Origin of the sequence: Neobittarella massiliensis (ex Bilen et al. 2018), from assembly GCF_900289145.1 — a bacterium.
In the GTDB taxonomy this organism is placed as follows: domain Bacteria; phylum Bacillota; class Clostridia; order Oscillospirales; family Ruminococcaceae; genus Neobittarella; species Neobittarella massiliensis.
In genome coordinates, this window is the sequence record NZ_OKQO01000001.1 from 458,239 (window position 1) to 515,909 (window position 57,671).

Sequence of the window (57,671 nt, forward strand, 5' to 3'; positions counted from 1 at the left end):
AGGGGAGAGACCTCCATGATCCACAAAAAAGCCGCCGCGCTGCCGGCGCTCTGTTTTATGGCGGCACTGCTTGCCATCACCGCCCTCGACCTGCTGCGCCCCGACCGCGCTTTCTCCGCCGAGCTAAAGCGCCCGCTGGCCCAGCGCCCCACACTCAGCTGGCAGGGCTTGCAAAACGGCAGCTACACCCAGGCGTACCAGACCTATCTCGACGACCAGTTCATCGCCCGCCCGCTGCTGGTAGAGGTGAGCGGACGCAGCCAGTACCTGCTGGGCAGCCGCGAGCTAAAAGGCGTCTATTTGGGCCGCCGGCAAACGCTGCTGCCAGTTCCGGCGGCGCCCGATGCCCAGCAGCTGCAAAAAAACAGCCGCCGGTTGGCTCAGTTTGCCGGGGCCATGTCCCAGCAGCTGGGTGCTGAGCGGGTGCGGGTGTTGCTGGCCCCCAGCGCGGTGCGGGTCTGGCCGCAGCGGCTGCCGGCTTTCGCCCCCGGTCCCCAGCAGGAAAAAGAGCTCTATCAGGCGCTCACCCGCGACCTGCCGCCCGGCCTGACTGTCGACGTCTGCCCCCAGCTCGTCGCCCACAGCGACCAGCCCGTCTACTACTATACCGACCACCACTGGACCACGCTGGGCGCCTATTACAGCTATACCGTCTGGGCCGAGAGCATGGGCTTTGCCCCGCTGTCAAAAGACCAGATCACCGTCACCCCGAGCCCGCACGATTTTTGGGGCTCCAGCTGGTCTAAGGTCCGCCTGGGCGGCCGCCCCGACAAAGTCGAGCTCTACACCCCCCGTGGCCTCGAGCGGTGCCCGGTCAGCGTCGATGGCGGCGCCAGCTGGCAGGTGGGCTTTTACGATCTCCAAAAACTCGGTTCCGGCGACGATTACGGCGTGTTTTTCGGCGGCAACTATCCATTGGTACAGGTAGAGACCGGCCTGGACAACGGCCGCCGCCTGCTCATCGTCAAAGACTCTTTTGCCAACTGTTTTGCCCCGCTGGCCGCCGCCCACTACCAGCAGCTGCACATGATCGACCTGCGCACCTTTGCCGGCTCGGTGCCCCAGTATGTCGCCGACCACCAGATCACCGACCTGCTGGTGCTCTACAGCACCACCGGCTTTGCCGACGACCGGGGCACGCTGGCCCTGGTGCGCTGATAGTCCCACCATCACCGTGGGGGGCGTTGGGGCATGTTATACCGGCTCTCTAGCTCCAAATATAACGGGCAATAAAAAAGGGGAGATACCGATCGAGCGGTATCTCCCTCTTTTTGCTTTTTGGTCAATTCGGTCAAGGTGCATATGCTGCCACAGGCCACAGGTACCTTTTTTACAAAAATACGCAGTTGCCTACAGGGGTATCGCTAATCATGCGCGGTCGTTTGAACGATTTACAGGTCCAACACAGCATGCAGCGGCTTTGCCCTATCTGCTGTTACAGGCCGGCCGATCAACGCAGTACCGCTCTCTCGGGTAAAAAACTCCCCCCAAAAAAAGCGTTTTTCCCCCTTACGTGTTCGCAGTAAAGGCCGCTACCCGGTACCTTGTACAAAATAGTCCATCCCGGTACCGGGTACCTCAACAGCTGGCAGTGCTCTGCCGTGGAGCAGGAGACAACTCTTTAAACCGCACACATCTCCTACCAAAATAAAAAACAGCGTCACGGCGGCGACCACAGCGCTGTTCTCTATAAGCAGATCACGATCTCTGTCCTGTTGAGCAGCCGTTTTTATGGGCGTGCGGCAGCGGCCCTGCAAGTCGCACCGGCTGGCCGCCCGTCGGCAGCAGCCGGCCGGTATCAGCCCCACTGATATGCAGACCCGCCGATACCTCTTCGCCACCGCGTACAAATCATGGCCGCGGGTGACCGCTTTGTCGCACATATAAAGCTCACCGGTATCCTATCAGCCGCTCAACAGCCCTGCCGCGGCCCTCGTCAGCGCCGGTACCGCCGCCGGTAAATTGCCCGGCAACTGGTCTCTCCACCAGGTGCGGCAGCAGCGGTGTGTGAACTCCAGCAGCTCTACCGCCCCACCGCAGCGGCAGTTTTTTTGGCGGTGCTCTTTTTGCCCGCCGCCTTTTTAGGGGCAGTTACCCCCACTTTTTTGCACAGGTCGGCCAGCGGACAGCCCTCGCACTGGGGGCTGCGGGCGGTACAGCGGTCGCGGCCAAAATACACCAGCCGGTGGCAGAAGTCGTTCGATTCCTCCGGCGGCAGCAGCTTCCACAGGTCCATCTCCACCTTTACCGGCACCTTGCTGTCGGTCAGCCCAAAGCGGCCGCACAGACGTATACAGTGGGTGTCGGTCACCACCGCCGGCTTGCCGTACACGTCGCCCACGATCAGGTTGGCCGTCTTGCGCCCCACCCCCGGCAACTTCAGCAGCTCTTCCAAGGTGTCGGGCACCTTGCCGTCGTACTGCTCCACCAACATCTTGCAGCAGGCCACAATGTCTTTGGCCTTCGAGCGGTACAGCCCGCAGGGGTGTACGATCTCGGCCACCTGGTCCACCGTGGCATCAGCCAGCGACTGCAGGGTGGGAAACTTCTGGAACAAAATAGGGGTCACCGTGTTCACCCGTGCGTCGGTGCACTGGGCCGCCAACCGCACCGCGATCAGCAGCCGGTAGGCCTCGTCGTACTCCAGCGAGCACTCCGACATGGGGTAGATCTCGATCAGGCGCTGTACGATCGCCAGCGCCCGCTGTTTTTTCGTCATAGTCGTCCACTCCTTTAGATCTATCTGCAAAACTTGTTTAAATTATACCAAAAAAGTACACTATAGTAAAGCCCCAGGTCTGTTTTTATCGCCTTTTTCGCCCTATTTTGCAGCCGGGCCACACCGTTTGGCGGCTGTACGGCAGTGGCCTTTTGTGCTATACTATCATAGATCAGCCGATCGGCGGCCGTCGTGCCGCCGGCTGTACCGGCCGGTATCAAACGCATAAAAAAGAGGGGGGAGAGTCCTATGGCCAAACGGCGCAAACTGCTGGTGTGGGGCGGCGCGCTGGCGGTGTCGGCGGCGCTGGCACTGCTCATCGTCACCGGCCACTACCAGTGCCCCATCTACGCCACCTTTGGCGTGCCCTGTGCCGGCTGCGGCATGACCCGCGCCGGCTGGGCGCTGCTGCGGCTGGATTTTGGCGCCGCCTTTACCTTAAATCCCTCCATCTACCTGCTGCTGGCAGCGGGGGTGGTAGCCGGCATCTCGGCGCTGCGGGGCAAAAAGGGCCGCCGGCTGTACCGCGACATCCACTTCTACATGGCCGTCTGCATGGCTATCATCATCGTCTGGCTGGTGCGCATGTTCACCATGTTCCCCGACCAGTACCCCATGGTCGTCAACCAGCACAGCCTGCTGGTGCGCCTGCTGCGCGGCTAGAGCCGCCGCTTTTAGCCGCGCCGGTTTTGTGCTATACTTACAGGGCGGGGAGAGAGTGGGCCCAGTTTGCCCCACACACCTCTTGTTCCTGCAACAATCACACTTTATAGGAGGTACCCCAATGTTTGAAAACATGATGGACACCATCGGCTTCGTAGAAAAGACCGACCCCGAGGTGGGCCGCGCTATGGAGCAGGAGCTGGCCCGCCAGCGCCGCAACCTCGAGCTCATCGCCTCAGAAAATATCGTCTCCCCCGCGGTGATGGCAGCCATGGGCACCGTGCTCACCAACAAGTACGCCGAGGGGTACCCCTCCAAGCGCTATTACGGCGGCTGTGAATGCGTCGACGTGGTCGAGAACATCGCCCGCGATCGCGCCAAGCAGCTGTTTTCGGCCAAGTGGGCCAACGTGCAGCCCCACTCGGGCAGCCAGGCCAACATGGCCGTCTACTTCGCCCTGCTGCAGCACGGCGACACCGTTTTGGGCATGAGCCTGGCCGACGGCGGCCACCTCACCCACGGCAGCCCGGTCAACATCTCCGGCAAGTACTTCCGCTTTGTCTCCTACGGCGTCACCCGCGACGACAACCGCATCGACTACGACGATGTTCGCCGCATCGCCCTGGAGGAAAAGCCCAAGATGATCGTGGCCGGCGCCAGCGCCTACCCCCGCATCATCGATTTTGAAAAGCTCTCCCACATCGCCAAAGAAGTCGGCGCCTACCTGATGGTGGACATGGCCCACATCGCCGGCCTGGTCGCCAGCGGCGACCACCCCTCGCCGGTCCCATTTGCCGACGTGGTCACCTCCACCACCCACAAGACCCTGCGCGGCCCCCGCGGCGGCCTCATCCTCTCTAACGACGAGGAGCTGGGCAAAAAGATCGATAAGGCCATCTTCCCCGGCATCCAGGGCGGCCCGCTCGAGCACATCATCGCCGCCAAAGCCGTCTGTTTCGGCGAGGCCCTTAGGCCCGAGTTCGCCCAGTACCAGCACCAGGTGGTCAAAAACGCCGCCGCGCTGGCTCAGGCGCTGCTGGATAAAGGCTTTCACCTGGTCTCCGGCGGGACTGACAACCACCTCATTCTGCTGGATCTGCAAAACTTCGATATCACCGGCAAGGAGTTCGAGAAACGGCTGGACGAAGTGTACATCACCGTCAACAAAAACGCCGTCCCCTTCGACCCCAAAAGCCCCTTTATCACCAGCGGCGTGCGCATCGGCACCCCGGCGGTCACTACCCGCGGCCTAAAAGAAGAGGACATGGCCACCATCGCCGAGCTGATGTACCGCACCGCCACCGACTTTGCAAACAGCGCCGACGAAATCCGCGCCCAGGTCGAGGCGCTGTGCAAAAAGTACCCCCTGTACCAGTAGCGGTACCGGGCACAGCACCGACCCGGCAGCAGCCGGCACTTTTAAGATGGGGGCCCGCACCGGCCACAGCCGGCCACGCGCCTTTGGCACACCTGGCAAAAGGGTCCCCAGCCCCATAAAAACAGCAAAAAGGCGCGCAGAACACCGGTTTTGCCGCGCCTTTTTGGCGCCGTCGGGCCGCTGCCGGCAATATCCGCCATCCGCCCGGCACCGACCCGCCGCTGTACTTTAAAAAGCGCCCCGCATGTATTTTTTATAATAGCCGATCCAAGATCGCCAGATCTTGGGTGCGTGAGCACAGCTGGCAGTAGCCAGCTACCGGCGTTTTCAAAAAATATCCTGTATGGGGCCCGGAGCTCCATACAGAGAGCGGCGCCAGCCGCGCCTAGTCGCAAAGCGGCTATTTTTCATAGGAGGGAGATACACCATGCCACTGGCCGACCGCATCCGCCCCACCACCCTCGACGAGGTGGTGGGCCAGCAGCACCTGCTCCAAAAGGGCTCGATGTTTCGCGGCATCGTCGAGTCGGGCGACATCCCCAACATGATCTTCTACGGCCCCTCCGGCGTGGGTAAGACCACCGTCGCCCGCATCATCGCCCAAAACACCCACAAGCGGCTGCACAAGCTCAACGGCACCACCGCCTCCACCGCCGATATCAAGGCCGTCATCGCCGAGCTCGACACCTTCTCCGGTATCGACGGCGTCATCCTGTACCTCGACGAGATCCAGTACCTCAACAAAAAGCAGCAGCAGACCCTGCTGGAATTTTTAGAGGACGGCTCCATCACCCTCATCGCCTCCACCACCGAAAACCCCTATTTTTACGTCTACAACGCCATCCTCAGCCGCAGCACCATCTTCGAGTTTAAGCCCGTCGACCCGCCCGAGGTCAAGCGGGCGGTGCTGCGCGGCTTTTCGGTGCTGTCTGAGCAGCTGGGCTATCCGGTCCACTGCCCCGACGAGGTGGCCGACTACATCGCCGTCAGCTGCGGCGGCGACGTGCGCAAATCCATCAACGCGGTGGAGCTGCTGACCGCCGGCGCCGGTTTTGGCGATGACGGCAGCAAGACCATCACCCTCGAGCAGGCAGAGCAGGTGGCCCAGCGCAGCGCCATGCGCTACGACCGCGACGCCGACGTCCACTACGACGTGATGAGCGCCCTGCAAAAGTCCATCCGCGGCTCCGACCCCGATGCCGCCGTCCACTATCTGGCGCGGCTGCTGGCCGGGGGCGACCTGCTCTCGGCCTGTCGGCGGCTGCTGGTCATCGCCAGCGAAGACGTGGGTCTGGCCTTCCCCCAATGCATCACCATCGTCAAGGCCTGCGTCGACAGCGCCCTGCAGCTGGGCCTGCCCGAGGCATCTATCCCTCTGTCGCAGGCGGCGCTGGTCATGGCCACCGCCCCCAAGTCAAACAGCGCCAATGCAGCCATCCAGGCCGCGCTGGCCGACGTGCGGGCCGGCCGCACCGGCGACATTCCCGCCCACATCCAAGACGCCCACTACAGCGGCGCCAAAAAAATGGGTCGCGGTCTCACCTACCAGTTCCCCCACGATTTTCCCGACCACTACGTGCCCCAGCAGTATCTGCCCGATGCGCTGCGCGGCACCACCTATTACCAGTACGGCGAAAACAAGGTCGAGCAGGCAGCCAAGGCCTACTGGGAGAGAATACGAAAAAACCGTGAGCAGAAGTAGGGGGGCTTTTCCATGCTGCACATCTTTAACCGCCGCGAACTGTGCGTCACCTTTTCCCAACAGGAGTACTGGCGGATACTGGATATCTTAAAGCAAAACAGTATCCCCTACACCGTGCGCATCCTGCAGCAAAACGGCCCCGACTTTACCAGCCGGGACTACCCCGGCGGCGAGCGGGGCGTCTACGTCCACAAAAACGACCTGGAGCGGGCCCGGGCCCTCATCGGCCGGGCGGGGGCGCGCTACTAAAAAAGCGTATCCGGCAGCTGCCGGATACGCTTTGCAGTAGGTGGCTATTTGCACTGGGTGCAGATGTAGGGCGGCACCTGGCGGTTTTTGGTCACCGCCTCGTAAAGGCGCCAGCCGCCGGCTAGGTTGTAGCAGGTAAAGCCGTGCCCCGCCAGCAGCCGGCAGGCGATATAGCTGCGCAGCCCACTGTGGCAGTGGACATATACCGGCTTGCCCGCCGGCAATTCGCCCAGCCGCTGGCGCAGGCTGTCCAGCGGGATGTGCGAAAAGCCGTCGATGTGTCCGCGGGCGCGCTCGGTGTCGGTGCGCACGTCCAGCAGCGTCACGCTGCCGTCGCGGGGCAGGTCGGCCACGTCGTGCCAAAAGAACTGTTTTACCTTGCCGGTGACGATGTTCTCGGCCACAAAACCCACCATGTTCACCGGGTCTTTGGCGCTGCCAAACGGCGGTGCGTAGCACAGCTCCAGCTCGGCTAGGTCGGTGACCTTGGCCCCCAGCCGCAGCGCGGTAGCCAGCACGTCCAGCCGCTTGTCCACGCCGTCAAAGCCCACGATCTGCGCCCCCAGCAGCCGCAGCGACCCTTTTTCCCACAGCACCTTGATCGACATGCTGCTGCCGCCGGGGTAGTAGCCGGCATGGCTGGCCGAGTAGGTGTAGGTCTTGTCGTAGCAAAGCCCCGCCCTCTGGGCGGCAGCCTCGCTCAGGCCGGTGGTGGCCACCGTCATGTCAAACAGCTTTAACACCGCCGACCCCTGCGTCCCCCAGTAGCTGCTCGCAAGTCCGCAGATGTTGTCGGCGGCAATGCGCCCCTGCTTGTTGGCCGGCCCGGCCAGGGGGATGAATGTCGGCTCCCCGGTCACCAGGTCGGTCACCTGTACCGCGTCGCCCACCGCGTAGATATCCGGCAGGTTGGTGCGCATCGCCGCATCCACCACGATAGCGCCCCGCGCGTTTACGTCAATGCCGCAATCGGCCGCCAGCGCAGTGTCCGGCCGCACCCCCACCGAGAGGAGCAGCATATCCGCAGTCAGACTGCCCTCGTCCAGCTCTATCTGCAGCTGGCTGCCGGTGTCGGCGATGTGCTTGACCGCCCGCCCCAAAAGCAGCTGCAGCCCCTTTGTTTCGGCGTAGGCGTGCACGTCGGCAGCCATGTCGAAGTCCAGCGGCGCGATCAGGTGGTCGGCCAGCTCAACAACGGTCACTTCCAGCCCGGCTCTCATCAGATTTTCGGCCATCTCCACACCGATGTAGCCGCCGCCCACCACCACCGCCCGGCGCGGCGCCCGCTCTTTGATGAACGATTGGATAGCCAGCGTGTCGGGGATGTTGCGCAGCGTAAACACCCGCGGCGACTCTACATCCCCCAGCGGCGGAATCAGCGGCGCTGCCCCGGGCGAGAGGATCAGCGCGTCATAGCGCTCCCGGTACTCGCTGCCGTCGGCCAGGTCGCGCACCCGCACCTCTTTGGCCGCGGGGTCTATGGCCACCGCCTCGCTTCTCACCCGCACGTCCACATGAAAGCGGGCCTTAAAGCTCTGGGGCGTCTGTAAGGTCAAAGCGCTCTGCTCGGTGATCTCCCCACCGATAAAATAGGGCAGACCGCAGTTGGCAAACGAGACGAAATCCCCCCGCTCCAGCACGACGATCTCGGCCTGCTCATCCAGCCGCCGCAGTCTGGCCGCCGCCGATGCGCCGCCGGCCACTCCGCCAATGATCACTGTTTTCATAATTTTTCCTCCATATCTGTCTGCCTGCCGCCCGCGGCGATACAGCCGCCCGGCAGGGTCCCTTTTTTCGCTTGCGGCCATACTCGCCGGCGCACCCGGCTGCTACCGGCTACCCGCGCCTAAAAAGTCTGTGCCATCTGCTTTATTTTAACACCAAAAGGGGAGTGAACACCTTGGAACACACCGCCTGTTATCAGCTCTTTGCCCGCACCTTTCCCTTCTGGGCCGGCCTGCCCGAGGCGGAAAAGCGCTTTCTCTGCCAGCACACCGCCACCGCCACCTACCAAAAGGGGCAAAACATCCACGGCGGCAGCGGCGAATGTACCGGCTGCATCGTGGTCAAAAGCGGCTGCGTGCGCGCCTACCTGCTCAGCGAAGAGGGGCGCGAGGTCACCCTCTACCGGCTGTACCCCGGCGACCTGTGCATGCTCTCGGCCTCCTGCGTCCTGCAGGCCATTACCTTCGACGTGCTCATCGACGCCGAGGAAGAGAGCTGCTGCCACATCATAGCCGGCGGCGCCTTTGCCCAACTGGCCGCGCGCCAGCTGGAGGTGGAGAATTTTGCCCTCGGCGTGGCCGTCTCCCGCTTTTCCGACGTCATGTGGGTCATGCAGCAGATCCTGTTCATGAGCTACGATAAGCGCCTGGCCATCTTTTTGTGGGATGAGATGGTCAAGACCGGCAGCACCCACCTGCCCCTCACCCAGGGGCAGGTCGCCAAATACACCGGCTCCGCGCGGGAGGTGGTGTCCCGCATGCTCAAGTACTTTGCCTCCGAAGGCATCGTCACCCACGGCCGCGGCGGCATCGATATCACCGACCGCGAAAAGCTGCGCTCACTTACCGTCTAACAGCGCCAGCACCGCCGCCTTGGGGCGAAAGCCCACCGCCTGCTGTGTCGTCTGCCCGTCTTTGATCACCGCCAGCGTGGGTATGCTCATCACGCCAAACTGGCTGGCCAGCTGGGGCTGTTCGTCCACATTTATCTTGCACACCTTTACGTCGGGGCGCTCGGCGGCTACCTGCTCTATAATGGGTCCCAGCATCTGGCAGGGGCCACACCAGCTGGCCCAAAAGTCCACCAGTACCGGCCGGTCGGCCTGCAGTACCTCGCGCGCAAAATTTTCTCTCGTAACAGTTACAGCCATGTTGCTGCCTCCTTCTCTTGTCTCTGGGGTGGGGGCCGATCGCCCGCCACTGTCTACATTGTACCACTTTTTAAATGTCGCGCTGTGATCAGGTCACACACGCGTCCCTGTACCTCGGCCCGCATGTTTTTAGCCGGCACCCAAAAGGGGCGAGCGCATATTTTTGCGCTCGCCCCTTTTTTTCTGTCTGTTGCCCTGTGGCGGCGATCACCGCTTTTTGGGCGTCCGCCGGCGCAGTAGCCCCGCCTCTATCAGCGCCGCCCCCACCGCGCCGCCCACCAGTAAAATAAGCAGGTAGGTGTTGGCATTCACCAGCGCGTCGGTGTGCCAGTGCCACAGGTCGGCCCGCAGCAAAGTCAGCTCCCGCTCTCCGTACAGGATCCAAAAAATCACGTCCTGGATGGTGCTGCCAAATATCGCCACCGCCGCTGTACAGATGCCGGCCCGGGTAAGCCCGCTGGCCGGCAGGTAGCGGATGGCCAAAAACAGCAGCCAGGCAAACAGCGCGCACACGGTGGTGATGAGCAGCGCCGGCCGCCAGTAGTCCGCCGCCCCGCTGTAGGCCCCACACACCGCGATCACCGCGTATAAAAGAAGCGTGTCCACCGCCATCACCAAAAGTGCCCGGTGCCGCGCCGGTGCTCCGCGCAGCGGCAGCTGTCTTGCCACCATCGGTAAAAATACCGCCGCCAGCCCAAACAGCACCGGTACCGCCGCCACCCAAAACCAGTCGCCGCCGGCATACAGGCAGCAGCAAAGCAGCAGTACAAGCAGGCTGCAGGTAAAGCCGCAAAGCGTCCACAATCCCTTTTTTCGCACAGCCAGCAGCGGTACCGCCGTCAGCGAGGCAAATACCGCCATCGCCGCCAACACGATAAAAAACCAGTCCAGTGCGTGGCCGGTGACAATGTTCACCACCAGGCAGGCCAGCAGCGGTACCAACAGCGCGCAGCCGCCGATCAGCACCGCCTTTTTTTTCAGGTGGTCGCCATAGTGCGCGATCACCTGCTCCCGCTCTCTTTGCAACTGGCCGCTGTAGGGGTCCTCGCCCATCGCCGCCAGCGTCTGGCGGCAGGCGGGGCAGGCGGCCAGGTGCTCCTCTACCGCCGCCCTGCTCGGCGCGCTGCAGGCGCCGTCGTAATACAGCGGCAGCAGGTCTTTTATCAGTTCACAGGAATATCTCATTCGCTCTCCATCCTCTCGCGCAGCTTCAGTCGGGCGCGGTGATAGGTCACCCGGGCCCAATTCTCGCTCTTTTCAAACAGAGCACCGATCTTTTTAAACGGCAGCTCGCCAAACACCCACAGCCCAAACACCTCTTTATACGGTTCCTCCAGCTGGTGCAGTACCTGGTGGATGCGAAACGACAGTTCCTCGTCTGCCAGTGCCTCGGCCATGTCGCCGTCCGCCGCCACCTGCTCTGGCAGGTCGCCGTCCCGCCGCCGTTTGCGGCAAAAGTCCAGGTACAGATTTTTAGCTATAGCACACAGCCAGGTCAGCGTGGCCGCCGCACCGCGGTAGCCGTGCGCGGTGGTCATCACTTTAAAAAAAGTCTTTTGGGTGATCTCCTCGGCCAGCTGCCGGTCTTTGCCCAGGGTCATCACATAACTGTATACCTGCATGTAGTAGGTGTTGTAGAGCTGCTCAAACTCAGTATCCAAATCACCACCTCCTCTCCGGCCAGTCTCACCGGTTAGACGTCCCAGCGCCGCTTTCGTTACAGCTTTTGGCAATAATTTTTTTGCGGCCGCGCCCAGTATCTTTATACCCCCACATATCTGCTGTTTTTAGATCCTGCACACAGCAAAGTGGGCGCACTGCCGCTAGCTGCCCCCCACCCGGCCACTTTTGCACGGGTATTTGCTCCGCCGGCTATTGCCGCCCCCGCCACCATGCGGCGCAGCTTCCCCGGGCGTGGCACCATATCTGCCCCGCCACTGTCACCGCCACCCGGCGGTAGGCGCTGCGCATAAATAGGGGAGGGGAGATCACCCGGCCCCGCGGCCCGCAGTCCCCCCTCGGTATCCCGCCGTCAGCAGCGCTCACCGCTGCCGCGCCGTTGCCGGTTCTCCGGTCAGCGCCCGGGTATAGATGCGTATCAACCCAATGGCTGCCACCGCCACCACCAGCTCGGTCACCGGCATGCACGGCCACAGCGCTGCCGGCCCAAACACCGCCGGCAAAACACAGATGAGCGCCCCGCTCACCGCCGCCCCCCGAGCCACCGATATCCAAAATGAGGCCCGCGGCCGCATCAGCGACTGAAAGTAGTAGGTCGAAAACACATTCAGCGGCAGCAGCAAAAACGAGATCCCGTAGCAGCGCATGATGCTCGGCGCGATCTGCAGCACCGCCGGGGTAGGGGCCATAAAAATGCGCACGAGACCGGTGGGGAAGAGCCACATCACCGCCGTCCACGCCAGCCCAAACACCGCCACTGTATACAGTGCGTAGCGCAGCACCTGCTGCATGCGCTGCCAATTGCCGGCGCCGTAATTGATCGAAAATATGGGCTGTGCCGCCTGGCCCACACTGTAGGCACAGCACTGCACGATGGTGCTGATATTCACGATCACCCCGTATACCGCCAGCGCATCCGCACCCAAATAGCGCATGATTTGGCGGTTAAAGAGCATGGTCAAAAAGCCCATGGCCACATCGATAAAAAAGGTCGAGAACCCGGTGGTGCCGATGCGGCGCAGCTTGTCCCCCAGCTGGCCGGTGCGCACCAGCCGCAGCGTGTTTTGGCGGGTAAAAAAGTGCACCGCCATCACCAGGGTAGTCAGCACCGCGCACAGCGCCGTAGCCAGGCCAGCACCCATTGCGCCCATGTCCAGCAAAAAGACAAAGGCGTAGTCGCCGACAACGTTTACCGCCCCGCCGGCCAGCACCGCCGCCGTGGCCAATCCCGGCGCTCCGTCGTTGCGCAAAAAGGCAGCCAGCATCTGGTTTACCATGTATAGCGGCACCACAAATTTAATGGGCAGCAGGTACTGCCGCGCAATGGGCAGTATCTCGCCGCTGGCGCCAAAAAGCTCAAGCAGCTGCCGGTCAAACAGCACCACTGCCGCCCAGCACACCGCCGCCAGTACCGCAGTGCCGATACAGGCGGCGGTAAAATACTCGTTTTCCCGCTCACCGTCGCGGCTCGCCCGCCCCTTGGCCGTGCCGTACAGCACCGACCCGCCGATCCCGGTCAGCAGGCCCAGGCTGTAGATGATGTTCCAGATGGGGGCCACCACCGCCAGCGCCGCTGTACCTATGGGCCCCTGGTACTGCCCCACCATCGCCATGTCCACCAGCCCGTAGATCGAGCCGATCATGGCGCTGCCAAAAGCGGCCGCCAGGTACTTTTTATAAATGTGTCTTACATCTTGGTGTAAAAGGTCCATCCTCGTCCTCCTCCCAATATCCCCGGTGCCATATGTCCTGTCCAGCGGCGCCGGGGCCGTGTTTGCCCTGCTGCTCTCCCGCCCATGGGCGTCAAAAAAAGGCCGGGTAAAGCAGCAGGTATCTCAACCTGTCACCTTATCCAGCCTAACCGTTTCCTACGAACGGGCAGCCCTCCGCGTGAGCAATAGCTATCATAGCACACTGCTGCCGGGTTGGCAATATGTGTATTGTGAATAGATGCTTTTTTGCACCGGTCCTATTCCTGGCCGATCTCCCATTTCTCCAGTGCCGTGGTGTAAGCGCTCGAGCCCATGTATTTGCCGATAGCTTCGTTTACCGCCCCCATCAGGTCATCGTGGCCCTTCATGGCGATCACGTGGGTGCCCTCGGTGGCCATGATCTCCTCGATCTGCGCCAGATCGTCGTTGGCAGAAATATAGCCCTTGGCCACCTGGTCGTTACAGGCCACCGCGTCGATGGCCCCGCTCTGCAGCGCTGCGAACATGATGTTGTAGTCGCCGGGGTTCGAGAACACACCTTCCGGCACCGCCTTCATGGCCGCCTCCTCACAGCTGGTGCCGGTACCGGCGCCGATCTTTTTGCCCGCCAGCTGCGACAGCTGGGTAATGCCCGAGTTCTTGGTCACCACCATCACCTGGTCGGTCTCGATGTAGGGGTCGCTAAACAGTACGTCGCGGTCTGCCTTGTAAGCGAAAGCCGAAACACCAATATCCACCTGGCCCATCTGTACCGCCGTCACGATCTGCGAGAACTCCATCTGTTTGATCTCCAGTTCCAGCCCCATCAGTTCGGCCAGCTCTTTGGCCATGTCCACGTCAAAGCCCTCTATCTCACCGCTGGCATTCAGCGACTCGTAGGGCGGGTAGTCGCTGCACATGCCCACCACCAGCTTGTCTTTGCTAATGAGCTGCTTCTGCCAGCTCTCCTGCGCACCGCTGTCGGCGGCGCCTTTGCCGTCGCCGCAGGCACAGAGCAGCACAGCTGCTGCCATGAGTAAAGTCAGTACTTTCAGCAAATGTTTTTTCACAGTTCTCTCTCCTCTATCTCTACAGCGCCGGGCCAGCTGCCCGGCTGCCGGCTCTCATTTTATACCCTACAGTCGCACAAAATGCCGTCTTCGCAGTCTCATAGCGGGGGCTCGGTCATATCTCGGTAGCGGGTATCTTGCGCCCATGTTGGTCTCACCGTGTATCGTCTTCAAAAAGGTGCCCTCCTCTGTGTGTTGGTATATGAATATATATACTATACAATTCATAATTTGTCAATAAAAATGCAAAAATATTTTAAATATACGAAATATTATACAATATCGTATACATATATACACCCGCTTTTGGCACTGGTGTCCCAAAGCACCCCCGACCGCCAGCCTCGCCAGCACCCAGCCCACACGTTGCAAAAAGCATCCGGGCGCACTCGAAAAAACATCTGCCACCCACCCCGTACCGCCACCGTGTACACTAAAAAATAAAGCTGGTCGTCCAATCGCAAAGCATTGACCGCTGTCTAGTCACCCATATACCAGCGGCCGCACCCCCGACCGACAGTTTCCGCTGCCGGAAAAAACTGTTTTATACAGGATTATTCGCAATGCATATCTACGCATGCCCGCCTTGGGTCACCGGTATTTCAAAGCACCACTCCCGACCAGTAGCCCCCGCCAGCACCCAGCCCACACAGCAAAAAAACGGCCATGCGCACCCGGCAAAATATCTGCCGCCAACCCCGCACCGCCACCGTGTTACACTTAAAAAATAAGGCCGGTCGCCCAAGTAGCAAGATCCGTCCACCGCCTGACCGCCATATACCCACTGCCGCGCCATTCAGTCAATAGTTTCTACCGCCGAAGAAACGGTCTCATACAAGATTGTCCAGTAATACGTATATGTGCCTGATTCAGGTTACCAGTGCCCAAAGCATCACCCCGGCCGGCAGCTCCGCCACTACTCAGCCCGAACAGTAAAAAAGCATCCTGACGCGCCCGGCAAAACATCTGCCACTCACCCCGTACTGCCACTGTGTTATACTAAAAAAGCTGGTCGCCCAAACACAAAAGCCCGTCTGCCGTCTCGATTGGCAGTCTCCACCGCCAGGGAAAACTGTAATACAGGACTATCCGGTATATGCGCACATTCGCATATGTATGTGCCTTTGGACACCAGCACTTCAAAGCGCCACCCCCGACCAGCAGCCCCTCCGCCGGTACCCAGCCCACACAGCAAAAAAACGGCCATGCGCACCCGGCAAAATATCTGCCGCCAACCCCGCACCGCCACCGTGTTACACTTAAAAAATAAGGCCGGTCGCCTAAGTAGCAAGGCTTGTCCGCCATATACTTCCTGCCACACCTCTGATCAGTAGTCTCTACTGCCGGGGAAAACCGTTATGCAAGACTATCCGGTATATGCGCACATTCGCATATGTGCGTGCCTTTGGACACCGGTATTCCAAAGTGCCACCCCCGATTGACAGCCCCGCCAGTACCCAGCCCACACAGCAAAAAAACGGCTATGTGCACCCCGGCAAAACATCTGCCGCCCAACCCCGTACCGCTACCGTGTATACTTAAAAAATAAAGCCGGTCGCCCAAGTAGCAAGATCCGTCCACCGCCTGGCGGCCATATACCCACTGCTGCGACTCATCCGGCAGTATCCACCACCGGGAGGTATCGTATCATGTGTGAACTAATGCATTTTATCAGCCGTCAAGACTTCCGCCGTTGGCTCTCCGAGCACTGCCACTCGGGAACTGGTGTCTGGCTGCTGCTGGGCAAAGCAGGCGGCCCCAATACCATCAGTGCCAGCGACGCGCTGGAAGAGGCGCTCTGCTTTGGCTGGATCGACGGCCAGATGCAGCGCATCGACGATAAGCGCTATAAAAAGTATTTTGCCGAGCGCCGCAATAACAGTAAATGGTCGGCCAAAAACAGAGCGCTGGCCCAAAAGCTGCAAAAACAGGGCCTCATGACCCCAAGTGGCCTTGAAAAGATCCAGCTAGCCCAGCAAAATGGCCAGTGGAGCGCCCCGCCCCCACCGCCGGTCACCAGTGAGCAGATCGGTATCCTGTCCACTCTGTTACAGGCCTACCAGCCGGCACACACCAACTTTTTGGCCATGTCTCCGTCGGTACAAAAAACATACGCCCGGGCGTATTTCAGCGCCAAAACCGCGTCTGGCCGCGCCCGGCGCCTGTCGTGGATGGTCGATCGGCTCAATAAAAATCTAAAGCCCATGTAAAGCTATCTCACCCAGCGCCTCTCTCACCGTCCCCTACTGCTGCCTGCTTTCCCGCAAACAGCAAACAGTAAGCGGTGAATAGTGAACAGCAAACAAAATAGCCTTTAACTGCCGTCAAAGTAAGTATTTACCAGTACCTTGTCCGCGGCAACTGCCCAATGTCCCTTAAAAAACAACGAGAGCAAAGGCGCTCCACCTCTGCTCTCCAGGTCCCTGTATCACTGTATAAGAATATTCTGTATCGCTGCTTGCAGCATATATGTCCAGGTCTCTATCGTGCATACTTTTGCATCATTTGCTTTGTCGCCGAGTAGTTTTTTACTCCTTGCACGTCAAGTAATAACGGGTTTTACGCAACAAGCTAAACGAACAGTTTAGGTGCTCCATCCCAGTTCAGAACACCCCCTTTATCCCAAAGTATCCAACCGAGTTGTTCAAACATAAAGTTGCTTTTTGCCGAATTGTGCGCCAACGAAGTTGTTGCCCAGATTTCTGGGGTGTTTTTCCTCCCAATAAACTGGAGCAGATGTAATCGATAGTCGGCTGGTATTCCCAATCAGCTATATGACAGGCGTCCGTCTTCCAAGGCACCGGATACGAAAATGCATCTGGGATCAATTCCAACATCGCGCGCAATCGTCCCGGGGTCAGCAAGTGTTTTCCAGAGTCCCTGTCAATAGATCCATCTCTAGAAAATTGTCCTTCTTTGCTCTGATCGTATACTCCTGGCCCGCGGCCCTAACAGGGGTAAAGGAGTTCTTTTTGTCTATAGGCACCTTAGCAGCGGAGCGGTCCTATCATTTAAAGATCTGTCCGCCTGCAGCAGGCCTATCTGGTCATCACTCATAATATCTCTCCACATCCCACACCAACACGCCAATGAATATTTTAATATGACACTAAATCGCAGATATCGCATGGTTCAGGTGCAGCTTATATGTCGGCACACAACAGGGCCTTGGCTGTCGCCTAATATCCACCAGGTAGCTGCTATCTCCCACCCCGCCTCCATATCCGCCCCTTGTCACCACCCACCAGCCCGCCTATAATAGATGTGCAGGATCTTCGTTTTAGTATCTTATCAAAACTGTGTGTTCAGCAGCTTTTTTTAAAGAAAGGATAGGGAGCACCCATGACCGAAAAAGAATTGCCCGCCTGCCCGGTTGAGACAACGCTCATGCTCATCAGCGACCGCTGGAAAGTACTCATCATTCGCGATCTGCTCGCCGGCACCAAGCGCTTTGGGCAGCTTAAAAAATCTATCGGCAAAATATCGCAGAAGGTGCTCACTGCCAACCTGCGGGCCATGGAGCAGAGCGGTCTGGTCAGCCGCAAAGTCTACGCCGAGGTCCCGCCCCGGGTCGAGTACACGCTCACCGCTACCGGTTACAGCCTTAAACCGGTGCTGGATGCCATGGTCGATTGGGGTAGCAGCTATCAGCAAAAGGTGGCCACCCACCAAAAAGAGGGATCGCCATGCAGTTAACAGCGGGAAACAAGGTCGCGCTGGTGGCCTGCTCCAACGGCCTGCCTGTCAACCAGCAGCCAGAGGTGCAGCGGCTCATGCAGGTGCTGCGCGGCATGGGCCTTTGCCCGGTGTGCAGCGACTATCTGTACGCCGGGTCCACCGCTTTTGCCGGTACTGCCGCCCAACGGGCCGCGGCGCTGCAGCAGGCCTACGCCGACAGCCAGATCCGCGCGATCTTCGATATCTCCGGCGGCGATATGGCCAACCAGCTGCTCGATCTGCTCGATTACCGGCAGATCGCCGCCAGCCCCAAGCCATTTTTCGGTTACAGCGATCTCACAGTGCTGCTCAATGCCCTGTACACCAAGACCGGTGCGGTCTCCTATCTGTATCAGGTCAAAAATCTCATCTGGCAAAGCAGTGCTCAGCAACAGCCCGCCTTCGTCGCCAGCATGTTTTCCGGAGCAGACGACCTGTTCCGGGTAAAGTGGCACTTCCTACGCGGAGAACGGATGTCCGGAACACTGCTGGGCGGAAATCTGCGCTGTCTGCTCAAACTGGCCGGCACCCCCTACATGCCCGATCTCACCGGCAAGCTGCTGTTTATCGAGAGCCTTGGCGGCGGCGTACCGCAAATGGTCACCTACCTCTCCCAGCTGCGGCAGCTGGGTGTATTTAAACATATCTCCGGCCTGTTGCTTGGCACCTTCACCTATATGCAGCAGCACCGCCAACAGCCAAGCATGCACCAGCTGGTGTTACAGGAAACACAGGGCTGCACCTTTCCCATCGCCTATACCAGCCAGGTGGGTCATGCCAGCACCTCCCGCTGTCTGCCCATCGGCGGGCCTTATACAGTCCAATTGCCCTAAAATTGCCCGTTTTAACAATTTGGTAACATTTAAAAAGCAAAAAAGAGCAGGCGCCACCCGTGCGCCCGCTCTTTTTATGCTGTAGGCCAGTAACCTATACCACCGCCACCCCAATCTCCACCCGGCAGTAGTCCGCCTCCTCGTTCCACACCTGGTAGTCCTCAATGGTCGGTACCTCCCGCTGGCAGATTACCTGGCGGTCGATCAACTCGCCGTGGATGTACTGCCAGGTCTTATACAGCACCCCGTCGGATATCTTGCCCTCGGCCTTTAACACCACCCAGTCCGAGGGGGGAAATGCGTAGAAGGCGTACCCCGGTACTTCTTCTGCCACCACAAAGCCCACCATATTGTCGTTGCGCCCTGTACAGTCAAAGCCAAAACACAGCCCCAGTGTCACTGGCTGCCCTTGGGCGTCCCGCTGCATCTGCTGCATGCGGCCGTCTTTTTTTATTATGTCCCACACACCGCCGGGTTGCTCGGTCACTGCCCGCACCCCGGCCACACTAAATGCCTCTTTAGCCACTACGCGGTATTTCACACAAAGCCCTCCCATCTTCTCGGCCCATCACGCCAGCGGCAGCAGCCGCAAACTTGTCCGATCGCTTTATTCTAGCACGGCACTGGCGGCTTTGGCCATCATTTCCAGCTAAACAGCTCTCCAACAGGTGTTTTCTGGCATAAAATCATGTTATTTAAGTTAAAATAGGGGATAAAAGTACGCGTTTGCACCAACTGCTACCCCACAAGAGCATGTCGGTCCATTAAAATATCAAGAAAAAAGCACCGTCCCAGCCCCGTCTTACAGAGCCTAAAGCGGTGCTTTTGGCGGAATTTTATCTACTGTACAGCCTGTAGCTGTGGCTCGGTCATCGATACCGGGTTTAATATGCGGTCCACCTCGTCGGCGCTCACAATGCCCATATCCACCACCATTTTTCGCACGGGAATGCCGGTTTTCAGCGATTGCTTGGCGATCTCGGCCGACCGCTTATAGCCTATTTTGGGGCACAGAGCAGTCACCATACCCACACTGTGTTCCAGCAGCTCTAGACAGTGCTCCCGGTTGGCGGTAATGCCCAGCACACAGTTGTCCACAAAGGTCTGTACCGCCCCCGTCAGCGTCTCGATCGATTCAAACAGGTTGTAAAACAGCACCGGCTCAAACGCGTTGAGCTCCAGCTGACCCGCCTCAGCCGCCATCGTAATGGCAAAGTCGTTGCCGATCACGTTAAAGGCCACCTGCGACACCACTTCGGGGATAACGGGGTTTACCTTGCCCGGCATGATAGAGGAGCCGTTTTGCTTAGCTGGCAGATTGATCTCGGCCACGCCGGTCTTGGGCCCGCTCGAGAGCAGCCGCAGGTCGTTGGCCATTTTTGAGAGGTTCACCGCGCAGGTCTTGATAATGCCCGAAACGGTGACGAAACCGTCCAGGTTCTGGGTGGCATCGATCAGGTCCACCGCCTGTACCACCGGCAGACCGGTGACGTGGCGGATGTTGTCGGTGATGGTGGCCAAGTACCGGGGAGAGACGTTGATAGCGGTGCCGATAGCAGTGCCACCCATATTGATGGTGTGCATCTCTTCTTCGGCCAGCCGCAGCCGCTCCAAATCCCGGCGCACCGCCTGGCTCAGCGCATAAAACGACTGCCCCAGGCGGATCGGCACTGCGTCCTGCAATTGGGTTCGCCCCATTTTAATAATGTCATCGAACTCCTCGCCTTTTTGGCGCAGCGCCTCATACAGCCGCTCTAACTGGTGGGCGGCCAGCGGCAACAGCTGCAAAACGGTCAGCTTGCCGGCTGTGGGGAACACGTCGTTGGTGGATTGGGCCATGTTCACATGGTCGTTGGGGTGCACCACTGCGTAATCGCCTTTTTGACCGCCCAGCAACTCTATGGCCCGGTTGGCAATTACTTCGTTGGCGTTCATATTGGCCGAGGTGCCCGCCCCACCCTGAATGGCGTCCACAATAAACTGGTCGGCAAAGGCACCGTCGATCACCTCGTCGCAGGCACTGATGATGGCCTGAGCAATGTTGCCCGGCAGCGCACCGGCGTCCCGGTTTGAAATGGCGGCAGCCTTTTTGATGCAGGCCAGCGACCGGATCAGCAGCGGGTGCATCTTGCGTCCGGTAATGGGAAAGTTCTGGCTGGCGCGCAGCGCCTGTACACCGTAATAGGCCTCACTGGGGACCTCTAAGGTACCGATCGAATCTGCTTCCACTCTGGTAGTCATTGTGCACGCACACCTTTCTCGATCTACCTAGGCTGTCTGCCCAGGCAATATAAACACTTCTCTCTACCCACAGCATAGTGTGCCGGTGGCGTCTGGTAAAGCCTTTTAGGCAAACTAGAAAGAATGTTTGGTATTTTTTGTATGTACTTAAAATTGTTAAGCCAACCAGCCGGTTTGCTTTATTTTGATAAATTACCAAAACTGAGCGTTGCTCCTCTTTTAAACGCTTACCAGCCTGTGGTATAATCGTACTGGAAAACAGCTGCCCTCTGGCAGCAGGTGGGGGAATGGGCATGGACCGTGTAGACCAAAAGATCGTGGCGCTGCTGCAGCGAAATGCGCGCATGCCGCTCAAGCAGTTGGCTCAACAGGTCTATCTCTCCTCACCGGCAGTGGCGGCGCGTATAGAGCGGCTGGAACGGCAGGGTATCATAACCGGGTACTGTGCCACAGTAGACGCAAAAAAAGCCGGCTATGCCATCACCGCTTTTATCAATATGGTGCTGTCTCACCAAAATCAGCCCGCTTTTCGCGACTTTATCAAAGAGCAAAAAAACGTGCTGGAGTGCTACCATGTTGCCGGCGCCTTTTCCATGCTCTTAAAAGTATGCTTTCCAGATACGGCCCAGCTCGATCTCTTTGTGGCCCAGCTGCAGCGCTTTGGCAATACCCAAACACAGATCGTATTCTCCCAGGTCATCGCACCCCGCCAGCTGGAATTTTCATCCGAGCAGTAAGAGCATACACTCTGTCCACAATACAGCCGCATCACTGTCTGTGCAGTGCAAAATTAGAGAGCCCACCGGCTTTAGCCGGCGGGCTCTCTTGGGTAAAAAGATCTTTACTTCTGGTTTTCCTCGCTGTAGTCGCGCTCATTTTTTACTTCAAAGTCTGCTACTTGTGAGTGGGTACTGTGCTGATTACCGTCTTTGGAGCGGTAATCAGTGCCGGCTGTGGTCACGGTGGTGGGCGGTTCTTTTTTCATCTCTTTTAAAGTCGTGCGGTTTCCGCGCGGTGCGATCATCTGTAGCGCCTCCTACTATACATTTAAACAGTCAGAGAATTTTTTGATAGCTGTTGCTTTTATTTTGCCACTATCAGCCGCGCACATACGTCAATGGCTTCAATATCAGGGGTCAAAAATGGATCATTATTATATGTGTCTGAGCGTGCTTGCTGATTAAATTAAAAAAGAGGTATCGCCGTATAGCGATACCTCTTTTTTTGAGTTTTATGGTTACTGTGCATCGGGCTCGCCGGAGGACGCTGCGTCGTCTTCATCACCGTCTTCAGCGTGTAGCACGATCTTGCCGTCCCGATACTCCACCTCGCCGTCTTCCACCTGGGTGTAGTACTCGTAGTCGTTGGTGTCGCGGCGGCTGCCATCAGGCACGATATCCAAGTCTGAGTAGTCCATCTGGGCCTGCCGGCGCTTGGCTGCTGCCTGCCGTTCCTCTATAGCCTTTTTCTCGGCCTTTTTCTCTTTCGAGCCCTGGATGGCAAACCACACCATCAGCACAAAGAAGAAAATGAGCAAAATGTTGAGCACCAACATGATCCACTGCCACATTCCCCACTGATAGATGGGCAATTTCAGTAAAAAGGGGACGTTCGAGATGATCAAAACCAAAATAGTAAACGCTACAAAATAGGCCATACTGCGCTCCTTGATCGACTTGTAGTAGTGAGAAATAATATTCCCAGTCGCCGTTTCTCCACGGCCAAGCTGCAGTTATTATAGCATTTACGACCGCAAAAAACAAGTTGTCCGAAACGCGCTATTTGCCGCTCTGCAGCTGCTGAGCCCGCCGCTCGCCTTTTTCAGTCAACTCGTAGCCGCCCCCAACAGCGCGCGGATAACCGCACTTAGGGCGACAGGCATCATAGATACAACCTTTGACCCGATCGACAGAGCTGTCTAACTGATACCAGGCGGTATAGACCACATCGGCTGTGATGGTCCCACGAAAACCATACACATTGCGCAAATAGGCCATGATGGCGACCAGTGTATCAAAGCGGGTGCGCAGACGCTGGCCGCGCAAATAATCCGGCAAACTGATATGTCCGCCGTTTACCGATACATCCAGCCCATCTACAAGCTGTGGTTTTGCAGCCGCATGACTTTTTTTACGACCGTAAATAGGGGAGGAGTTACCTTGTGCAGCCGTATCCAGCTCTGGTGATGGATCCTCCGTTATTGAAGAAGTGGAAGCATGGATTTCCGGGAAAAGAGCCGCGGGATCTTTTTGGTCGGGCAAATCATTCCCCGCGGCTGATATACCCGATGTATCACCATAAGTAGCTGCCTTTTCCAGCGCGCCAAGCCCGCTGGTGCGCAGGTCGTCTAGCACCGTCTGTACAAATTGATCCTCGCCTTCCATTCGGATACAGATCGTATCCGAAGAGATATCCAGTTGAAGTTTCGCTAACAAGATGGATTTCCCTCCTTTGTTCTTGCTAAATTTCCGGAATATATACTTTTTTATTCAGGATATCACATATTCCGGGCATATACAATAAATATTTCCGATATTATTTAATATTATTGGAATAATTGCAGCTTAAAAGTTGCCGGAACAGTTAGTTTTGTAATCAATATGAGTACGGAAACTATATCGCGATAAATTTATAGAAAAATAGAATTTGGGTGTTGCATTTTGAAAAGTGTCGTGCTATACTAAATAGGCACTTCCGGGTGTAGCGCAGTTTGGTAGCGCGCTTGAATGGGGTTCAAGAGGCCGCAGGTTCGACTCCTGTCACTCGGACCATGAAGATTGTCGATATTATATCGGCAATCTTTTTGCTTATATTGATAAATTTTAGAAATACAACTGAAATTGGAGATATTCAGGGTGTAACATAGTGAAAACCAAGAAACAAAAGGAATTGATAGAGCTATATCTATCACAACTTGATTGTGAAAAGCAAGCGATATACCGTGAACTTATAATGTACCTTTCGGAGCTTGGTTACAATCCTAAATAAGAGAGGATGAGAATCTCTTTTAAGCACGATTTGCACAGTAAACAGATAGTCAAAATCGGTATGACGAAAGGCAAGCAGCCGAGACCGATTTATATGTTTCGTTTTTTTGCTTGCCAAAATTACGACAAACGATTTAAGGATATTGTGAAAACAGCAGTCAGCAAAGATAGTTATAAGGAGTCGCGGTGTATACATTATCATTGTAATTGATGTGCTGGGGAAGCTAAAACGCACGTTTATATTGATGAGTCGTTTGATGGTACTTTAAAATTTCATAGCGGAACGAGAGTCCTTGACATTCCCGATGTCAAAACAGAGGATATTTTAGAGATAATGAAACTTGTGAATGATGAACATGGCTATTTCGTTTTAAAATGAGGCAAGTATCAAAAAATAGAAAAGTAAATCTGGGACTACGGGTCAAGACCTTTTCAATACAATAGGCTCAATGGTTGGGCTGTTATTTAAGGATTATTCTCTTTTTTAGAAAATCAATCATGTGAAAAATTAGGATATACTGCATGTAGCATTTAAGATGATATTCTTTTTTCTTTCTAACGAGTGCCTTTTTTACAAACACTTACTAGTGCAAAAGCCATCGACAAAGTCGATGGCTTTTTTCTTTTTGTAATCTTAGTTCTCAGTTATACTATCTGATATGGATTGGGCTTATTTCCGAGATGAAAAATAGTAAAGTAGCCGCCACGTAGTGGCAGCTACTTTATGAAATATATGCTTACTCTGTAGGCCATGTTTACGGCCCAGTAAGATGTTTATTTTTAGTGCAATTCCTGCGGGGAGATAATATCGGCGGCCTCTGGCAGGCCTCGGGTAGCCACGAAATCGCGCACGAAGGTGAGAATGTGCCCATAGCAGGACGAGAGATGGGTGATAAACCCGTTAGCATCTCCCTGCCGCAGAGCATCGAGGGCGGCGAAACTGATCTGAAAAAGCAGATTAGAACTGGCTGGCCCCTCGCTGTAAAAGGAAAAATAATATCCCCAGTGCAGCAGCTTGTTTACCTCTAATAAAATAGTTTTGAGCGGCGCTAGTGGCAGATGATCGGTGATACAAAAAAAGATCTTTTCCAGTGGGATCGCATTTTGGCTGCGGCACTGCTTTTGTAGATCGAGGACTACTTGCCGGTCTAGATGGGGGAGAGCCAGCATGGCTGCCGGCTTGATGGCGATGGCCATGAACTGCAGTCCGCTCAGGTAGAGCAGTGTATCGCGTCGGTAGGTCTTGTTTTTCATGCACTGCAGTACTTCGTCATCTTTTTGTAACAGTACTTGGGTACCTTTGGCATTAAAGGTCTGCCCAAAGCCCAATTCACCGAGCATAGCCATAGCTTTGCGTACGGTGGAGATACACACGCCGTATTGCTTGGCCAGCGCTGCCTCGGAGGGGAGAAATTCTCCTTCGCGGTATATACCCATGCCGATCTTATCGATGAGATCGCGGGTGATCTGGGTGTAGTAATGGTCCCGGCCCCGCTCAGAGGTCCAGGTATAACCGGCATTGGGATCCTCCTGTGGAGGGGCCTTACAGGTCGCCAGCGCTTCATCGATCCACTTTTCCACGGCTATTGTCAGTGCTTGGAACATACTCTGAAATCGGGTGGTGATGAGTGTTTCATCTTTGGTGGGCAGAGACTCCATGGTCTGCATAGCGCTGTGAAAGGTACTGTGTGCCGCCACCCATTGGGCGTGACGGGGATGCTTTTGAAAATACGGTGTGCGAGCGTATATTTCCAAGCTGGCAAACATGTCCCGAAATAGGAGATTATGAGAGCGGTCTAGCAGTGTATAGAGCAGGGAAGAATAGGCCTGCCAGCAGACTGCCGGATCTTTTCCCTTGAGCCGGGCCAGATCACGCGACCACTGAACAAATGAGGCATCGCCAAACACCTGGGCTGAGAGCGCAAATACAGGGGGCATGATGATCGACATCGTGCGGTATACATCAATGATCGACGTGCGGCGTACCAGAACCGACTGCATAGCTGCATCTATTCCCTCAGTGACGGGCAACTGATACTGAACAGTAGTGGGCCGCCGTTCCTGCGTGGAGATATACCCCTCTTCTTTGAGTGCGCGCAAAACATCGCGCACGGTGCGGATACCGACATTATAGAGTTCGCACATCCTGCTGATAGAGGGGAGCTTATCGCCGTACTGCAGGCGTCCGGTCAGGATCTGTTCCCGCAGATCTCGATACACGTGGTCAAATAAAGTCTGTTTATTTTGCATGATAGGCTCCTCTCGATCACAATTTATCTTTATTGTACTGTAGATAATGACAAAATACAACATACTATATGTGTACGTACGCAGATTGATTGTTGTCCCTGTAAAAAAAGCATGATAGCATGAGGATAGAGTAAATGAGGAGGTGTACGGGTGCGTGCGAAGTACGACCAGGCACAGAATAGATCGTCTGCTGGGCACGGGGTGCAGCTGGGCGTGATATCAGCTATTTTATTGCTGGTGATCGCCCTGATGTTGTGGAATACCTCGGGCCTAAAAAAGGCGTTGAAGGCCAGCACCGAGCAGTATGTGACCGATGTATCTGATCAGCTGGCCAGCGATATCTCTTCCCGTTTTCATATTTATCAGATGACATTGGCTGCTCTGTCGGAAGAACTGTCAAGTTTTTCGGGGCCGGATGAGTCCCAGCAGCTCTTGGAGCGCCAAGCTGATATCCTGGATTTTGACGCGCTATTCATCATAGAAAAAAATAAGCTCACGGACTTACCGGATCTTGGAGAAGTCGACCTGCAGAGTGTTCCGGGCATAAAAGACGCCTTTGCAGGCCAGCAGACGGTCACCTATATTGAAGACAGGCAAAATCTTTTATTTTTGACCCCCATCGAGCAGGATGGGCAGATCGATAGCGTGCTGGCAGGAGTGCGCAGTAAAGAGAATATGCAGCAGCTCATCCAGCCAAAGAGTTTTTCGGGGCACGGCCTCACCTGTATTATAGATGGTACTGGAAAGGTGGTGCTCTCACCTACCGACCTCAAGCCTTTTTTGCAGTTGGATAGTGTTTTTAAAGAGGGGGAGGACTTAGCTGCTGAGCAGGCGATCGCCCAGATGCAGCAAAATATAGCCCAGCAACAGGCCGGCGTATTTCAGTTTACCGCCACCGATGACAGCCAACTGGTCTTGTCTTATCGGCCGCTATATGTAAACGACTGGTTACTGCTGACACTGGTGCCGGCCGGGCTGATATCTGGCAGTGCCGACGCCTATATGTTGCGCGCTTTTTTGATCGTCGGCGGTATCGTGGCGGTACTGACGGTATTTTTGTTGCTACAGCTGCGCTATTACCGCACCAGTAGGAAATACCTGGAGCAGGTGGCATTTACCGACCAACTGACCGGAGGTATGAATCAGGCTGCTTTTCGTTTGGCATACGAAAAGCTCATATCGTTGGGTATGGACCCCGGCGCCTATACGGTAATCTTTTTAAATGTACGGGGCTTTAAGCTCATCAACGAAAATTTTGGTGTAGAGGCCGGCAACGATACGCTGCGCCACATCTATGTGTCGCTCAAAAGGCATATCCAAGCCGATGAGATCGCTGCCAGAGGAGCAGCTGATCAGTTTTTTCTGTGCTTGCACACCGGAGATAAAGAGACTATTCAAAAGCGTTTAGACCAGCTGATGGCCGATATCAACAGCTTTTCTCAACACACCGACATCCAGTATTATCTGACCATTTTACAGGGGGCCTGTGTGGTGGAAGATCCCGCTGCCGACGTGACTATTTGGCAAGACCGGGCCCGCATGGCCTGCAAGCTACAGGGCGAGAAGGGAAAATGCGCCTTTTACAGCGCCGAGATGCTGGAACAGATGAAGAAAGAGCAGGAGTTGGGCGCGCTGTTTGAGGCGTCGCTAAAGAATCACGACTTTCTGGTCTATCTACAGCCCAAGGTGCGATTGACGGATGGCCGCTTAGCCGGAGCTGAGGCGCTGGTGCGGTGGGTACACCCCCAGCGGGGGACCATCTTTCCATCCGATTTTATCCCGCTGTTTGAAAAGACGGGGGATATCTGCAAGCTGGACCTCTATGTGTTTGAAGAGGTTTGCATTTTGCTGGACAGGTGGAGGCGGGAGGGCCGCGAATTGGTTCCCATATCGGTGAACATGTCCCGTGCGCACTTTAAAAATCTCAATTTTTTGCGGCCGTTTACCGCTCTGAAAGAGCGCTACCACATCCCCGATACAATGATCGAGATCGAGCTGACCGAGTCGACATTTTTTGATGAGCAGCAGCGTAAGTTGGTGCAAAATTCGGTGGAAGAGATGCACCGCAATGGTTTTCTTTGCTCGCTGGATGACTTTGGAGTGGGATTTTCTTCGCTGGCACTGCTCAAAGAATTTGATGTGGACACCATTAAGCTGGATCGGCAATTTTTTGATGACATCGCCAGCGAAAAAGCGCAGAAGGTGATCGCCAGCTTTGTCCAGCTGGCTGCAAAATTGCACATCCACACGGTGGCGGAGGGGATAGAGACCCAATCGCAGCTGGCCTTTTTGCGTGCTGTAGGCTGCGACATGATACAGGGATACGTCTTTTCTAAGCCGCTATCTATCTCCGATTTTGAGCGGTGGGCTCCCCCGGCAATAGAGGGATGATGTGCAGCTTTCTCACCAGAGAGTGGCTAGCGCGGCGAGCTGGCCCGTACAAAACAAAGTGACTGTATGACTTGACAGGTAAATATTGATAATTTCTGGCCCGATAGCCGCCCCACCGGCTGATCGGGCTTTTGTTATGCCCGTAAATAGAGAAGAAAATGATTGACAGAAAATATAACGCATGTTATTATAACAAGTGTTTTAATAACATGCGTTATATTAAAGAGAGGAAGTATGCTATGCCGGCCAAAAAGAAGGTGACCCGTGCAGCTATGCTGCAGGCGGCGGTAGAAATATTGCGCAAAGAAGGCCATGACCATCTCAATGCCCGCAGTGTGGCACAAAAGCTGGGCTGCTCAACTCAACCTATCTACACAGAATTTGGCAGTATGGAAGCGCTGAAAGCAGAGATGAAGAGAGAGGCTGAGCGACTTTACGTACAGGCAGTTGCGCACTATACGGCGCAGAGCAAGTACCCGCCATATATGGCCTTTGGCCTGGGGTTTATCCGCTTTGCCAAACAGGAAAAAGAGATGTTTCGCTATCTGTACATGCGCGATCGCCACGGTAATGGGCGGGCGATCGATGATATCAACGCGCCCAATATCATGCAGACTCTGACACAGCGCTACAATATGGCCGCCGATCAGGCAAAACAGCTGCACTACGATATGATGATCTACGCCTATGGGCTGGCAGTTATGGTAAACGCCAATTATCTGGATATAGACGAAGACGAGATATGCCGCCGTCTGCGGCTGGAGTTTGTGGCTTTAGCCCGTGTTTACGGCGCGCAGGAGGATGCGTTGGCGGCCGAGGACAGCAAGATGGGCAAGGTGTGACCGGCGATATAAAGTCGGCGAGAAGGGATACATTATGAAAAATACCGTCATCAAGACCGAGAGGCTCTGCAAGTATTTTGGCACCGGAGCGCAGCAACAGCAGGTGCTCAAGGACCTGGATATCGAGATATATCAGGACGATTTTACCGTGATCATGGGTTCATCGGGGGCGGGCAAGTCTACGCTGCTGTATGCACTGTCGGGCATGGACCAGCCCACCAGCGGCCAGATCCACTTTTTTGACACCGAGATCGAGCAGATGGACAATGACAAGCTTGCGATCTTTCGCCGTGAGCACTGTGGCTTTGTATTCCAGCAGATGTTTTTGCTGGACAATATGAGTATCCTGGACAATATATTGGCCGCCGGCCTGCTGACTGGAAAAGACAAGAGAGCGATCGTGACCTATGCCAAAGAACTGCTGGGTAAAGTGGGCTTGACCGAGAAGATCTGGCGCAAATTCCCCGCCCAGCTCTCGGGTGGAGAAAATCAGCGGGCTGCAATCGTGCGGGCGCTGGTCAACCGGCCGCAGGTCGTGTTTGCCGATGAGCCCACAGGTGCGCTGAACTCGGCATCGGGCCGGGCTGTGCTAGACGTGCTGACCGAGGTGCACCAGAGCGGGCAGAGCATCATTATGGTCACCCACGATCTGGTGTCGGCCCGACGGGGCAACCGTATCCTCTATATCCGAGACGGGGTGATCGGCGGTGTGTGCGAACTGGGAAAATACGTGAGCGGCGACCGGCAGCGGCACGACAAACTGCTCTCTTTCTTAGCCGAGATGGGGTGGTGAGATGTACAAACTGTGGATGCACGCCCGTGCGAATATCAAAAAGACGAAGTCGGTGTCGGCCACGCTGGTGGTGATGTTCCTCATCGCCGCGCTACTGCTCAATGTGGGGCTTTTGGTGGCTATTCGGTACGGCAGCTTTTTTGGCCAACTGAAAGAGGAACTGGCGCCGGCCGATGCCTATTTTGCTCTGCCCCAAGCAGTGTACACCCAACAGGTACAGGACTATATCAGTCAAAATGAACACGTAAAAAAGGTCCAGACCAACGAGGCCCTCGCTCTGGGGGCGGAGATCACCCAGAAAGGCAAGAAAAGATCGTATACGGTACTGCTGCAGAATATGGATGAAAAACGGGAGATCTCCAAGTGGAAATATGTGGGAGAACACCGCCCGGCCACCGAGATGTCAGTTTATGTGCCAGATATCTTTAAAGCGGTTGGCGGTTACCAGCTGGGCGATAAAATGACACTGCACTACACCGACCAGACGACGGGCGAAAAGCGGCAGCTGACCTTTACCGTACAGGGCTACACAGAGGATATCTTTTTTAGCTCTACCGACACGGGGATGATGGGTTTTTATCTGCCGCAGGAGACCTACCGCCAGGTGGCTGATATCCTACAGGGACCGTCTTACCGGATGCACCTGGTGCACACCCGCTTAGACGAAGTGAAAAGTGCCTCGGCAGTAGAGGCGGGTATTCGGCAGACCCTGGGGCTCGACAGCTCCTCGCTGATGGCCGGTGACAGCGATGCGATGCTGATTGCGCTGGATATCGAACTTATCGAGCTGTCCCGCTGTATGATGGCCACAATGATAGCGGCTATGATGGTGCTGTTTGCGCTGATCATCGTTGTGGTGTGCCTGCTGGTGGTGCGCTTTCGCATCGTCAACAGCATTGAAGACGACCTGATGAAGATCGGTTCGCTCAAGGCTATCGGCTATACCGGCCGGCAGATACGCCTGTCGCTGCTGATCCAGTATCTGCTCATCGCCGGGCTGGGCAGTCTGCTGGGGATCGGCGCGTCTTACGGGCTGCTGCCATCGATCTCGATGATCTTTGAGCAGCAGTCGGGCCTAAAGTGGGAGCAGGGATTTGATGTGGGCATCAGTGCGTCTGCGCTGCTGGTGCTGCTGGCCGTTGTGGTGCTAGTCGTGGTGCTGGCCACCAGGCGGGTCAACCATCTGAGCCCCATCAGAGCACTGCGGGGCGAGAGCACAGTACACAAGTACCGGCACAATATGCTGCCCCTAGAGCGGGCCCATGGGCCATTATCGGTCACTTTAGCCGGCAAGTCGATCCTGCAAAATATCAAGCAGAATATCATGGTGGTCATGATCATGATCGCTGTCACATTTGCCGGTGCCTACGGTATCATCATGTACTACAATACTGCCATCGACACCAAGGCTTTTGCCGAGGTGCCGGGCATGGAGATAACCAACGTCATCGCCGCGCTCAACGCAAAAGAGGACCAGAGCAGCACGGTGGCCGCCATAAAAGATATGGAACATGTGCGGCTGGTGCAGTACCTGGATGAGGTAAAGCTGGAGGTAGACGGCACCCAGGTATCTTCTTACGTGATGGGAGATTACGCCGGCAAACAGACGCGGTTGGTCTATGAGGGCCGCTATCCCCAAAAAGATGGGGAGATCGTACTGGCCGGCATTTTGGCTGACCGCATCGGCAAAGGAGTAGGCGATCTTGTTGCGGTGCGTTGGGGTGACAGCGAGGAGACCTTTCGGGTCACGGGCCTGTCTAACGGCTCATCTATGGGTGGACTCAACACCTCTATCCGCACCGCCGATATGCGGCGGCTGAACGCCGATTTTAAACCGCAGATACTGTACATCTATCTGGATACAGGGACAGACAGCGCCAGCTTTATCGAGCGGCTAAATGATACCTTCGACAGCCAGACTCTGCTCAGTGTCACCAACTTTGACAAGGGGTTGGCGGAAGGGATGGCCTCGTATCAAAATATTGTAGCGGCCATGGGGCTGGCAATGCTGATCATTACGCTGGCGGTGGTGACTCTGGTGCTTTATTTTATGATCAGCTCCTCGGTCATCCGTCAAAAACGGGATCTGGGCGTCCAGAAGGCGATAGGTTTTACAACGTTTCAGCTGATGAATCAGCTGTCGCTCACCTACGTGGCACCGGTGGCGGTGGGCGCGGCGGCCGGCAGTTTGCTGGGGGCACTGTACACCAACCCCATGATGTCGGTGGCCATGCGCGGCGTTGGGATCATGAAGGCCGGCTTTTTAGTAGACCCACTATGGGTGGTGGCTTTTGGGCTGGGAACGGTGGTGTTCTCTTACCTGCTGTCACTGCTCACCACCTGGCGTATCCGCAAGATATCTGCCTATGCGCTGGTGACAGAGTAGCCACTGATATCGGTGTATAAAAGGCGCGTACTGCTCCGTTACCGGGCAGTGCGCGCCTTTTTTAGCGGGTAAAAAAATGGATTGGTCATCCGCTCGCACCGCCCGGCAGCCGGCGGCATAAGATGAGGTATCCCCAAACAGAGAGGAGGGATATCCGATGCAAGAAAACGAGCGCGATCTGACCGAGCAGGAGCTGGCGGCCCGTGCTGTTGCCGACTGCCCTGCTGTTGGCTACCAGCAGGTCGACGTGTGCGTGCCGGTAGCAGTAACTCCCTACGCCCAGGTGAGCGAGCCCATCACCCGCTGTTGCGGCGCGCCGATCGTCACCCCGGGCAACGACCACTGCCCCGGCGAGATAAACGGCCAGTGCAACTTCACCATCAGCCAGACCATCTGCATCGAAGTGCCGGTGGAATTTGGCGCTTCGGCCATCGTCGGCGACACATATGTCGACTGTCAGGGGGCCACGGCCACCAATGTAAGCAGTAATTGTATAGGAGGTGCGTAAATATGGCGCCAAGCCGTGATACGAAACGAGACGGGTGTGAGAACCGGCCCGACACCAAAAGACCGGGCTGCGCAAGGACTACCTGCACGTATACGCAGGTAGAACTGCCCATCTCGATCCAGCCGGCTGCCCAGGTGGGCGACATCCGTTTGACCTGCTGTGGAGAGCCATCTGTGTGCTGCCGCCGGGCCTGTGACGGCAGCTGTCTGCTGACTTTTACCCAGCAGTTGCGGGTAGAGGTGCCGGTGACCTACAGCGCCACTGTAGAGGCCGGCACCATCGACCTGTGTCTCCCACCTAAGGACTGTACCGGCAAGTAGAGCGGTTTGGCCCTGTTTGGCACCTTTTGTTTTAGAGCGGCGAGCCGTCTGCACAGTGCAGGTGGAGAGCCGCTCTTTTTTGATGGCCGGCCAATATCGAGCCGATCGCGGTGACAATGCGCATGTCGGTATCTGCGCGTTGCGGCCCAGTCATATTTATATAGAAGAAATACACTTCAAAACGGCCGATCAGACCAAAAAAGTGGGTCTGCAGTGGCTTTTATGTGATGCTGAGTAAGAGTTTCTCTACACATGTTGACAAAGGACTACAAAAGCCTTATAGTTGAGTGGTATCTCATTGTGCAGTTATCTGTACGCCACAGCGTATGCCCACTAAGCCGGGATGCCGGTTTAAAAACCTTTTGCGGGGTGGAGTCAAAAGCTGTAGCGCGCAAGCCGGGAGGCGAACTGCAAAAATTCCGCAAAGGGGATGTGATGTTATTGGAAAATTGTATCATCAAGCTCAAAGACCTCGTGGTGGATTACGATGACGAGCGCGTCATCGACGGCTTGGACCTGGAGATCCGCGACAAGGAATTTGTGACTCTACTGGGACCATCTGGTTGCGGGAAGACAACGACGCTACGCGTAATTGGCGGCTTTGTCGAACCCAGCGCGGGAGAGGTCTTTTTTGATGGGAAAGATATCAAAGATCTGCCCCCTCATAAAAGGCAGGTCAACACCGTGTTCCAGCGCTATGCACTGTTCACGCATCTGAATGTGTACGAGAATGTGGCCTTTGGGCTGCGCATTCAAAAGCTGTCGGAAGATGAGATCCGCCAGCGGGTGACCGAGATGCTGCGCATCGTAAACCTCTCCGGGTATGAGCGCCGCAGCATCGACCAGCTCTCGGGCGGTCAGCAGCAGCGGGTGGCTATCGCCCGGGCGCTGGTCAATCAGCCCAGAGTGCTGCTGCTCGACGAGCCGCTGGGGGCTTTGGATCTGAAACTGCGCAAAGACATGCAGATCGAGCTCAAGCGCATACAAAAAGAGACCGAGATCACCTTCATTTACGTCACGCACGACCAGGAAGAGGCGCTGACCATGTCAGACACGGTGGTGGTGATGAATCAGGGGGTCATCCAGCAGATCGGTTCGCCCGAGGACATTTATAACGAGCCCAAAAATGCTTTTGTGGCTGATTTTATCGGCGAGTCGAATATCCTCCCCGGTATTATGAAGCGCGACTTTTTGGTGGAGTTTGGCGGCCATGAGTTCACCTGTGTCGACAAGGGGTTTGCCCCCAACGAACAGGTAGACGTGGTGGTGCGCCCGGAAGATGTGAAGATCGTCCCCCAGATCGCCGGCCAACTGACCGGCGTGGTGGAATCCATCATATTTAAAGGGGTGCATTTCGAGATATCCATCGACGCGATGGGGCACCGCTGGATCGTCCACTCCACCCAGAGTGAGGAGGTGGGCGCAGTGGTGGGCATGAGCCTCACCCCCGACGACATCCACATCATGAAGAAAATGGAGGAGTAGCCATGAAGTCGAAACTCCCTGCGCTGCCATACCTGATATGGATGGCGCTGTTCATCGTGGTGCCGTTGGGGCTGGTGGTGTACTTTGCCTTTACCACGGCCGACGGGCAGTTTACGATTGCCAATATCTCGCAGGTGGGGCAGTACACCGGTGTGCTGCTGCGCTCTATCTGGCTGGCGGCAGTGGCCACGGTACTGTGTCTGCTCATCGCCTATCCGCTGGCGTTTTTTCTCTCCAGAGCCAACTACTCTATACAGCGGACCCTCATCATGCTGGTCATGCTGCCCATGTGGATGAACTTTTTGCTGCGCACCTATGCCTGGATGACGCTGCTGGAGACATCTGGTCTGATCAACAAGCTGTTGGGCCTGATCGGTCTGGGACCGGTGCAGATGATCAATACCCCCGGAGCGGTGGTGCTGGGCATGGTGTATAACTACCTGCCCTTTATGATCCTGCCGCTGCACTCCATCATGACCAAGATCGAAAACACCACGTTGGAGGCCGCCCAAGACCTGGGCGCCAACTGGTGGCAGAGCTTTCGCCGGGTGGTGCTGCCGCTGAGCATCCCCGGCATCATGACCGGGGTGACGATGGTGTTTGTGCCGTCTATCTCTACTTTTATCATCTCGCGTATGCTGGGCGGCGGCGGCAATATCCTCATCGGTGACCTCATCGAGCTGCAGTTTATCGGCAGCAGCTACAACCCCAACTTGGGGTCGGCTATCTCGCTGGTGATGATGGTCATCGTGCTTCTGTGCATGAGCCTCTTTAATCAGTTTGACAAGTCTGAGAGGGAGGGGATATACGGATGAAAAAGAGAAGCTCCCTCTTTTCAAAAGTCTATATTGCCGTGGTGCTGGCCTTTTTGTATCTGCCCATCATGGTACTGGTGGTATTTTCGTTTAACCAGTCTAAGAGCAGGGCGGTGTTTACCGGCTTTACGCTGGATTGGTACCAGAAGCTGTTCCACAACGAGGCGATCATGTCCGCCCTGCTCAACAGCCTGATCGTGGCGGTCATCTCGTCGGTGGTGGCCACGGTGCTGGGTACGCTGGCGGCGGTGGGCATCCACGCCATGAACCGGCGTATGCGCAGCATGGTAATGAACCTGACTAATATCCCGGTCATCAACCCCGAGATCGTCACCGGCGTCTCGCTGATGCTGATGTTCGTATTTTTAAAGATGGGTTTTGGTCTCACTACGCTGGTGGTGGCCCACACCACCTTTAATGTGCCTTATGTCATCTTATCGGTGATGCCTAAACTGCGGCAGATGGACGTGTTTCAGGTAGAGGCCGCCCAGGACCTGGGCTGTAACCCCACTCAGGCGTTTTTTAAGGTGGTCATCCCCGAGATCATGCCGGGCATCATGTCGGGCTTCCTCATCTCACTTACCTACTCCTTCGACGACTTCATCATCAGCCACTTTGTGGCCGGGCCCACCGCCCAAACACTGCCGCTGGCTATTTTCTCGATGACCCGCAAAAAGGTGAGCCCCGAGATCAATGCGCTCTCCACCATCATGTTCGTGGCGATCCTGGCGGTACTGCTGCTCATCAACATCGCCGACATCCGCCGTGAGAGCAAGAAAAAAAGGGGGGTGCAGCGCCGTTGAAAAAACGCGTACTCAGCCTGATACTGGCCCTGTGCACAGTTTTTTCGGTCTGCTTTGCCAGCCTGCCCGCTGCGGCGGCTGCCGGCAGCAGTAAAACGAAATACAGCTTTGATAAGAGCGGGATAGACTACCAGAAGTTTAAAGGCAAAGGCGTCTCGATAAACGTCTACAACTGGGGCCTCTACATCGCCGAAGGCGAAGACGGCGGTATGAACGTCGTTAAGGAATTTGAAGAGCTCACCGGTATCAAGGTCAATTACACCATGTACGCCACCAACGAGGAGATGTACGCCAAGCTCAAGAGCGGCGGTGCCAAGTACGATGTGATCTTCCCCTCCGACTACATGGTGGGGCGGATGATCGAGGAGGATATGATCCTGCCGCTGGACTTTGACAATATCCCCAACTACGACCGCTATATCGACGACTCGTTTAAAAATCTGGAGTACGACCCACAAAACCTGTATTCGGTCCCCTATACTTGGGGTATCGTGGGCATTCTCTACAACGCCGATCTGGTCAAGAAACCAGTGGATAGCTGGGACATTTTGTGGGATCCCGACTATACCGGCGATATCCTGATGTTCAACAATTCCCGCGACGCATTCGGTATCGCCCTCAAACGGTTGGGCTATTCGATGAATACCACCGATAAAAAACAGTTACAGGAAGCTGCCGAGAGCTTAAAAAAGCAGAAGACAGTGGTACAGGCTTACGTTATGGATGAGATCTTCGATAAGCTGGGCGCCGGTGAGGCGGCGATCGCCCCCTACTATGCCGGAGACTACCCGCTGATCAAGGCCGATAACCCCGCCATCGAGTTCGCCGTGCCCAAAGAGGGAACCAACCGCTTTGTAGATGCCGTCTGTATCCCGAAAGACTGCAACAACAAAGAGGCGGCGGAGCTGTTTATCAATTTTTTGTGTGATCCGGTCGTCGGGTACGAAAACTTTCTGACTATCGGCTATTCCTCGCCCAACAAAGGCACCTACGATATGTTGCCCGATATGTATAAAAAGAACGAGGCACTGTACCCCGACCAGCAGGTCTTGGACAATGCCGAGGGCTTTATCAACCTGGATACCGAGACTAACGAGTATACCCAGCAGCTGTGGACCGAGGTGCTCAGCGACGATCAACATGTGAACAAATGGCTGATCCCTATTTTTATCACGGCTGCACTGGGTGCGTCGCTGTATATAAATATCAGCCGCACTGTAAAGAAACGCCGCGGTACCTATAAGTAAATATGCTCTGCCGATCAGTGTGATCGGTCTATGGCGCGCTGTCACGTTGGTGACGGCGCGCTTTTTTGTACGACACCTATAGACGCTATATGGCCGGGAATGCAGATCTTTTCCTAAGTATACATTTCGCCCATAAATACCTCGGGATGTGCAACAATAAGGAGAAGTTGTGTCGATATATGTCGAAATTATGAAAAGGGTGATAAAATGGAGAAAGCTGGAAGTATGGCACCGATGACAGATCGGTGCAGTTTCGAGGTGGCGTATGCGTATAAAGTGTCGGCCGATCGGTTTGTTTTTGGCATTTCTATTTTGCCTGCAGTTAGCTTTTGGTTGCTGGCAGGTCTTTGCCCAGCCGGTGTCTGCTGCATCAACGCCTCAACCGGTAGAACTGCCCGGTGATGGCCCGGTTGTGGTACAGGCATCTCTCTCGCAGAGAGCCGCTGCCCCCGGTAAGGCGCCTATACAGATAGATGTGGCACTGGCCGACGGCACTGCGGCTGGCGCACAGATCGATTCGGTCGAGATACAGCTGGCGGCGCAGGGGAGCAGCAGCGGCCTGCAGTGGACGCGCCCCGATTTGAGCGATCCCCAAATATACGAACAGGAGGTGGCCTCCAACAGCCATTTGCCGTCAGTATACGCCGATGAAGGAATGTTTATCGATGGTGGCGGTGGCGTGCCCGACCGCACCTTTGCCGGCTATTTTTCCTCGCCGCTGCCCGGGGGACCGGTCGCGATCTGCGGCTTTACCTTAACAGCCAAGCTGGGTACACAAGATGTGCAGGAGAGCTATACGCTCACTGTGATGCTCGGCGATACGAGCGGGGATACCTATACCTACCAAACAGTATTTTCTCTTTCGGCGCTGGTAAAAAAGCCGGTCATCCAGCTCAATAAAGCGGCGCCGACAGCAGAGTATACCGGCAGTGTGACCGTAACTTTTGATAAGGGCAGCGGTGCCCTGAAAAAAGACGGCGGTGTACAGGCCGATATAGTCAGCGGCACAGTACTCGACCAACCGGGCAGCTATCAGCTCACCGTTACCGATGCGGCGCAAAACCAGGCGGTGGCTGTTTTCACTATACAGCAGACCGTACAGCTGCCCCGTGAGATCGCCATGCAGGCGCTGCCTCAAAAAACGGTGTATGCAGCAGGAGAACTGCTGGAGGTCGATGGCGGCAGCATCCTCTGTACCTACCCCGACGGCGACCAGCAGACGGTGCCGCTCGCTCTGGATATGTGCAGTCCCACTGGGCCGTTTGCGGCCAATACCACCCAACAGATCGCGGTCTACTATCAGGGTCAGTCCACGCAGTTTTCGGTGCAGGTAGGGGAGCGGACACTGACCGGAATCGAGATCGCGGAAGAACCCAAAACATCGTATATAGAAGGAGAGATATTCACAGCTGTTGGCGGCAAGCTTTTGTGCCGGTACAGCGACGGCAGTGCCCAGCAGCTGGATATCGATCCCGCCTGGTGCAGCGGCTATCGGGCCGATGTAATCGGCCCGGCGGCGATAACAGTGACGTATGGCGGCCACACGGTCAGCTACGATATCACCGTGCGGCAAAAACAGCTGCAAAAGCTGGCATTCTCTGCATTGCCGAGCAAACTGCAGTACACACAGGGCCAACCGCTTGACCTCACTGGTGGAGAGCTGCAGCTCACCTACGATAATGGGGAGACCGACCGGCTGCCGCTACTTTTTTCTTACTGTATCGGTTATGATCCACAGCAGTTGGGCCAGCAACAGATCACTGTTACCTATGATGGCCGACAGCTTTCGTTTTCGGTGTTGGTGCTCGCTCCGCGACCGACGGGGATCGAGTTGACTGCCCCTTACAAGAGCGATTATTTTCCCGGTCAGCCGCTCGACGTCACCGGCGGTAAAGTCACGCTGCTGTATCCCGATGGCAAAAGAGAAACAGTAGATCTGACTGCCGCTATGTGCACGGGCTTTACGAGCAGTCATCCGGGGACGTGCACGGTAACGGTACAGTGGGGCGGTCTGCAGACCAGCTTTACTGTGCGGGTGAAGGTGGCAGCGGTGTTGGCGATCGCTGTACATTCCCCGCCGCAAAAGCAGACGTATATCCAGGGTCAGCCGCTTTTACTATCTGGCGCCCAGCTTACCGTGTACTATGAAGGCGGTCGCAGTGAGCAGGTCCCCATCACTTCAGATATGGTCAGCGGCTATCGCCCCCAGCTGCTGGGCAGCCAAAAGCTCACTGTTTGCTTTGGCGGCAATAGTGCCAGCTTTTGGGTGCAGGTGCGCAGTCGAAGACCGGTCTCAGCCCACCTGGTGGCCGGCGCGCCGACAGTATTTTTGCAGGGGCAGGCTTTTACTGCTCCCAATGCCCGCATACAGGTGCAGTTTGACAGCGGTGATACCCAGGTCTATCCACTGACAGCACTGGCAGTAGCAGGTTATCACAGCGACCTGCCCGGCCGGCAGACCATCACCGCCACTTACTCGGAAGGGGGAGGCAGCACCAGCGTCAGCTTTTTAGTAGAGGTGCTCTCGCGCAGCCGGGCGGACGAGCTCACCGGACTGCTAGAGGCACTGCCGCTGGGCCGGCTCACCCGCCGCGACACAGGGCGGGTAGAGCGGTTGCAATACCAATATGACGCGCTGACAGCACTAGAGCGCACCGCCGTTTACAATGCCGGCCGGTTGCCACTGGCCCAGCGCGAGCTGTATCTACTGGATTTTCCGGCTGTCCATCGCTACTGTCTGCAGGGAGAGGTGATCTTAGACCTAGCTGCCGGCGAGATGTCTGAAGGTGGAGATATTCAGATGCAGAGAATGGAGCTGGAAGATGTTCAGCTGACGCCCGCTGTAGGGTATCAGCAGATGATGGTATTGGGCTATCAGCTGAGCTATACCGGCGCTGCCGGGCAGAAAGACGCGACTTTGCCGCAACTGCAGGGGAGATTTTGGCTCTATGGCCTACAGGATGACGGCGGGCAGGTGCAGCTGTGGTATCGAGACACCGCAGAAAATTGTTGGCGGCAACTGCCCACAGCAGTAGATACAGAGGGCTATGCTGTAGCCTCGTTACCGGGTACCGGGCGCTATGCACTGCAGTTTACGACCCAAATACCGGCGCAGACCTTGCGGTCCGATCAGTGGCGGCGCACCGACATTGCTTTTGCGCCCAAGACGCTGGAAAATGATGCAGACCTGGTGCTGGATGGCAGTACGGTCCCCGCTACGGGCAGTGATAGCCTGCTGCTTTGGTGGTCGGTACTCTGTGTGGGCGCCGGTAGTGCAGCTCTGCTATGGGCCATGCGACACCCATGAAAGAGATAGGCGACGAGAGATAAGCGATTGCGACAGGAGTTGTGGGGAACAGACCCACAACTCCTTTTTTGTGCTGCAAAAAGAACTAGGTTGTACCCCGATACCTGCGGTACAATGTCCCATACAGCGTATATTGCTGTGCCGGAAGTGGAAAAAACAGGAAGTACATGCATATGGGACTAGCGGATAGCCCAAACTCCCTACCAGTGAGAGGAGGAGACGCAATGCGCTTTCGGCGCTTTTTTGCAGCGGCACTGCTGACGGTGGCGACCGCAGATATCGCTCTGCTGGGCAGCATGGCCGCCACCCAAAAGCCGCTGGTACAGCATCAAGTGGTGTACCAGCCGGTGGAGGTCAGTGCCCCGGTGGTGCTGCCCACCCAAAAGCCAGACCTGCCCTTTACCGCCCAGTATCAGGGCGAGTTTGAAGTGCTTGCCTACTGTACTGAGCAGTATCCGCATATCTGTGGTGGCAATCCCACCACTTACAGCGGCAACCCGGTGATGCCCGGCTTTACAGTGGCGGTAGACCCCAGCGTCATCCCACTGGGCAGTATGCTCTATATCGAGGGGATCGGGGTGCGCTTTGCCCACGATACCGGCTCGGCAATCAACGGCAACCGCATCGATATGGCAGTGGCCCAGCATCAACAGGCGATCGATATGGGGGTGCGCCAGTGCCGGGTATGGGTGCTCAGCGCGCCCACATAGCGGTTACCTTGCTGTCAACTGCTGCAGATCGCCACCTGCAAAAAGAGCTGTGCTACAGTATGTAGCACAGCCCTTTTTGTAAAGTGAGGAAGAAAACCTATTTGGTGTAGTTGTCAAAATAATTTTGTACCAGTACCACCGGGGTACCTTTGTCACCAGAGCCCGAGGTCAGGTCGCACAGCGAGCCGATCAGATCGGTCAGGCGGCGAGGAGTTGTGCCCTGGGCGGCCATATCGCCGACCATCTGCTCTTTTTTATGGCTGATACGCTCGCTCACCGCTTTTTTGAGTTCCTCGCCCGAGAGATCGGCAAAATCGTTGTCGGCCAGGTACTTCAGTTTCAGTTCGTTGGGGGTACCGACGAGACCGGCCGTGTGCGCGGGTGAGACCACCGGGTCGGCCAGCTCCCAAATGTTGCCCACCGGGTCTTTAAAAGCGCCGTCGCCGTAGACCATGACTTCAATTGATTTCCCGGTCTTCTCGCGTAGCAGCTCGGCTACCCGGTTGACAAATACATCACAGTTCTGCGGGAACAGCTTTACGGTATCTTCGGTCGATTTGTTCGAACCCAGCAGACCGTAGTTCTGATTAAAACCACTGCCGTTGTGTGGGGCCTTGAGGATATCGGTCAGGTCATATACCTTCTCGGCGCCGGACTGACGCAGCTTTTGACAGGTGCGCTGGCGGGTATGGATATCACAGGCCAGCACATTGCGGGTGTACTCTAAGATGGCGGCCGGGCGGTTGGCCAAAATGATCTGGCACTCGGCGCCGGCAGACTCTACCACATCGGTGTAGTACTGGATGTAGTCGACCCCGGTAAAGGGGTGGATGATCGAGCCGAACAGCTCTTTAAACTGGGCGGCGGTGAGCACGTCATCCCAGGGGCTGATGCCTTTTTCATCCAGACTGTCTACATCGATGAGGTGGTTGCCGACCTCGTCGGAGGGGTAGCTCAGCTGGATGACGACCTTTTTAACGGCTTTGGCAATACCTTTTAAACAGATGGCAAACCGGTTGCGGCTGAGGATGGGGAAGACCAGTCCCACACAGTCGGGACCAAATTTTTCGCGCACATCTGCGGCAATGTCATCCACAGTGGCGTAGTTGCCCTGGGTGCGCGCTACGACCGACTCGGTCACGGCCACCACATCGCGGTCCTGCAGAGAGAAATCCTCGCTCTGGGCGGCATCCAGCAGCGACTGCACAACGATATCAGCCAGATCATCGCCTTCCTTGACGATGGGCAATTTGATCCCGCGGGAGATGGTTCCAACCAGTTTGCTCATGTTCGTTAACTCCTTTTGTCCCGGGCGGTAGCCGCCCGGCGATCACGGTCTGCCATCACACTGGAAGGCAGGCCTTTACAGCCTGTTACCCGTACAGTATACTATAGTTAGATTTATAAGTAAAATAGATATTGCTAATATTTTATATAAGTGATACTAATGCAAGGAGAGCCTATGGACGTCAAATTAGAACTGTACCGAACCTTTCGCGAAGTGGCTCGCCGGGGCAGCTTTTCCGCTGCTGCCGAGGCGCTGTTCATCTCTCAGTCGGCGGTGAGCCAGTCGATCAAAAACCTTGAGAGCCAACTGGGGGTAGCGCTGTTTGACCGCCGCGGCAAGCAGATCGCGCTCACGCCGGAGGGACGGCTGTTATACGGGTACATCGATGAGGGGCTTAAAAGTATCCGTCAGGGGGAGGAGCAGCTGGGCCAGTATGCCAAACTGGAAAAAGGAGAGCTGAAGATCGGGGTATCCGATACGATTTCCCGCTTCGTCATCTTAAACCAGCTCGACAGCTTTCACCGCATCTACCCCTATATCCACCTCTCCATTATCAACGGCACCTCGATCGAAGCGGTACAAATGCTCAAGAGCCGCGACGTGGACATTGCCTTTGTCAACTCACCAGTTAAGGACGCTGCGCTGGAGGAACATCCCTTTTTTAAAGTGCATGACGTGTTCGTGGCCGGTGATGAGTACCGACACTTAGCTGGCAGACCGCTCACCGCCCGGCAGCTGGCAGACCTGCCGCTCATCTTGCTCGAGCGCAAATCTAACGCCCGCCGGCGCATCGACCGCTTATTTGCCCAGCAGGGTATTCAAATTGCGCCGGAGATAGAGCTGGGTTCTCACGACCTGCTGCTGGACTTGGCCCGTATCAACTTGGGAGTATCCTGTGTCATCGAGGAATTTGCCGCCCACTATTTAAAGTGGAACCTGGTATTTAAATTGCAGACCGAATTTGCCGTGCCCGCCCGGTGGGTCTCATGGTGCAAGCTGAAAAGCAGTGCGCTGTCGCCCAGCGGCCAGATATTTGCCGATCTGATCGGCACTGCCCCCACTGTATTGCAATAGCATCTGCCGGCCCTTATAATAGAGGGGTAGAGAAACCACGCTCCGCCGCCCGGAAGGGCAGAAAGGGACCATTTTATGAGAGTGGACAAACTGTTTGTAAACGGAAATTTTTATAACAGCTATTTTAAGAGGTTTTTTGCCGGCTATGCCGCAGTGCTGGATGGGCGCTTTTTACATGTGGGTGTAGGCGAAAAAGATGTAGAGCAATTCGAGGCTGATGAGAGAGTCGACCTGGGGGGACGCTACGTCATTCCCGGTCTGATCGATATCCATATGCATATCGAGAGCTCGATGTCGGCGCCCATGCCGTTTTGCGATTATCTGGTAAAGTATGGGGTGACCACCATCGTCAGTGAGCCCCATGAAATCGCCAACGCCTTTGGGATTGAGGGCATACAGGCGATGATCGATGCCTGCGATCCGCAGAAGATGGACGTGTATTACGGAATATCCAGCTCGGTACCCTCTACCAGCGAAGAACTCGAGACGACCGGCGGCATCATCGGTATGGATGAGTTAAAAGCGCTGATGGATGCGCCGGGTATCCTGTGTCTGGGGGAGGTGATGGACACCCGTGGAGTCTTAAACGACCCCGACAGCCGTCCCAATCAATTTGTGCGTTACCTGCGCCAACACAAACCAGATATGCCGTTAGAGGGTCATTGTCCCCGTATCAAAGGTGTTGAACTGTCGCGCTATATCTATACCGGTATTGATTCAGACCACACCGAGCACGATCTGGAAGAGGTGCAGCACCGCTATTTTAAAGGGATGTTCTTTGAGCTGCAAAATAAGATGCTCAAAAAAGAAGTGATCGATTTTATCTGTGAAAATCAGCTGTTCGAGCACACTGCTTTTGTCACCGACGACACGATGGCCGATGTGCTGGTGCATAAGGGCCACCTCAACACCGTGGCTGCCGGTGCGGTGGAGCTGGGTATGCGGGTGGAGGATGCTGTTTATTGTGCCACTTATACCGCCGCTCGCCGTATGCGCCTGTTCGACCGCGGCGCTATCGCACCGGGCCGTATCGCCGATATGGTGGTGATGGAGGACCTGCCGGGCTTTGTGGCCCACAGCACATATAAAAACGGCCGCTTGGTATACGACAGTCAGATAGGTATCGAGCCGGTGGGGCGGCCCGGCGCTTTCCCCAAAAAGTTTTATCATAGCGTGCAGGTCAAGCCGGTCGCCGCCGACACCTTTGTCCTAAAAGCCAGCGGCGACAGTGTCACCGTGCGGGCTATGCAGGTACACCCCGACCGCACTCAGACCAGCGAGCAGCACTTTACGCTGCCCGTAGCAGACGGGCAGGTCCAGTGGGAGAGCGGCCCTGCTGCCCTGACAGCTGTGTTTGAGCGCTACGGCAAAAATGGCGGGATAGGCTGGGGCTTTACCAGCGGCGGCACCATAAAGCGCGGCGCAGTGGCCACGACCTATGCCCATGATCACCACAATCTGATGGTGGTGGGCCGCAGTGCCACCGATATGGCTCTGGCGGTCAATCAGCTCATCGAGATGCAGGGCGGTATGTGCGTGGTAGAAAACGGTAAGGTGCTGGCCACCATCCACCTGCCGGTAGCGGGGCTGCTCAGCGAGGAGCCCATGGAGGAGACCGGCCGTCAGTTGGCGGAGGTACAGGACGCCATGCGCGCACTGGGGTATGAGCACTACGAGCCGGTGATGAGTTTTTGTACTACCAGTTTGCCGGTCAGCCCAGAGCTGAAGATCACCGATAAAGGTCTGGTAGAAGTGAAGACCGGCAAGCTGTTGAGCTGGCGAGTTGATTAGTAGTTCCGGCACAGTGGCCCCCAGTAATGTGTGCAGGTGCTGGTAGAGCGCCGTTAAGATGAAATCTTTTCCTACCGGGGGAGAATAGGTCCCGGCGGCCCGGCAGCCGTTGGCGGCGATCTGCATGAGTACCGTAAATATAAAAAGGCAGAGCATCTAAAATGCTCTGCCTTTTTATATACAAATGTGCTTGTTCTGTGCTTGTTCGATATGCCCACTGCTGCCGTCAGCTGACAGAATATGAGTCACAGAGAAGAGACGCCGGCTCGACTTGCTATCGATTGTGTGATCAGGCAACTTGTGTTAGAATAGACACATGAATAACTGGGCAAAGGCAGCCGGCTTTTGCCGGGGAACGGCGGGCTGATGAAATGAGCTGGAACATCGCACCAGAGTGTATCTCTCTGGTCATACTGGGGATCATTGGGGTGTATGCCCGCAAAGGCAGCCACCTGCCCACCCTGAAAAATCGGGTGTTTCAGGGCTGTTTACTGGTCACTTTCTGTGCCATGGCCAGCAATATCCTGTCGACGCTTTTGCTGTATAAAAGTCGGGTGGCGCCACTCTGGCTCACCAATATAGTGACCACGGTATACTATCTGCTCACCCCGCTGATGGGGCTGGCCTATTTTCTGTATGCCGTCTCGGTCATCTACCCCGAAGGGCGACAGCTGCGCCGTATCGTTTTGCTGGGGGTGGTGCCAGCTGTCGGCTACGCTGTTATGGTGCTCATAAACCCATTTACCGGGCTGCTGTTTTACCTGGACCGACAACTGGGATACGTCCGCGGCCCGTGGGTGATGATCACCTACCTGCTTTTTTATCTGTACTGTGTGGCCAGTATCGCCGTCACGGTGTTGGGGAGGCGGCGCGTGCCCCCATCGGTTTACCGGATCTTAGCAGCTTTTCCGGTTTTGGCGGTGTTGGTCATCGTGGTGCAGCAGGTCTATCCCAATATCATCCTGTCGGGTTCGGCGGCGACCTGCGCCATGCTCATCATCTACCTGCACCTGCAAAACAAGCAGATCTCGCAGGATTATCTCACCGGTGTGCCCAATCGGCAGGAGCTACTGGACATGTTGGAGTTGATCGTAAAGCGCCAGCCAGGTGTCAGCTTTACGCTCGTAGTCGTATCGCTGCGGGATTTTCGCCAGATAAACAGCGCCTATGGCCAACAGCGGGGCGATGAGCTGTTGTGTGCTGTCTGCCGCTTTTTGAGCCGGGTAGGCCCGCGGGAGAATGTGTATCGCTTTAGCGGTGACGAGTTTGCCCTGCTCTTTTACGGTGACGGTGAACGGCAGGCGCGCGGCTGTGTAGAAGCTGTCCAGCAGCGCATGACTGAGACCTGGATGGTGGGCGATCTGAGCTTTACGCTGCCGGCGGTGATGGGGATCATGCGCCGCCAAGACGACAGCATGACGCTGGAAAACATCATCAGTGCGGTAGAATATGCTGTAGCCAGGGCCAAAACAGGGCGGTATGGGAAGATATGCTACTGCGACCAGGCTATGCTCGCCGAGCTGGAGCGCCGCCGCAGCATTGTGAATATCCTCAAAGAGCGCCTGCAAAAGCGGGAGGTCGAGCTCTATTACCAGCCTATTTACTCGGTCGAGGACGGCAGCTTTCGCTATGCCGAGTCGCTCATGCGCATTCCCGATTCATCGATCGGCCCTATTTACCCGTCTGAGTTCATCCCCATTGCCGAGGAGACCGGGCTCATCGTCGAGATGACCTATCTGGTGCTCGACAAGGTGTGCAAGTTTGTAAATCGCCTGCTCGCCCAGTCGCTCGATATCGGCGCCGTACATGTCAACTTTTCGGCTCTGCAGTTTTCCCAGCCCGATCTGGCCGATCGCGTGCTGGATATCATACATCAAAACGGCACGCCGCTGTCGGCTATCAAGATCGAATTTACCGAGAGCACGCTGGCCGAGAGTACAGAAGTGGTGGCCAGTTTTGCACGGGAGATGGAGCGACACGGCCTGCTCATCGGGCTGGATGACTTTGGTACCGGCTATTCGAACATCGCCACCGTTATCAGTATCCCTTTTGATACGCTCAAATTTGACAAGAGCTTGGTATGGGCCTCTATCGACAGTGAAAAGTCGGCGCGAACGGTGAAAAACCTGGTGCACACCTTTAAAGATCTGGGGATGGTAGTCGTGGCTGAAGGCGTAGAGGACTTGGCGCAGAGCCAGCTGGTTGAGAACTTTGGCGTAGACCAGATACAGGGGTTTTACTATGCCAGGCCCATGCCGGCCAAGCAGACGGAGCAATTTTTAAGCGAGCACGTGAGTGCCGCAGCGGGTGCCGGCAGACATACGACTGCCTAGGGGCAACTGGCGATCTCCTCAACTCAGAATAAATGAAAAGAGCAGTTTCTCTGGTGATCGGAGAGACTGCTCTTTTTGCGTGGGCAGAGGTTGGTGTTCCCGCCCTGTGTATGCCGGTGCAGACACAGGGCGGTGAGACACAACACAGCGGGTCCTTACCAGATATTTACCGGTAGATGATCGCAGTTTACCGGCTCTTTGCAGAGGGGCGCGCGCTCTTTACACAGATCCCATTTTGCATATCCACTCTTTACACAGGTTTTGCAGCCCCTCTATTGGGTCACGCTTTGTGCAAGTTATAATAATAGAGGACCTAAAACAAGGTAAAACAAACAAAGATCTGGAGGGAATACATGTTGCGACCGATCACCTTTGCGCACATCTCAGATACCCATATTCGAAAGAGCTATCAGGATACCGGCATGGATGCTATCTTTGCAGCAGCACCCAGCCCGGCTGAAAACCTGCGCCGTGCACTGACCTGCATCGCCGCCGCCAAGCCCAGTTTTTTGCTCATCACCGGCGATCTGATCCACGAGGGGCAGACAGAGGACTACGCGCTGCTGGCCGATATTTTAAGGGAGGAGATCCCCGAGATACCGGCTGTCTGTTGTTTGGGTAATCACGACCGCAAAGCGGCGTTTCGTCAGGGCTATTTAAAAGAGGCTCCCAGCAGTGAGCCCTATCTGGCGGTGACTGAGATCGATGGCCTGCGCGTGATCTGCCTGGACTCAGCTGTCGAAGGCAAAGAAAACGGTACTATCAGCGAGTCTCAGCTTGACTGGCTGGCCCGGCAGGTACAGCAGCCGGCACCGCGCGGGAGCGTGCTCTGCTTTCACCACCCCATCATGGACGAAGGCGGCATGGTACCGGGCGTCGAGGTGTCTCCCCGCCTGCAGCAGATCGTAAAAGAGAGCGATATCGCGGCGATCTTCTGCGGGCATACCCACCAGAACAGTTTGTCGCTGGTGGGCGGCAAACCGCAACTGGTGGCTGATTCGCTGGCCTTTGGCTTTTCTGTGGATGGGGCGGGCCTGCATTTTACCACCCAGACCTGTTACAGTCTGGTAACGGTCAGCCAGAACGGAGTAAAAAGCGAGGTACACCCCAACACGCCGGTAGCCGCCAGCGTGGCCGATATCAGCATACAGCAGCTGCAGGCCATGATGAAAGATTAGATGTTGCGGACAAAGAGCGATCTATCAGAAGAAGAGGAGAGAACATATGAAAAAGATCTTTGCCAAAAGAGCAGCTGCCGCGCTGCTGGCCGGCACATTGGCTCTGTCGGTTTTTACCGGCTGCGGCGACAGCAAAGAGACCGGTGGCAACACCGGCAGTGAGCTGGACCCTGAAAACCCCACCAAAGTCACCTTCTACTCGTACAGTCTCACCTATCCCAGTATGAAACCGGGCATGGAACACCTCATCCAGGAATTTAACGACACGGTCGGCAAAGAAAAAGGGGTGATCGTCGAGGGCGTGCCCGATGCCAACATGTCCAAGTATAAATCTGATATCCAGGCCGGCCAGCAGGTAGACATCGTCCAGCATGGCTGGAACAGCTTAGACGACTCGAAAGAGAATATGGGTATCAAGGCCTATGAGGATGTGTTTCCCAAAGACGAGCTGGAAGAACACTTTTCCGGCATGGAGCAAAACGCCGTAAAGCTCGGCCAGATCGACGGCAAGACCTATGGGCTGGCCTTTACTTTCAGTACCCCTATCCTCTACATAAACGGCACGCTGTTCGAGCAGGCCGGACTTGACCCTAACGACCCGCCTAAGACCTGGGACGAGGTGCTGGCCGCCGCCAAGCAAATCAAAGAAAAGACCGGTAAAGACGGTTTTGGACTGAGCCCGCAAAATGGCTGGGTCACCGAAGGGGTCATTTTCTCTAACGGCGGCAGCATGCTAAACAGCGACCGCACGAAGGCCACCTTTGCCTCTAAAGAAGGGGTAGAGGCCATCTCCAAGTGGAAAGAGTTCTTTACTTCTGGGGTAGCGGCGCTGGGAACCGACAGCGAAGTGTCGCAGGCTTTTATGGCCGGCAATGTGGGCATGCACATCCAGTCAACCTCGCTGCTGTCGGGCATTCTGTCCTCGGCTGAGGCCGGTGGATGGAAAGTCTACGGCGCAGCAATGCCATCGTTTGGCGAAAAGACGCCGGCACCGGTCAACTCCGGTTCCTGCCTGGCGGTTCGCCCCGACAGCGACTTAAAGGCCAAGGCAATCTGGGAGTTTATCAAATACGTCACCGGCGATGAAGGCTATACCATCATCACCTCAGAGATCGGTTATCTGCCCCTTCGCACCTACCTGGCCGATGATGAGAAATACCTCAAATCGTTCGTAGATGAAAATCCTCTGGTGCGGGTGAATATAGACCAGCTCAAAAATGTAAAGCCGGTCACGATCTGGCCCGCCGGTACTGCTACTGAGTGCTTTACCATCTTTACCGACGCGATCACTAGATCGCTCACCACCGATGCCGATGTGGAAGAGACGTTAAAAGAGGCCCAGTCTCAGATCGACAAGATCTTGGCCCAACAGTAAGGGAGGCAGACAGATGAAAACTGCCGCTATGACCGCCCCGCCGGGGGCGGTTTCCCATAAAAAGATCTCACTGGCCAAATTAAAGCCCTACCTGTTCATGTTGCCGGCGGTGGCGCTCATCGGCTTTTGGGTGTACAAACCGCTGTGCCAAACACTGGGGCTTGCCGGGTATAAGTGGTCTATGGTACCCGGCACCACCCCGGAATTTGTGGGACTGCAAAACTTTACCAAATTGTTTTCTAACAAAGATTTTTGGCCGGCAGTAAAAAACACGCTGTTTTACACGCTGGGGCTGCTCCCCTTTTCGATCGTGTTGCCGCTGTTTATCGCCGCCGCCACCCAAACGGTGCGCGGCCGGGCGCAGAAGGTATATCGGGCGCTGTTTTTTGTTCCTATGATCATGGCTCCGGTAGCTGTGAGCGTCATCTTTCAGTGGCTGCTGCACCCCACCAACGGCCTGGTCAACAAGCTGCTCATCGATCTGGGCATTATCGAGCAGGGCATCGCCTTTTTCTCTAACGAGACCTTTTCGCGTCTGATGATCCTGCTCATTACCGGCTGGAAGATGATCGGTTTTTCTACGCTCATGTTTTCGGCGGCGATCTCCGGCGTCAACCGGGAGTACTACGAGTCGGCCAAGCTGGACGGTGCCAGCAATATCCGCCAATTTTTTACTATTACACTGCCGCTGCTCTCGCCAACGGTCATGTTGATGGTGATGATGAGCGTGCTGTTTGCCAGCCAGTGGACTTTTGCTTATATCGATGTGCTCAGTCAAGGTGGCCCGTACGGCTCCTCGACCAACATCTACTATATGATGTACAAATTTGGGTTTAGCGATATGAATGTAGGCTTGTCGGCGGCCGCAGCGGCTCTGTTTTTCATTGTGTTTGGTCTCATCGCGCTGGTAATGATGAGACTGTCGAAAAAATATGCCTTTTACGATAACTAGAGAGGAGGGAACCCCTGTGTATACACTGCGCAAAAAATGTGGCAGCATAGGCAAACACGGCCTTTTGGTACTGCTCTCGCTGTTGGCGGTGTTTCCGCTGTACTGGATGGTGGTCTCCTCCTTTAAAAATCAGGGAGAGATCTTTGGTACAGCCTTTTGGCCGGCTGCCCCCACGCTGGAAAATTACACCTACGCCTTTGAGCAAATGCCTATCAGCCGCATGCTGCTCAATTCCTTTATCATAGCCATCGCCATGACGGCGCTACAGCTGCTCACCTCTATTCTGGCCGCTTACGCCCTGACCAGGTGGCAATTTAAAGGGCGGGGCATTCTCTACACGATGCTCACCCTCACCTGGCTCATCCCCGCTCAGGCCACCATGATCCCCAACTACATCCAGGTAAACGAGTGGGGCCTGCAGGGAAACCCTCTGGCCATCGTGCTGCCGTTTGCCGCCTCGGCATTTGCCGTCATCTCGATGTATCAGGGCTTTAACCAGTTCCCGCGGGCACTGATCGATGCCGCCCGACTCGATGGGGCGGGGGAGTGGCAGATCCTCACTCGAGTGGTGTTACCGCCTATGAAAGCGACCATCTCCTCGCTGGGTATCCTGTTATTCATAAATTCCTGGAACGAGTATCTCTGGCCCATGCTGGTGACTAAAAAGCTGGAGAGCGCACCTATTCAGATCGGCATCAAGTCGTTTGTCAGCAGTGACGTGAATATGTGGGGCTCACTGATGGCTGCCACCACCATCTCCTGTCTGCCTATCCTCATCATCTACATCATTCTACAGCGCCACATTGTAGACAGTTTTATGAAATGGGGGATCAAATAGTGATCACAAAAAATACTTTGGCAGTTTCACGGCCTCTACCCTTACAGGGGGCAAAAAACGTCCGTGACCTGGGGGGCTATATCGGTACCGGCGGTGTAGCGACACGCAGAGGTGCTTTTCTGCGGGCCGACAGTTTGGGCCGCCTCTCGGAACAAGATCGTCAGGCACTGTACCAGTACGGGGTGCGCTGTGTCATCGACCTGCGCTCAGAACAGGAGCTGCAGCGCGAGCCCAACCGGTTAAAGGGGTACTGCGATATCGAGTATGAAAACATCTCGATATCAGACGGGGTGCAGTCCAGCGGGCTGCAGGGAAATGATTTTCCCCCCACTATGGCCGACCTGTATATCGGCCTGCTCGACAGCGCCGGCCCGAGTATCTACCAGGTGATGCAGACGGCACTGCGCTACCCCCGTGAGACGGTGCTGTTTCACTGTTCGGCCGGCAAAGACCGCACCGGTACCGTCGCCATGCTGCTGCTGGAGCTGTGCGGTGTGAGCGAAGAGGCCATCATCGCCGACTACGCCGCTACTGAGATCTATATGAAAGACCTGTTTGCCAGCCAAAAGGCGCAGATGGAGGCGTTGGGTATGCATGTGCCCGACTACCTGCTGCAGGCAAAGCCGCAGGATATGGCCCGCACGCTGCAGCACCTGCACCACCGCTACCGCAGCGCCGCCGGTTACCTGGCTGAGATCGGACTGTCGTCGGAAGAGATACAGGCACTGCAGCTCAAATTGATAGGGGAGTGATACTTTGGGCGCCATAACGATACAACACATCGTCAAAAATTTTTCGAGAGATATCCAGGTGTTAAAAGACCTGGAGCTCCAGATAGAGGACGGCTCTTTTACCGTACTGTTAGGGCCCTCTGGCTGTGGCAAATCCACCTTGCTGCGCATCATCGCCGGGCTCGAGACACCCACCTCGGGTCGGGTACTGCTGGACGGACAGGACATCACCGATACCGAGCCGGGGCAGAGACAGCTGGCTATGGTCTTTCAAAACTATGCGCTGTACCCGCACATGACCGCCGAACAGAACGTGGAATACGGTTTAAAGATCAAAAAAGTGCCCAAAGAAGAGCGCCGGCGGCGGGTACAGGACGCGCTGGCCATGGTAGAGTTGGGCGACCAGGCACAAAAACGGCCGGCGCAGATGTCGGGCGGCCAACGGCAGCGGGTGGCGCTGGCCCGGGCACTGGTCAAAAGCCCCAAGGTGTTTTTGATGGATGAGCCGCTGTCAAATCTGGATGCTAAGCTGCGCAACCAGATGCGGGTAAAGATCTCGCAGCTGTACCGCCAGCTGGGCAGCACCTTTTTATACGTCACCCACGATCAGGTCGAGGCCATGAGTATGGGTACCGATATCGTTATTTTAAATCAGGGTAAGATCATGCAGCGGGGTACCCCGCAGCAGATCTATACCGACCCGCAAAACACCTTTGTGGCCGGCTTTATCGGTTCCCCGCCCTGCAATATTCTACCCTGGAACAGGGGCTCGGTAGCCATCCGTCCCGAAGAGGTACGCACCGCGGGTACCGGCGAGCCGGGGCTCACGATGCCCGCCAAGATCCTCTCGACCGAACAGCTGGGCGATGACAGCATCTATCTGCTCTCGACCCCACTGGGGCAGATGAAGATGAAGCGGCCCTGTAACTGGCAGCAGCAGGAAGAGGAGATACGCATTCTGTTGCCGGCAGAAAAACTCTATTTCTTTGATGAGCAGGGCGACCGCATCCCCAGCACCGATACTCTGCGGCAGGATTTTTCTCTCTACCTGGGCCACTGTAATATGGCCAGCCGCGCCGTCGCCGACTGAGCGATTGCTGCCAGATATGCGCTCTGATCCGATCAGAGAACTGTCGCCGAATACATGTTTTTTGGTGATACCTGGCGGCGCGCTGCGATCGCCCCGCAACAAAAAAAGGACCGGTACGGCTCACCGGTCCTTTTTTTGGTTGTTAGATCAAGATCGATCGCGTTTTTGACGGCGGTAAAACAGCGGGATAGCCGCCAGCAGAGAGACCTGGACCAACCACCAGAACAGGGGCGTAGAACTGCTGTCTCCCGTGTGAGCAGTGCCGCCGTGGGCACTGTCGCCGGGCCGGTCGGTTATCGGTGCTTGGGGCTGATAGGTGTTGGTGATGGTAAAGGTATCATCGCTGTAGCTGGCCGTGTAACCGGCGGGGCAGTCGATCTCCTGCGCAGTGTAGCGAAGGGGCTGGCCGCCGCTGTTTTGCGGCAGCTGCGGCCAGGTGTACGACCAGCCGCTCTGCGCATCCAGCTGCACCGGCTCCCCGACAGCTTGCCCATCGGCCAGCAGCTGTACGGTGATGGTATCGGGCCGGGCAGCCGCCTGATCGCCGTCGTCTGACCAGCGCTTAGTCACCGAGCGCTGGGTCTGCTGAATCTGATGCGTGTTGGTGATGAGAAGGCGGTCGGCGCTGTAGTGGACCGAATACCCCGTGGGCACTGCTATTTCCTGCACCGAGTAGACGATCTCGCGGCCGCCGCGGGCGTAGAGCAGGTCGGGCCAGGTATAGGTCCAGCCATTTTGGCTGGTCACCTGTACCGGGTCGCCTAACGGCGTGCCGTCGGCCAGCAGCTGCACAGTCACTGCGGCCGGCCGCAAGCCGTCGCGGTCACCATCGTCGTCCCACCGCTTTTCTACCGTTTTTGAGACGTGGGCCAGCCCGTTTTGCACCTGCAGCTGTACCGGCTGTCCCTTGGTATGATCGGTCACAGTAAAGGTGCACAGCGGGTCGCCGGATGAGGCGTTAAAGCCGAAAGGCACCACAGTCTCCCGCAGGGCGTATGTACCGGTGAGCAGCATCAGCTGCCCATCGGGCTGCAGCTGCCAGTACTGATCGCCGTAGGCATTTTGTGCGGTGGCGGTAGCGCCGCGCACGCTGGTCGACGAGAGCCGGTAACTGCCCGGCACTGCGGGGTCTTCCAGCAAATAGGCGGCCGGCTGGTCTTGTCCATCGGCATATATGGTGAATTCGGCCCCCGAAACCGGTATATCGGCACTTTCTGACTGCGTTTTACGCAGTGATACATCGCCTACGGTATAGGTATTGGTAACGGTGTAACCGCTGTCCGGGTCTCCGGTCAGGCCGCTGGTTCCCGACATGGTAAACTGGTACCCGTCAGCGGTGTCGTACTGCACCGTCACCTCGTAACTGGGGGCAGTGGCAAACCCACTGGGGCACTGCTCGTCCAACGTGTATTGGCCGGGGTCGACATGGTCAAAATGAACGAGCCCGCTGCGGCCGCTTGTGGCCTGCTGGTCGACAGTTTTGCCGCTCCTGTCGTGCAGGGTGAACACGGCACCTGGCAGAGGCTGGCCGGTCTTGGTCTGCTTGGTAAGCCAGACCGACCCCTGCTGCTGGCTGCCGCCGGTCTGAGGCTGGTTTTCTACGGTGATACAGGCACCGTGCTCGCTGCCGTCGATAACGGTGGTACCGGCGGGGTATGTTGCCGTTGGATCTTTCGTTTGAAACACTACATAGCTGGGGGCTGTATCGACCGAATAACCAGCCGGGGCGCTCGTCTCTACCAGCAGGTAGAGCGTGTCGCGCTGCAGGAACAAAAACAGAGCAGTGCCACTGGTTTGTGCGGTGGTGCGGGTCTTGGTCAGGGCGCTGGGGTCGGGCGCCCAGCCGCTGCTGCTATAAGTGAGCGGTACCAGCGTGAACTCGGCACCGCCGAGAGCAAACAGCGGCCGACCGTCGGCGGTGAAACCGGCGTTGTTGGTGCTGGTCTTATCGATCTGCAAGTAGGGGACCGACAGAGCTGTGGCGTAGCGGCCCACATCAAAGGCGGCCGCTCCGCTGGCCTGTACCTGGGCAGTAGCTGCTTCACGGCCGTCATCCCAGCGCAGCGAGACGCCGTTTTTCATGTTTCCGGCGCTGGTGCTGTCTACCAGCAGCGTATCAAAGGTGATGATGAGCGGTGTGCGGGCCAACTGCGTGGGCACGGCAAAGGTAAAGCCGTCATAGGCGGCGGTGAGCCCCTCGGTGATGGCGGCCGCCCCGGGCTTGACCGTAGCTTTGCCGTCGGCATCTATCGTCGCCTCGCGAATATCGACCGAGGAGGGGTCGAGCTCGAACCAGCTGGGCAGCTGGTCCACCAGCGACGCACCGGCCATATCGATCTGATCGGCGTTCATCACTACTTTCCAGCTGGCATAATCGACTTTTCCCAGATCGCCGTACTGGGTATTGGCGTGATATTGACCGGATTTGTCTGCCGGTGGTGCTTTAAAGGTCTGGGTGGCGCTGGCACTGGCTGATAGAGGGGAAAGAGCCCCATCTACTATGTCGGCCACGCTGCCGGTGAGGACTGCGTTATTGACCAGCTTTTGTTGCTGCATACTGACAAAAGCCTGGTCGCGGTAGTCCTGATCTACCGAGGTGCAAAAGGTGAAAGTATACTGGTCGGCGGTCGTGTTGCCGCCGGATGGCCGCAACGTAAAGGTGGCGGTATCAGCCGAAAAACCGGAATCGTTTGTCGCCAGATCGTGTGAGAGTTCTACTGCGCTGCCGTCGGTAAAGGTTACTGTACCTGCCCCATCGACGAGACTGCTGATATCGCCGTCGCTTACGCCGCCCGCTGCGGTGGTGCGCCTAACGGACAGCAGCGCTTTAAAAGAGGTGCCGACGGGCAGCGTGTCGGTGAGTACACCGTCGACGAGGGGGATGTGGTGGGGGTTGACGGTGACCTGCCAGTTTACCGCATGGGCCTGATAGTCGTACTGAGAGCCCTCGGTGCTGCCGTCGCGCTTGATCGCCTTTTTGGTGAGGAGCGTGTTGGGCAGCTTTTTGCCGGCGTCAAGAGCGGATACCTGCGGTGCGCCGCCGACATTGGCGTAGATAGTGGCAGTGTTTTGGATGGCCGGATCGACGGCACTACCCTGGGTGGCCAAAAAGGCGGCGTCTACGACCTCGGTATCTAAAGATAAGGTATACAGCTGATCGGCGGGGATATTCCCCAGATGGATCGTGAGAGAAGTGGCGCCGCTGTCGGTGGCTTTTTGGTAGTAGGGAGCAGCCGGTGCCGTGCCCGTGCCGTCCCAGTAAGGAACATCCTGGGCGGCGCCGCCGTTTACCTGCCAGCGCAGTGCGGCAAACCGCTGGCTATGGTCGCTTAACACGTCGGTGATGCGCACGTCGCCCA

46 protein-coding genes and 1 tRNA gene (1 of these 47 running past the window's edge) are annotated in these 57,671 nt (G+C 56.4%); 32 read left to right on the forward strand and 15 right to left on the reverse strand.

Features of this window, described 5'->3' with window-relative positions:
* The first annotated feature begins 15 nt into the window (after positions 1–15).
* A complete protein-coding gene (locus tag C6Y32_RS02205) occupies positions 16–1,158 on the forward strand; it encodes a DHHW family protein (RefSeq protein ID WP_105203525.1) in 1,143 nt (380 codons plus the stop codon).
* Positions 1,159–2,023: 865 nt separating this feature from the next.
* On the opposite strand, the gene nth is transcribed toward C6Y32_RS02205, so the two are convergent.
* Positions 2,024–2,719, reverse strand: a complete 696-nt coding sequence (gene nth, locus C6Y32_RS02215; protein ID WP_105203527.1) for an endonuclease III — start codon at positions 2,717–2,719, stop codon at positions 2,024–2,026.
* A 249-nt stretch (positions 2,720–2,968) separates the two neighbouring features.
* Between nth and C6Y32_RS02225 the strand changes: the two genes are divergently transcribed.
* The 4 genes from C6Y32_RS02225 to C6Y32_RS02240 all read left to right on the forward strand — a co-directional run bounded on the left by C6Y32_RS02225 (position 2,969) and on the right by C6Y32_RS02240 (position 6,711).
* The gene (locus tag C6Y32_RS02225) at positions 2,969–3,382 is read left to right on the forward strand and encodes a DUF2752 domain-containing protein (RefSeq protein ID WP_105203529.1); all 414 of its coding nucleotides are present in this window, start codon (positions 2,969–2,971) and stop codon (positions 3,380–3,382) included.
* Between the two features lie 121 nt (positions 3,383–3,503).
* Positions 3,504–4,760, forward strand: coding sequence for a serine hydroxymethyltransferase (glyA, locus tag C6Y32_RS02230; RefSeq protein ID WP_105203530.1), 1,257 nt, complete (start codon positions 3,504–3,506; stop codon positions 4,758–4,760).
* 427 nt (positions 4,761–5,187) lie between these two features.
* Positions 5,188–6,462 (forward strand): replication-associated recombination protein A, encoded by a 1,275-nt coding sequence (locus C6Y32_RS02235; RefSeq protein ID WP_105203531.1) that lies wholly within the window; start codon positions 5,188–5,190, stop codon positions 6,460–6,462.
* 12 nt (positions 6,463–6,474) lie between these two features.
* Positions 6,475–6,711 carry a hypothetical protein gene (locus tag C6Y32_RS02240; RefSeq protein WP_105203532.1) on the forward strand — a complete coding sequence of 79 codons (237 nt, stop codon included), beginning with the start codon at positions 6,475–6,477 and terminating at the stop codon, positions 6,709–6,711.
* Between the two features lie 44 nt (positions 6,712–6,755).
* Here C6Y32_RS02240 and C6Y32_RS02245 read toward each other — a convergent pair whose 3' ends face one another.
* Positions 6,756–8,438: an FAD-dependent oxidoreductase gene (locus C6Y32_RS02245; RefSeq protein WP_105203533.1), complete on the reverse strand. Its 1,683-nt coding sequence runs from the start codon at positions 8,436–8,438 to the stop codon at positions 6,756–6,758.
* Between the two features lie 164 nt (positions 8,439–8,602).
* Here C6Y32_RS02245 and C6Y32_RS02250 point away from each other — a divergent pair, with 164 nt between their 5' ends.
* Entirely contained in the window at positions 8,603–9,289 is a 687-nt protein-coding gene (locus tag C6Y32_RS02250; protein ID WP_370738796.1) for a Crp/Fnr family transcriptional regulator, read from the forward strand.
* On the opposite strand, the gene trxA is transcribed toward C6Y32_RS02250, so the two are convergent.
* The 5 genes from trxA to C6Y32_RS02275 form a co-directional block, all read right to left on the reverse strand.
* A complete protein-coding gene (trxA, locus tag C6Y32_RS02255; protein ID WP_105203535.1) occupies positions 9,275–9,586 on the reverse strand; it encodes a thioredoxin in 312 nt (103 codons plus the stop codon). The two genes, C6Y32_RS02250 and trxA, sit on opposite strands and share 15 nt — an antisense overlap.
* 207 nt (positions 9,587–9,793) lie before the next feature.
* A complete protein-coding gene (locus C6Y32_RS15800; protein ID WP_105203536.1) occupies positions 9,794–10,771 on the reverse strand; it encodes a zf-HC2 domain-containing protein in 978 nt (325 codons plus the stop codon).
* Positions 10,768–11,208 (reverse strand): RNA polymerase sigma factor, encoded by a 441-nt coding sequence (locus C6Y32_RS02265; RefSeq protein WP_105203657.1) that lies wholly within the window; start codon positions 11,206–11,208, stop codon positions 10,768–10,770. The genes C6Y32_RS15800 and C6Y32_RS02265 overlap by 4 nt, the downstream gene beginning before the upstream one ends.
* 420 nt (positions 11,209–11,628) lie before the next feature.
* The gene (locus tag C6Y32_RS02270; RefSeq protein ID WP_105203537.1) at positions 11,629–12,978 is read right to left on the reverse strand and encodes an MATE family efflux transporter; all 1,350 of its coding nucleotides are present in this window, start codon (positions 12,976–12,978) and stop codon (positions 11,629–11,631) included.
* A gap of 257 nt (positions 12,979–13,235) precedes the next feature.
* Entirely contained in the window at positions 13,236–14,027 is a 792-nt protein-coding gene (locus C6Y32_RS02275; protein WP_105203538.1) for a substrate-binding periplasmic protein, read from the reverse strand.
* A 1,649-nt stretch (positions 14,028–15,676) separates the two neighbouring features.
* On the opposite strand from C6Y32_RS02275, the gene C6Y32_RS02280 reads away from it, so the two are divergent.
* The 3 genes from C6Y32_RS02280 (at position 15,677) to C6Y32_RS02290 (ending at position 18,577) form a co-directional block, all read left to right on the forward strand.
* Entirely contained in the window at positions 15,677–16,237 is a 561-nt protein-coding gene (locus tag C6Y32_RS02280; protein WP_105203539.1) for a YdeI/OmpD-associated family protein, read from the forward strand.
* 1,132 nt (positions 16,238–17,369) lie between these two features.
* Positions 17,370–17,723: a winged helix-turn-helix transcriptional regulator gene (locus C6Y32_RS02285; protein ID WP_105203540.1), complete on the forward strand. Its 354-nt coding sequence runs from the start codon at positions 17,370–17,372 to the stop codon at positions 17,721–17,723.
* Positions 17,714–18,577: an LD-carboxypeptidase gene (locus C6Y32_RS02290; protein WP_105203541.1), complete on the forward strand. Its 864-nt coding sequence runs from the start codon at positions 17,714–17,716 to the stop codon at positions 18,575–18,577. The genes C6Y32_RS02285 and C6Y32_RS02290 overlap by 10 nt, the downstream gene beginning before the upstream one ends.
* Positions 18,578–18,671: 94 nt before the next feature.
* Here the strand turns inward: C6Y32_RS02290 and C6Y32_RS02295 are convergent, their stop codons facing one another.
* Together C6Y32_RS02295 and C6Y32_RS02300 are read right to left on the reverse strand one after the other, a co-directional pair.
* Entirely contained in the window at positions 18,672–19,118 is a 447-nt protein-coding gene (locus C6Y32_RS02295; RefSeq protein WP_105203542.1) for a GyrI-like domain-containing protein, read from the reverse strand.
* Positions 19,119–19,417: 299 nt separating this feature from the next.
* The gene (locus C6Y32_RS02300; RefSeq protein WP_105203543.1) at positions 19,418–20,818 is read right to left on the reverse strand and encodes an aspartate ammonia-lyase; all 1,401 of its coding nucleotides are present in this window, start codon (positions 20,816–20,818) and stop codon (positions 19,418–19,420) included.
* A gap of 293 nt (positions 20,819–21,111) precedes the next feature.
* Here C6Y32_RS02300 and C6Y32_RS02305 point away from each other — a divergent pair, with 293 nt between their 5' ends.
* Positions 21,112–21,555 carry an Lrp/AsnC family transcriptional regulator gene (locus C6Y32_RS02305; RefSeq protein ID WP_105203658.1) on the forward strand — a complete coding sequence of 148 codons (444 nt, stop codon included), beginning with the start codon at positions 21,112–21,114 and terminating at the stop codon, positions 21,553–21,555.
* 104 nt (positions 21,556–21,659) lie between these two features.
* On the opposite strand, the gene C6Y32_RS02310 is transcribed toward C6Y32_RS02305, so the two are convergent.
* The 3 genes from C6Y32_RS02310 to C6Y32_RS15070 form a co-directional block, all read right to left on the reverse strand.
* Entirely contained in the window at positions 21,660–21,842 is a 183-nt protein-coding gene (locus C6Y32_RS02310) for a hypothetical protein (RefSeq protein ID WP_105203544.1), read from the reverse strand.
* A gap of 213 nt (positions 21,843–22,055) precedes the next feature.
* Complete coding sequence (locus C6Y32_RS02315) at positions 22,056–22,475, reverse strand: hypothetical protein (RefSeq protein WP_105203545.1); 420 nt, start codon at positions 22,473–22,475, stop codon at positions 22,056–22,058.
* 121 nt (positions 22,476–22,596) lie between these two features.
* Positions 22,597–23,253 carry a hypothetical protein gene (locus C6Y32_RS15070; RefSeq protein ID WP_129589367.1) on the reverse strand — a complete coding sequence of 219 codons (657 nt, stop codon included), beginning with the start codon at positions 23,251–23,253 and terminating at the stop codon, positions 22,597–22,599.
* A gap of 259 nt (positions 23,254–23,512) precedes the next feature.
* On the opposite strand from C6Y32_RS15070, the gene C6Y32_RS02325 reads away from it, so the two are divergent.
* Positions 23,513–23,589 (forward strand) — tRNA-Pro (locus C6Y32_RS02325).
* A 996-nt stretch (positions 23,590–24,585) separates the two neighbouring features.
* Here C6Y32_RS02325 and C6Y32_RS02330 read toward each other — a convergent pair.
* Positions 24,586–26,055, reverse strand: coding sequence for a GntR family transcriptional regulator (locus tag C6Y32_RS02330; RefSeq protein WP_164998092.1), 1,470 nt, complete (start codon positions 26,053–26,055; stop codon positions 24,586–24,588).
* Positions 26,056–26,205: 150 nt separating this feature from the next.
* Here C6Y32_RS02330 and C6Y32_RS02335 point away from each other — a divergent pair, with 150 nt between their 5' ends.
* The 12 genes from C6Y32_RS02335 (at position 26,206) to C6Y32_RS02390 (ending at position 41,662) form a co-directional block, all read left to right on the forward strand.
* Positions 26,206–28,446, forward strand: a complete 2,241-nt coding sequence (locus C6Y32_RS02335) for a bifunctional diguanylate cyclase/phosphodiesterase (protein ID WP_105203548.1) — start codon at positions 26,206–26,208, stop codon at positions 28,444–28,446.
* Positions 28,447–28,685: 239 nt separating this feature from the next.
* Positions 28,686–29,288, forward strand: a complete 603-nt coding sequence (locus tag C6Y32_RS02340) for a TetR/AcrR family transcriptional regulator (protein WP_164998093.1) — start codon at positions 28,686–28,688, stop codon at positions 29,286–29,288.
* Between the two features lie 34 nt (positions 29,289–29,322).
* The gene (locus C6Y32_RS02345) at positions 29,323–30,081 is read left to right on the forward strand and encodes an ABC transporter ATP-binding protein (protein ID WP_105203550.1); all 759 of its coding nucleotides are present in this window, start codon (positions 29,323–29,325) and stop codon (positions 30,079–30,081) included.
* A gap of 1 nt (position 30,082) precedes the next feature.
* Positions 30,083–32,467 carry an ABC transporter permease gene (locus C6Y32_RS02350; protein ID WP_105203551.1) on the forward strand — a complete coding sequence of 795 codons (2,385 nt, stop codon included), beginning with the start codon at positions 30,083–30,085 and terminating at the stop codon, positions 32,465–32,467.
* A 157-nt stretch (positions 32,468–32,624) separates the two neighbouring features.
* Positions 32,625–32,975: a hypothetical protein gene (locus C6Y32_RS02355; RefSeq protein WP_105203552.1), complete on the forward strand. Its 351-nt coding sequence runs from the start codon at positions 32,625–32,627 to the stop codon at positions 32,973–32,975.
* Positions 32,976–32,977: 2 nt separating this feature from the next.
* Positions 32,978–33,295, forward strand: a complete 318-nt coding sequence (locus C6Y32_RS15075; RefSeq protein WP_129589368.1) for a hypothetical protein — start codon at positions 32,978–32,980, stop codon at positions 33,293–33,295.
* Positions 33,296–33,736: 441 nt separating this feature from the next.
* Positions 33,737–34,780 carry a spermidine/putrescine ABC transporter ATP-binding protein gene (potA, locus tag C6Y32_RS02365; protein ID WP_370738797.1) on the forward strand — a complete coding sequence of 348 codons (1,044 nt, stop codon included), beginning with the start codon at positions 33,737–33,739 and terminating at the stop codon, positions 34,778–34,780.
* A gap of 2 nt (positions 34,781–34,782) precedes the next feature.
* Positions 34,783–35,595 (forward strand): ABC transporter permease, encoded by an 813-nt coding sequence (locus tag C6Y32_RS02370; protein ID WP_105203555.1) that lies wholly within the window; start codon positions 34,783–34,785, stop codon positions 35,593–35,595.
* Positions 35,592–36,398: an ABC transporter permease gene (locus tag C6Y32_RS02375; protein WP_105203556.1), complete on the forward strand. Its 807-nt coding sequence runs from the start codon at positions 35,592–35,594 to the stop codon at positions 36,396–36,398. Before C6Y32_RS02370 ends, C6Y32_RS02375 begins: the two co-directional genes overlap by 4 nt.
* Positions 36,395–37,645, forward strand: coding sequence for an ABC transporter substrate-binding protein (locus tag C6Y32_RS02380; RefSeq protein ID WP_105203557.1), 1,251 nt, complete (start codon positions 36,395–36,397; stop codon positions 37,643–37,645). Before C6Y32_RS02375 ends, C6Y32_RS02380 begins: the two co-directional genes overlap by 4 nt.
* Before the next feature lie 412 nt (positions 37,646–38,057).
* Complete coding sequence (locus C6Y32_RS02385) at positions 38,058–40,952, forward strand: bacterial Ig-like domain-containing protein (RefSeq protein WP_164998094.1); 2,895 nt, start codon at positions 38,058–38,060, stop codon at positions 40,950–40,952.
* A gap of 224 nt (positions 40,953–41,176) precedes the next feature.
* On the forward strand, positions 41,177–41,662 hold the full coding sequence (locus C6Y32_RS02390; RefSeq protein ID WP_243562441.1) for a 3D domain-containing protein: 486 nt from the start codon (positions 41,177–41,179) through the stop codon (positions 41,660–41,662).
* 97 nt (positions 41,663–41,759) lie between these two features.
* Here the strand turns inward: C6Y32_RS02390 and C6Y32_RS02395 are convergent, their stop codons facing one another.
* The gene (locus C6Y32_RS02395) at positions 41,760–42,950 is read right to left on the reverse strand and encodes a coenzyme F420-0:L-glutamate ligase (RefSeq protein WP_105203560.1); all 1,191 of its coding nucleotides are present in this window, start codon (positions 42,948–42,950) and stop codon (positions 41,760–41,762) included.
* Positions 42,951–43,124: 174 nt separating this feature from the next.
* On the opposite strand from C6Y32_RS02395, the gene C6Y32_RS02400 reads away from it, so the two are divergent.
* The 9 genes from C6Y32_RS02400 (at position 43,125) to C6Y32_RS02440 (ending at position 54,312) form a co-directional block, all read left to right on the forward strand.
* Positions 43,125–44,024, forward strand: coding sequence for a LysR family transcriptional regulator (locus C6Y32_RS02400; RefSeq protein WP_164998095.1), 900 nt, complete (start codon positions 43,125–43,127; stop codon positions 44,022–44,024).
* A 75-nt stretch (positions 44,025–44,099) separates the two neighbouring features.
* Entirely contained in the window at positions 44,100–45,815 is a 1,716-nt protein-coding gene (locus C6Y32_RS02405) for an adenine deaminase C-terminal domain-containing protein (RefSeq protein ID WP_105203562.1), read from the forward strand.
* Between the two features lie 371 nt (positions 45,816–46,186).
* Positions 46,187–48,148 carry a putative bifunctional diguanylate cyclase/phosphodiesterase gene (locus C6Y32_RS02410; protein WP_105203563.1) on the forward strand — a complete coding sequence of 654 codons (1,962 nt, stop codon included), beginning with the start codon at positions 46,187–46,189 and terminating at the stop codon, positions 48,146–48,148.
* A 353-nt stretch (positions 48,149–48,501) separates the two neighbouring features.
* Entirely contained in the window at positions 48,502–49,326 is an 825-nt protein-coding gene (locus C6Y32_RS02415) for a metallophosphoesterase family protein (RefSeq protein WP_105203564.1), read from the forward strand.
* 46 nt (positions 49,327–49,372) lie between these two features.
* The gene (locus C6Y32_RS02420) at positions 49,373–50,701 is read left to right on the forward strand and encodes an ABC transporter substrate-binding protein (protein ID WP_105203565.1); all 1,329 of its coding nucleotides are present in this window, start codon (positions 49,373–49,375) and stop codon (positions 50,699–50,701) included.
* A gap of 13 nt (positions 50,702–50,714) precedes the next feature.
* Positions 50,715–51,653, forward strand: coding sequence for a carbohydrate ABC transporter permease (locus C6Y32_RS02425; protein ID WP_105203566.1), 939 nt, complete (start codon positions 50,715–50,717; stop codon positions 51,651–51,653).
* A 16-nt stretch (positions 51,654–51,669) separates the two neighbouring features.
* The gene (locus C6Y32_RS02430; protein WP_243562443.1) at positions 51,670–52,491 is read left to right on the forward strand and encodes a carbohydrate ABC transporter permease; all 822 of its coding nucleotides are present in this window, start codon (positions 51,670–51,672) and stop codon (positions 52,489–52,491) included.
* A complete protein-coding gene (locus tag C6Y32_RS02435) occupies positions 52,476–53,243 on the forward strand; it encodes a tyrosine-protein phosphatase (protein ID WP_105203568.1) in 768 nt (255 codons plus the stop codon). Before C6Y32_RS02430 ends, C6Y32_RS02435 begins: the two co-directional genes overlap by 16 nt.
* Positions 53,244–53,247: 4 nt before the next feature.
* Positions 53,248–54,312, forward strand: a complete 1,065-nt coding sequence (locus tag C6Y32_RS02440) for an ABC transporter ATP-binding protein (protein WP_105203569.1) — start codon at positions 53,248–53,250, stop codon at positions 54,310–54,312.
* Positions 54,313–54,459: 147 nt separating this feature from the next.
* On the opposite strand, the gene C6Y32_RS02445 is transcribed toward C6Y32_RS02440, so the two are convergent.
* A protein-coding gene (locus tag C6Y32_RS02445) for a Cna B-type domain-containing protein (protein ID WP_105203570.1) crosses the window boundary here: on the reverse strand, positions 54,460–57,671 show its 3' portion. Its footprint extends 1,714 nt past the window's final position; the window shows 3,212 of its 4,926 coding nt (coding positions 1,715–4,926); the start codon falls outside the window, past its right edge — the gene reads right to left on this strand; its stop codon occupies positions 54,460–54,462.

Excerpts from the sequence above, each read along its gene's own strand:
- trxA (WP_105203535.1), bottom strand. The coding sequence starts at position 9,586 with ATGGCTGTAACTGTTACGAGAGAAAATTTTGCGCGCGAGGTACTGCAG.
- C6Y32_RS02410 (WP_105203563.1), top strand. The coding sequence starts at position 46,187 with ATGAGCTGGAACATCGCACCAGAGTGTATCTCTCTGGTCATACTGGGG.
- C6Y32_RS02225 (WP_105203529.1), top strand. The coding sequence starts at position 2,969 with ATGGCCAAACGGCGCAAACTGCTGGTGTGGGGCGGCGCGCTGGCGGTG.
- glyA (WP_105203530.1), top strand. The coding sequence starts at position 3,504 with ATGTTTGAAAACATGATGGACACCATCGGCTTCGTAGAAAAGACCGAC.
- C6Y32_RS02305 (WP_105203658.1), top strand. The coding sequence starts at position 21,112 with ATGGACCGTGTAGACCAAAAGATCGTGGCGCTGCTGCAGCGAAATGCG.
- nth (WP_105203527.1), bottom strand. The coding sequence starts at position 2,719 with ATGACGAAAAAACAGCGGGCGCTGGCGATCGTACAGCGCCTGATCGAG.
- C6Y32_RS02330 (WP_164998092.1), bottom strand. The coding sequence starts at position 26,055 with ATGCAAAATAAACAGACTTTATTTGACCACGTGTATCGAGATCTGCGG.
- C6Y32_RS02350 (WP_105203551.1), top strand. The coding sequence starts at position 30,083 with ATGTACAAACTGTGGATGCACGCCCGTGCGAATATCAAAAAGACGAAG.
- C6Y32_RS02205 (WP_105203525.1), top strand. The coding sequence starts at position 16 with ATGATCCACAAAAAAGCCGCCGCGCTGCCGGCGCTCTGTTTTATGGCG.
- C6Y32_RS02400 (WP_164998095.1), top strand. The coding sequence starts at position 43,125 with ATGGACGTCAAATTAGAACTGTACCGAACCTTTCGCGAAGTGGCTCGC.
- C6Y32_RS02245 (WP_105203533.1), bottom strand. The coding sequence starts at position 8,438 with ATGAAAACAGTGATCATTGGCGGAGTGGCCGGCGGCGCATCGGCGGCG.
- C6Y32_RS02405 (WP_105203562.1), top strand. The coding sequence starts at position 44,100 with ATGAGAGTGGACAAACTGTTTGTAAACGGAAATTTTTATAACAGCTAT.
- C6Y32_RS02300 (WP_105203543.1), bottom strand. The coding sequence starts at position 20,818 with ATGACTACCAGAGTGGAAGCAGATTCGATCGGTACCTTAGAGGTCCCC.
- C6Y32_RS02435 (WP_105203568.1), top strand. The coding sequence starts at position 52,476 with ATGGGGGATCAAATAGTGATCACAAAAAATACTTTGGCAGTTTCACGG.
- C6Y32_RS02395 (WP_105203560.1), bottom strand. The coding sequence starts at position 42,950 with ATGAGCAAACTGGTTGGAACCATCTCCCGCGGGATCAAATTGCCCATC.
- C6Y32_RS02375 (WP_105203556.1), top strand. The coding sequence starts at position 35,592 with ATGAAAAAGAGAAGCTCCCTCTTTTCAAAAGTCTATATTGCCGTGGTG.
- C6Y32_RS02270 (WP_105203537.1), bottom strand. The coding sequence starts at position 12,978 with ATGGACCTTTTACACCAAGATGTAAGACACATTTATAAAAAGTACCTG.
- C6Y32_RS02355 (WP_105203552.1), top strand. The coding sequence starts at position 32,625 with ATGCAAGAAAACGAGCGCGATCTGACCGAGCAGGAGCTGGCGGCCCGT.
- C6Y32_RS02290 (WP_105203541.1), top strand. The coding sequence starts at position 17,714 with ATGCAGTTAACAGCGGGAAACAAGGTCGCGCTGGTGGCCTGCTCCAAC.
- C6Y32_RS15800 (WP_105203536.1), bottom strand. The coding sequence starts at position 10,771 with ATGAGATATTCCTGTGAACTGATAAAAGACCTGCTGCCGCTGTATTAC.
- C6Y32_RS02310 (WP_105203544.1), bottom strand. The coding sequence starts at position 21,842 with ATGATCGCACCGCGCGGAAACCGCACGACTTTAAAAGAGATGAAAAAA.
- C6Y32_RS02235 (WP_105203531.1), top strand. The coding sequence starts at position 5,188 with ATGCCACTGGCCGACCGCATCCGCCCCACCACCCTCGACGAGGTGGTG.
- C6Y32_RS02420 (WP_105203565.1), top strand. The coding sequence starts at position 49,373 with ATGAAAAAGATCTTTGCCAAAAGAGCAGCTGCCGCGCTGCTGGCCGGC.
- C6Y32_RS02370 (WP_105203555.1), top strand. The coding sequence starts at position 34,783 with ATGAAGTCGAAACTCCCTGCGCTGCCATACCTGATATGGATGGCGCTG.
- C6Y32_RS02265 (WP_105203657.1), bottom strand. The coding sequence starts at position 11,208 with ATGCAGGTATACAGTTATGTGATGACCCTGGGCAAAGACCGGCAGCTG.
- C6Y32_RS02240 (WP_105203532.1), top strand. The coding sequence starts at position 6,475 with ATGCTGCACATCTTTAACCGCCGCGAACTGTGCGTCACCTTTTCCCAA.
- C6Y32_RS02390 (WP_243562441.1), top strand. The coding sequence starts at position 41,177 with ATGCGCTTTCGGCGCTTTTTTGCAGCGGCACTGCTGACGGTGGCGACC.
- C6Y32_RS02280 (WP_105203539.1), top strand. The coding sequence starts at position 15,677 with ATGTGTGAACTAATGCATTTTATCAGCCGTCAAGACTTCCGCCGTTGG.
- C6Y32_RS02315 (WP_105203545.1), bottom strand. The coding sequence starts at position 22,475 with ATGGCCTATTTTGTAGCGTTTACTATTTTGGTTTTGATCATCTCGAAC.
- C6Y32_RS15075 (WP_129589368.1), top strand. The coding sequence starts at position 32,978 with ATGGCGCCAAGCCGTGATACGAAACGAGACGGGTGTGAGAACCGGCCC.
- C6Y32_RS02425 (WP_105203566.1), top strand. The coding sequence starts at position 50,715 with ATGAAAACTGCCGCTATGACCGCCCCGCCGGGGGCGGTTTCCCATAAA.
- C6Y32_RS02345 (WP_105203550.1), top strand. The coding sequence starts at position 29,323 with ATGAAAAATACCGTCATCAAGACCGAGAGGCTCTGCAAGTATTTTGGC.
- C6Y32_RS02340 (WP_164998093.1), top strand. The coding sequence starts at position 28,686 with ATGCCGGCCAAAAAGAAGGTGACCCGTGCAGCTATGCTGCAGGCGGCG.
- C6Y32_RS02415 (WP_105203564.1), top strand. The coding sequence starts at position 48,502 with ATGTTGCGACCGATCACCTTTGCGCACATCTCAGATACCCATATTCGA.
- C6Y32_RS02285 (WP_105203540.1), top strand. The coding sequence starts at position 17,370 with ATGACCGAAAAAGAATTGCCCGCCTGCCCGGTTGAGACAACGCTCATG.